This window comes from Microcoleus sp. F4-D5 (assembly GCF_036704885.1).
Taxonomy (GTDB): Bacteria; Cyanobacteriota; Cyanobacteriia; order Cyanobacteriales; family Microcoleaceae; genus Microcoleus.
Genome location: NZ_JAUBSX010000062.1, coordinates 1 through 46,379, shown reverse-complemented (window position 1 = coordinate 46,379; position 46,379 = coordinate 1). Strand labels below are relative to the sequence as shown.

At 44.9% G+C, this 46,379-nt stretch carries 33 protein-coding genes; 16 read left to right on the top strand and 17 right to left on the bottom strand.

Annotation, left to right across the window (positions count from 1 at the left end; translation table 11 throughout):
* Positions 1–677: 677 nt before the first annotated feature.
* Complete coding sequence (locus QUA80_RS24220) at positions 678–1,163, top strand: BP74-related protein (protein ID WP_333427562.1); 486 nt, start codon at positions 678–680, stop codon at positions 1,161–1,163.
* A 609-nt stretch (positions 1,164–1,772) separates the two neighbouring features.
* Here the strand turns inward: QUA80_RS24220 and QUA80_RS24215 are convergent.
* Together QUA80_RS24215 and QUA80_RS24210 are read right to left on the bottom strand one after the other, a co-directional pair.
* A complete protein-coding gene (locus tag QUA80_RS24215; RefSeq protein WP_333427561.1) occupies positions 1,773–2,585 on the bottom strand; it encodes a circadian clock KaiB family protein in 813 nt (270 codons plus the stop codon).
* A 68-nt stretch (positions 2,586–2,653) separates the two neighbouring features.
* Entirely contained in the window at positions 2,654–3,916 is a 1,263-nt protein-coding gene (locus tag QUA80_RS24210; protein ID WP_333427560.1) for a type IV pilus twitching motility protein PilT, read from the bottom strand.
* A gap of 307 nt (positions 3,917–4,223) precedes the next feature.
* On the opposite strand from QUA80_RS24210, the gene QUA80_RS24205 reads away from it, so the two are divergent.
* From QUA80_RS24205 to QUA80_RS24190, 4 genes are all read left to right on the top strand, one after another.
* The gene (locus tag QUA80_RS24205) at positions 4,224–5,621 is read left to right on the top strand and encodes an amidase (RefSeq protein ID WP_333427559.1); all 1,398 of its coding nucleotides are present in this window, start codon (positions 4,224–4,226) and stop codon (positions 5,619–5,621) included.
* Between the two features lie 312 nt (positions 5,622–5,933).
* Positions 5,934–8,708 (top strand): NHL repeat-containing protein, encoded by a 2,775-nt coding sequence (locus tag QUA80_RS24200; protein WP_333427558.1) that lies wholly within the window; start codon positions 5,934–5,936, stop codon positions 8,706–8,708.
* 562 nt (positions 8,709–9,270) lie between these two features.
* Positions 9,271–11,274 (top strand): cation:proton antiporter domain-containing protein, encoded by a 2,004-nt coding sequence (locus QUA80_RS24195; protein ID WP_333427557.1) that lies wholly within the window; start codon positions 9,271–9,273, stop codon positions 11,272–11,274.
* A gap of 654 nt (positions 11,275–11,928) precedes the next feature.
* A complete protein-coding gene (locus QUA80_RS24190) occupies positions 11,929–13,587 on the top strand; it encodes an alpha/beta hydrolase (protein WP_333427556.1) in 1,659 nt (552 codons plus the stop codon).
* 1,079 nt (positions 13,588–14,666) lie between these two features.
* On the opposite strand, the gene ilvC is transcribed toward QUA80_RS24190, so the two are convergent.
* Positions 14,667–15,665 (bottom strand): ketol-acid reductoisomerase, encoded by a 999-nt coding sequence (gene ilvC / locus QUA80_RS24185; protein ID WP_246276732.1) that lies wholly within the window; start codon positions 15,663–15,665, stop codon positions 14,667–14,669.
* 359 nt (positions 15,666–16,024) lie between these two features.
* On the opposite strand from ilvC, the gene gloA2 reads away from it, so the two are divergent.
* Complete coding sequence (gene gloA2 / locus QUA80_RS24180; RefSeq protein WP_333427555.1) at positions 16,025–16,411, top strand: SMU1112c/YaeR family gloxylase I-like metalloprotein; 387 nt, start codon at positions 16,025–16,027, stop codon at positions 16,409–16,411.
* A 104-nt stretch (positions 16,412–16,515) separates the two neighbouring features.
* Positions 16,516–17,808: an endonuclease/exonuclease/phosphatase family protein gene (locus tag QUA80_RS24175; RefSeq protein ID WP_333427554.1), complete on the top strand. Its 1,293-nt coding sequence runs from the start codon at positions 16,516–16,518 to the stop codon at positions 17,806–17,808.
* A 27-nt stretch (positions 17,809–17,835) separates the two neighbouring features.
* Here the strand turns inward: QUA80_RS24175 and QUA80_RS24170 are convergent, their stop codons facing one another.
* Complete coding sequence (locus tag QUA80_RS24170) at positions 17,836–18,900, bottom strand: aldo/keto reductase (protein ID WP_333427553.1); 1,065 nt, start codon at positions 18,898–18,900, stop codon at positions 17,836–17,838.
* A 53-nt stretch (positions 18,901–18,953) separates the two neighbouring features.
* On the opposite strand from QUA80_RS24170, the gene QUA80_RS24165 reads away from it, so the two are divergent.
* Positions 18,954–19,079 carry a hypothetical protein gene (locus tag QUA80_RS24165; protein ID WP_333427552.1) on the top strand — a complete coding sequence of 42 codons (126 nt, stop codon included), beginning with the start codon at positions 18,954–18,956 and terminating at the stop codon, positions 19,077–19,079.
* Between the two features lie 159 nt (positions 19,080–19,238).
* On the opposite strand, the gene QUA80_RS24160 is transcribed toward QUA80_RS24165, so the two are convergent.
* The 4 genes from QUA80_RS24160 to QUA80_RS24145 all read right to left on the bottom strand — a co-directional run bounded on the left by QUA80_RS24160 (position 19,239) and on the right by QUA80_RS24145 (position 24,101).
* Positions 19,239–20,918: a dynamin family protein gene (locus QUA80_RS24160; RefSeq protein ID WP_333427551.1), complete on the bottom strand. Its 1,680-nt coding sequence runs from the start codon at positions 20,916–20,918 to the stop codon at positions 19,239–19,241.
* Positions 20,919–20,932: 14 nt separating this feature from the next.
* Positions 20,933–23,011, bottom strand: a complete 2,079-nt coding sequence (locus QUA80_RS24155) for a dynamin family protein (protein ID WP_333427550.1) — start codon at positions 23,009–23,011, stop codon at positions 20,933–20,935.
* A gap of 33 nt (positions 23,012–23,044) precedes the next feature.
* Positions 23,045–23,380, bottom strand: a complete 336-nt coding sequence (locus tag QUA80_RS24150; protein WP_333427549.1) for a hypothetical protein — start codon at positions 23,378–23,380, stop codon at positions 23,045–23,047.
* A gap of 199 nt (positions 23,381–23,579) precedes the next feature.
* The gene (locus QUA80_RS24145) at positions 23,580–24,101 is read right to left on the bottom strand and encodes a pentapeptide repeat-containing protein (RefSeq protein ID WP_333427548.1); all 522 of its coding nucleotides are present in this window, start codon (positions 24,099–24,101) and stop codon (positions 23,580–23,582) included.
* A 228-nt stretch (positions 24,102–24,329) separates the two neighbouring features.
* Between QUA80_RS24145 and QUA80_RS24140 the strand changes: the two genes are divergently transcribed.
* A complete protein-coding gene (locus QUA80_RS24140) occupies positions 24,330–25,868 on the top strand; it encodes a SagB/ThcOx family dehydrogenase (RefSeq protein WP_333427547.1) in 1,539 nt (512 codons plus the stop codon).
* A 43-nt stretch (positions 25,869–25,911) separates the two neighbouring features.
* Here the strand turns inward: QUA80_RS24140 and darG are convergent, their stop codons facing one another.
* From darG to QUA80_RS24120, 4 genes are all read right to left on the bottom strand, one after another.
* Positions 25,912–26,946, bottom strand: coding sequence for a type II toxin-antitoxin system antitoxin DNA ADP-ribosyl glycohydrolase DarG (gene darG / locus QUA80_RS24135; RefSeq protein WP_333427546.1), 1,035 nt, complete (start codon positions 26,944–26,946; stop codon positions 25,912–25,914).
* 21 nt (positions 26,947–26,967) lie between these two features.
* A complete protein-coding gene (gene darT / locus QUA80_RS24130) occupies positions 26,968–27,594 on the bottom strand; it encodes a type II toxin-antitoxin system toxin DNA ADP-ribosyl transferase DarT (RefSeq protein ID WP_333427545.1) in 627 nt (208 codons plus the stop codon).
* Between the two features lie 85 nt (positions 27,595–27,679).
* Positions 27,680–29,065, bottom strand: a complete 1,386-nt coding sequence (gene mnmE / locus QUA80_RS24125) for a tRNA uridine-5-carboxymethylaminomethyl(34) synthesis GTPase MnmE (protein ID WP_333427544.1) — start codon at positions 29,063–29,065, stop codon at positions 27,680–27,682.
* Positions 29,066–29,115: 50 nt separating this feature from the next.
* Positions 29,116–29,325: a hypothetical protein gene (locus QUA80_RS24120; RefSeq protein ID WP_333427543.1), complete on the bottom strand. Its 210-nt coding sequence runs from the start codon at positions 29,323–29,325 to the stop codon at positions 29,116–29,118.
* Positions 29,326–29,695: 370 nt separating this feature from the next.
* On the opposite strand from QUA80_RS24120, the gene QUA80_RS24115 reads away from it, so the two are divergent.
* Both QUA80_RS24115 and QUA80_RS24110 read left to right on the top strand, forming a co-directional pair.
* Entirely contained in the window at positions 29,696–31,894 is a 2,199-nt protein-coding gene (locus QUA80_RS24115) for a tetratricopeptide repeat protein (RefSeq protein WP_333427542.1), read from the top strand.
* A 187-nt stretch (positions 31,895–32,081) separates the two neighbouring features.
* Entirely contained in the window at positions 32,082–34,271 is a 2,190-nt protein-coding gene (locus QUA80_RS24110) for a tetratricopeptide repeat protein (protein ID WP_445302286.1), read from the top strand.
* Positions 34,272–34,729: 458 nt separating this feature from the next.
* Here QUA80_RS24110 and QUA80_RS24105 read toward each other — a convergent pair whose 3' ends face one another.
* Positions 34,730–36,163, bottom strand: coding sequence for a protein adenylyltransferase SelO family protein (locus QUA80_RS24105; RefSeq protein ID WP_333427540.1), 1,434 nt, complete (start codon positions 36,161–36,163; stop codon positions 34,730–34,732).
* Between the two features lie 132 nt (positions 36,164–36,295).
* A complete protein-coding gene (locus tag QUA80_RS24100; protein ID WP_333427539.1) occupies positions 36,296–37,912 on the bottom strand; it encodes a Ppx/GppA phosphatase family protein in 1,617 nt (538 codons plus the stop codon).
* A gap of 210 nt (positions 37,913–38,122) precedes the next feature.
* Between QUA80_RS24100 and QUA80_RS24095 the strand changes: the two genes are divergently transcribed.
* Positions 38,123–39,007: a 4-hydroxybenzoate solanesyltransferase gene (locus QUA80_RS24095; protein ID WP_333427538.1), complete on the top strand. Its 885-nt coding sequence runs from the start codon at positions 38,123–38,125 to the stop codon at positions 39,005–39,007.
* 123 nt (positions 39,008–39,130) lie between these two features.
* On the opposite strand, the gene QUA80_RS24090 is transcribed toward QUA80_RS24095, so the two are convergent.
* Positions 39,131–41,191, bottom strand: a complete 2,061-nt coding sequence (locus QUA80_RS24090) for a WD40 domain-containing protein (protein WP_333427537.1) — start codon at positions 41,189–41,191, stop codon at positions 39,131–39,133.
* Between the two features lie 24 nt (positions 41,192–41,215).
* Positions 41,216–42,256: a DUF1822 family protein gene (locus tag QUA80_RS24085; RefSeq protein WP_333427536.1), complete on the bottom strand. Its 1,041-nt coding sequence runs from the start codon at positions 42,254–42,256 to the stop codon at positions 41,216–41,218.
* Between the two features lie 249 nt (positions 42,257–42,505).
* On the opposite strand from QUA80_RS24085, the gene QUA80_RS24080 reads away from it, so the two are divergent.
* Positions 42,506–42,688, top strand: coding sequence for a hypothetical protein (locus QUA80_RS24080; protein ID WP_333427535.1), 183 nt, complete (start codon positions 42,506–42,508; stop codon positions 42,686–42,688).
* A 145-nt stretch (positions 42,689–42,833) separates the two neighbouring features.
* Here QUA80_RS24080 and QUA80_RS24075 read toward each other — a convergent pair whose 3' ends face one another.
* Positions 42,834–43,751, bottom strand: a complete 918-nt coding sequence (locus QUA80_RS24075; protein ID WP_333427534.1) for a hypothetical protein — start codon at positions 43,749–43,751, stop codon at positions 42,834–42,836.
* 293 nt (positions 43,752–44,044) lie between these two features.
* Here QUA80_RS24075 and QUA80_RS24070 point away from each other — a divergent pair, with 293 nt between their 5' ends.
* From QUA80_RS24070 to QUA80_RS24060, 3 genes are all read left to right on the top strand, one after another.
* Positions 44,045–44,773 (top strand): hypothetical protein, encoded by a 729-nt coding sequence (locus QUA80_RS24070; protein ID WP_333427533.1) that lies wholly within the window; start codon positions 44,045–44,047, stop codon positions 44,771–44,773.
* 104 nt (positions 44,774–44,877) lie between these two features.
* Positions 44,878–45,159, top strand: a complete 282-nt coding sequence (locus QUA80_RS24065) for a hypothetical protein (RefSeq protein WP_333427532.1) — start codon at positions 44,878–44,880, stop codon at positions 45,157–45,159.
* 277 nt (positions 45,160–45,436) lie between these two features.
* A complete protein-coding gene (locus tag QUA80_RS24060; RefSeq protein ID WP_333427531.1) occupies positions 45,437–46,348 on the top strand; it encodes a DUF4114 domain-containing protein in 912 nt (303 codons plus the stop codon).
* Positions 46,349–46,379 lie beyond the last annotated feature (31 nt).

The window sequence follows — 46,379 nt, the reverse complement described above, 5'->3', positions numbered from 1 at the left end:
ATTGGTTTTCTCACAGGATGGTCTTGGATCTTACATTCTTTATCTCTAGCACATCTTTAGAAAAATGGTATAACAGTCTTGGACGCAAAAACGCGGTTGATTCAAGTAATTTGGTCATATACGATCGATCGCGACAACCATCGAGCGAGTTTTTTTGAGAAGCCTGCGTCCAGGACTGGCTAAACCCACATTCCGCACCAGCCAAGTGTCACACTACGAATTTTCGGAGTTTGGCGAAATTGAACTGGCGATGCCAGTCCAATTACGACTTTTATATATAAAAAGTGACTATTTAGGTTCACCAAATTACGCAAAAACCGATTGTGACAGTGGAGGAGCCGCAAGTGGGCCTAAATCGCACCGGGGCCGGTGAAACCGGGTTTTTTACTGAATCTGCTGTCTACAAGGCGTCTTTCCGTAAAAAAAACCAGTTTCTGATCCACATTTCGCACCCTGAACTGTCACACTGTTTTTTAGGAACAAAACAATGGGGGTTGTACGAATCATTACTCCAATTTATTCTTAAAAATTGTTAGCTATTGAGAATAACGGAGCGATCGAGGGATTTGTCTGTGAAAGCCTAAAACCCTTACTTAGTAACTATTTAAAGCTCTTTTCCTTCGATGTGACAGTTGAGGGTGCGGAATGTGAGGTGCAGTAATAATCACTGCAGCACAGTGGTAGGATTTGTTTTGGCAAGTAAAGAGGTTTTTACCATGAATCTATTTCAAAAACTAACTTCTCTCATACGTCGAGGACTAACTGTATTGGCTCTTGTTGGTATGCTGGGTATCAGCTTTAGTGCTCCATCATACGCGGCTGCACCTGCCAGATTTGTCTTGGAAACCCCACCCGCCCCCGATCAATTCGTTATTGAGCTCACTGATGAGAGTAAGATCCAACAAGCCCGGAATATACTCAATGGAACCCAGAAAGATGAAACCCATGTAATGGGAAGAATTATAAAAAGACCTGCTCCCTACAATTCAAAATGGAGCTATCAATTAGATCCAGCGTCTATCGGCTTCTTTAGCTTCGCGATAGAAGTTTGTGATGCTAATATTGGGTACGTCGAAGACCACCTTGATGAAGCGGGTGGAGCATTTTTACCAGGTTTGTACTGGTGTCCTTGGAATTCACGGCTAGTCAAGGAAATTCAGTAACCTGAAAACTTTCATTCAAAAAGCATCGCATTTTTCTGGAGTTAACACCTTTTGTCGAAGAGCCTGGTTTTACTGATGTAAGTCGGCAATCACTTTTTGTGCCGCATCCAGTTCCTCTTTAAGTCGAGAAACTTCTGCCTTCAGTTCTGCTACTTCACAATTTTGGAAGGATGTACGTATTGGCGCACCTTACCGAAATTTTTCAGCAAAGTAAGTTAACCTAACAGTCCTGGACGCAAAAAACCGATTTCTTCAGGTAATTTGGTCAGAAGCTGTACTGCATTTAAATTGTATGTTGAGGGCGGATATCCTGCCCGCTCCACAAGAGTGAAAGTTTCTTTTACCATACAATTTAAATACGGATTAGCTTGTACGCTCGATCGCGACCGCGAGAAACCGGGTGTTTTTGAGAAGCCTGAGTCCACGACTCCCTAAACCGCATCGGGGCTGGTGAAACCGGGTTTTTTACCGAATCTGGGCCCCGATGCGTCTTTTCGTAAAAAAAACTGGTTTCCAAACGATCGCGCGTCCAGGACTATGTTGTTAATTCAATGGCGAGTCAACCGGCGATCGCCAGTATTAAATAATCGCAAAAATCTTCGCCCAAATCTAAAATTCTGAATAGGTTAGCAGCCGCATTATTTTTTCATCATCGTTCAATTCGCCGACAATTCGCCGCACGGGTTTCGGCCAGATTTTAATCAAAGTAGGAGTTGCTGAAATCTGATCTGCCTCAGCTTGTTCTGGATGTTTCAAAACATCAATTACTTTCAAAGTGTAGGGACGATCGAGGCTTTTCTCTAAGAACTGGTGTAAAGTTTCGAGGGTGCGTTCGGTGCTGGGATTGCTGCCGGAAACAAAGAGGCGCAAAACGTACCCTTGAGTTTGTGGCGGTGGGGTGAGTGCTGTTTGTTTGGGAAGCGGAGTCTGCTGCGATTGCGGGTGCGATTGCGGGAAGGATGAGGGAGATACGATCGAACCGATCGAGTCCGATCGATCTTGGGGACTGGCATACTGTACAATTAATTCGTGATTTTCCCAAAGTTCGGGGAATTGTTGGTGATAAATAGCGATCGCCATCGGTTCGCACATTTCTTCGCTGCGGGGATGCCAAACCAAGTCGCCAGTTCCAAAAATGGCGTTTAGCAGCGTTTGATGTCGCAGCACCGGGGGGTATGCCTCGGCAGCAACCCGCAACTGCCGATCGTTCCGATCGAGCCAGCAGTCAACGGTTGCCGTATAGCAAGGAATTAGAAAATGCGGCGGTTCCGACAAACCCAGTATCTCCTGTAGAGCTACGCACAACTGCAAGTGCCACTGAGTTTGCTTGCGGGAGTCTATACAATAGATTAAGTCTCCCCCTGGTGTAAACAGCGCAATGCCTTTGAAAAATTCTGGCAAAATCGGGCGATCGACTTTCAATGAAGTACACCAATAAAAGTTAAAAGTTAACAGTTAAAAGTTAACTTTTAACTGTTAACACTCGACCTTTAGACTCGGCCTCGCAGCATCTGAGCCATTTCGTTAGGGAACGGCGAGTTCTCCACACAAAGGTCTTCGGTAATCCGACCTTCTTGATAAAGGCCGTAGAGCGACTTATTCATCGTCGTCATGCCTTCATAAGTATCTTTAATCATAATTTGATTGATTTCCTCATTCTGACCTTTCAGAATGTATTCCTTAACCACGTCGGTATTGATCAAAACGTCGTGGAAAGCAGCCCGCTTCCCGTCTGTGGTTTTGCACAGCAGTTGAGCAATAATCGCCACTAGGGATTCGGAAATGGAAACCCGTATGGCTTCCTGTTCTTCGGGCCCGAACATATCCAGAATCCGGTTCAGGGTTTTAATCGCACTGTTGGTGTGCAGGGTTCCTGCAACTAAGTGACCTGTCTGAGAGGCTTTGAGGGCGATTTCCACCGTCTCTCTGTCCCGAATTTCTCCTACTAGCATCATGTCCGGGTCTTGCCGCAGAGCGCCTTTGAGAGCGTTCATAAACTTGAGGGTGTGCCTGCCGACTTCCCGGTGCTTGATCAAGGATTTTTTGCTTTCGTGTACGAATTCTACCGGGTCTTCGATCGTGATGATATTGTAGGCTTTAGTCTTATTGATGTAGTCGATCATCGCTGCCAAGGTGGTAGACTTACCCGAACCTGTCGGACCCGTCACCAAAATCAGCCCTTTGTGGTAGCCGCATATTTTCTTAAAGACCTCCGGCAGCTTCAATTCCTCCAGTGTCATTATTTTGGAAGGAATTAGCCGCAGCACCATTGCCGGGCCGGCCAAGGAGTCCATGCAACTGATCCGAATGCGGACGAACCCGAAGTCGAAAGCGCCGTCAAAATCTAAGGTTTTTTGGAAAATTTCAATTTCTTCATCGCTCATGCACTCGTGCAACCAGCCAAAAAACGTATCTAAATCCGTCGGTGGATAGCCGATGTCGGCAATCTCGCCCCGGGTGCGGAAGCGGGGAACTTCGTTTACTCCGAGGTGAAGGTCGGATACTCCTTCATCTTTGGCTCGGAGGACTAGCTCTTTCAAAGTCGGAGATCCGCCGCTGCTAAAGCTCGGGTTTTTAGGTGTGGCGAAGGATTTGGGCGCGGCTGCGGGGGGCGGGGCTGGTGCCGGCGGCGGTGCTGGTGGCATTCCTGCTGCTCTGGGCGGCATCCCGGGAGCTGGAGGACGGGGCATTCCTGGTGGCGGGGGAGCTCCGGGTACGGGCGGGCGAGGAGCTGGCGGATGCTGTTGTGTCATATGCGCTACCTTAAATTGGTGAGAAGGCTGACTCGAACAGATGATTTGTGGAAGTTTAGACAATGCCGATCGCCATTGTGCGTCTCTTGCACAAAAGCTTAACTGTTCTCCTCAGTCTACCGCAAGATCGGGTTCTGCTGGTGCAATACAAAGCAAATATTCTGCCAATAGGAGGATGCGCTCACTCTCGCTCTACAACCAAATATGGATTTCCCACATTTTTGGATAAATTTTTTAACGGAAAGAGTTTTACGCAGGCAAGTAGTATAAATTGATACTTTGATCCAACTATAAAGGACTTAAACCGATGAATTCTGTCGATCGGGCTTTTACTCCAGCTATAGAGTTGGCGGAGTCGATTCGCGCCCTAGAGGTGTCGCCTTTAGAAATTGTCAATCTGTACTTGGAACGGATTGAGCGATTAAACCCTGAGCTTGGCAGTTATTTTACAGTAACGGCCGATCGGGCGATCGCCCTAGCACAATCTCAAACCGAACAACTAGCTAGGTTAAACAAATCACAGGAATTGCCACCTTTTTTCGGAGTACCCATCGCCATTAAAGACTTGACACCAGTTACCGGCGTTCCCTGTACCTACGGGACTCAGGCTTTGCTGGGCAAGATATCTGCCTACGACGAGTCAGTAGTATGGCGGATCAAAGCAGCGGGATTTAACATTCTCGGCAAAACAGCCACCTCTCAAATTGGCTCATTACCTTACACCGAACCCGAAGGTTTCCCGCCCGCGCGCAATCCCTGGAATTTAGACTATACGCCCGGAGGTTCCAGCGGAGGTTCAGCGGCCGCTGTAGCAGCGGGTTTGTGCGCGATCGCCCAAGGTTCAGACGGCGGCGGTTCGATTCGAGGCCCGGCTTCCTGCTGCGGTTTAGTGGGCATTAAACCCTCGCGGGGGCGAGTTTCCTGGGCACCTGTCGGAGATTACCTCAGCGGCATTTCTGCCAACGGCCCCCTGGCGCGCACTGTAGCTGACGCCGCAGCACTTTTGGACGTGATGTCAGGCTACACAACAGGCGATCCGTACTGGCTACCCGATGCAAATCCGACGTTTCTAGAGGCTTCCCGTCAAGAGTCGGGCAAACTGCGAATCGCTTTTTCTACGACTATTTCCCCTGTGGGCGAGGCTTCGGCTACCTGTCAGCAAGCGGTACTCGAAACAGTAAAATTATTGACAGATTTGGGTCACGATGTCGAACCTGGATGCCCGGATTTTACGGGTTTAATCGAACCGTTTACGGCAATTTGGCAGTCTGGGGCGGCGGCAAGCGGCATTCCAGGCCCTGCTTTGGAACCGATGAATCGATGGCTGTTAGAAAGAACTGTTTCGGCTGGGGAATATTTGCGGGCGGTGAATCAAATGCAGGTGATTTCACGGCGGATTGTGGGATTCTTTGAAAAATTTGATGTGTTAGTTTTGCCCACTTATATGCACTCGCCAATCCGGGTTGGGGAGTGGGCGGATTTGAGTTTTGAAGAAACTTTGCAGCGGATCATTAATTGGATTGCTCCTTGTCCGCCGTTTAATGCTAGCGGCTTGCCTGCGATCGCACTTCCTGCCATTTTAGATAACAACGGTTTGCCCGTGGGAATTCAAATTATCGGGCGACCGGCGGCGGAAGCAACTTTAATTGCTTTAGCGGCGCAGATGGAAGCTGCGAAACCTTTCCCGGTTTTAGATTTTAAATAGGGAAGAGCAAGGGATAAAAGCACGTATTCCTTTTTTAGGGGTATGCCAAATCAGGATTTGTGCGCGGGGAACTAGAAATCCGGTTTTTCGCAGAAATTTCTATTGACTGTTGACTGTTTGGCATTTGAACAATACTGATGCAACGGCAAACGAGAGGATTGAGAAAGGGGACAAATTTCCGGTTTAATTTTGGTAAGTTTAATTTTGGTCAACTACTATAAAACACTTTTTAAGGTACTTGACTTTTTTAGAAAAAAGGGTATAATTTTTCAAATTCCTTCCAGATGGCGGGTGTATCTAAAAAAATAGGTTATGTTTAACACAGCAGGACTGTTTGAAGAAAATCAGATTCCGAGAAATGTTGTGGGTGTTTCAGCGGCAATACTAGACTTATTCAATAATTTCGATCGCTCAAATCGGAGCGGCCAAATTGCCGTCGGCGATACCAGTGATTTATTTGATACCAGCTACGATTTGACTCAACAATCCGATTGGGCTGCCGCTGCGACTGGTAGCGCGATCCTCTACGAGGGCTTCGCTAACGACCTTTTTGAGCCATTCACCGACTTCGGTCTCCAACCGTCAGGAGGCGACAATCTTAAAGTTGATAGTAGTATAAAATCCCAGACCGCTGTCTCCCCTCAAGTTCAGAGAGACGAACTGACAGGGATGGATTTTGCTGTTGGCGATAGTGGTGGCGGGTCAGAACTCACCCTATCCCAAACTTCTTCCCTATTTCCTGATGAAAACTGGGCTTTCAATTTTAAAGATTACACCATCGAGCACCAAGGTTTAAACACCCTAAACCTCAAAGTTGGTTACGGATTAAAACCGGGAATTACCCAGAACGAATATCCCGATTTTGTGCCAATTTACCAAAGTATTGATAACTTCCTAGTTAACTACCCGAACGAAACAGATTTTTGGGAAATTGTTAACAAAAATTTGACGGAAAAGATACTTAATGAAAATCCGGTACTGACAGATGTTACGATTCAAATTGAAGTTTTACCAACGGATATATTGCCCTACGATCTAGCAAGTACAGTTTTCCGCAGTCGTTCCGGTCAAATCAAAGAAGATGCGAATTTTTCCTTAAAAGACTACGCAATCACTCACCAAGGATTAAACACGCTCAATCTCGATGTCAATTACCAGTATAAGCCGGGAATCGCTTCCACTGAATATCCCGATTACGTGCAAACATACAATAGCATTGATAAGTTTTTAACCACATATCCTAACGAAACAGATTTTTGGGAAATTCTCAATAAAAACTTGACTCAAAATATCCTCAACGAAAATCCGGCCTTGGCGGCAATTAAAATAGATTTAAACGTTTTGCCAAGCGCAAACTTGCCCTACAGCCGCACCAGCAAAGTTACTAGAACTCAACCCAGCAATCCTCAAGGAACTTTCCTAGTTGGCAATAGCAGGGGAAATAATGTACTTCGGTTTGACGGCAATACCGGCAATTTTCTAGGCGAATTTATTTCACCGGGAAGCGGCGGTTTGTCAAATCCAGATACGATCGTTTTTGGGCCAGATGGCAATGGCGACGATCGGTCGGACATTTACGTTACTAGCGGCGAAAAGCCCGGAAATTCGGGAGAACCGACAGCATCTGCGGTATTGCGGTATGACGGAATTACTGGCGCATTTATTGACAAGTTTGTCGGCGATAATCCGAACACGGCGGTCGATGAAACTGGCGGATTGTTTCGCCCTTACGGTTTAGCTTTTGGCCCTGACGGTAATTTTTATGTCAGCAGTTTTTTGAGCGACCAAATTCTCCGATATAACGGCAAAACAGGACAATTTATTGATGTATTTGCTGCGGGAAATCAGCAAGCGGGAGGATTGAATGGTCCGAACGGTTTACTGTTTGCTCCTGACGGCAATTTGTACGTGACAACGCAGGGGAGTGTTGCTCGCGATGGTAAACCAGATTTTAGCGCAAGTTTCCCCAGTCAGGTGCTGCGTTACAACCCGCAAACCCGGCAGTCAAGTATCTTTGCTTCGCCCGATCCTTCGCCTCGCAGTCAGGGATTTACAAGTCTTTTGGGAATGGCAATCGGGCCCGCTGACGGCGACCTTTATGTCAGCGATTTTGCTAACGATATCAGGCGCTACAATTTAAAAAGTGGGGAATTGGTCAAAGTTTTATCTACCAATTATACTGATACTTCGCCCAGTAGCAATTATGTAGGTAGTTTGGCTTTTTCGCCGATCGGCAATTTGTTTGCAGTTGGCTTTGACAACCGCGCCAATGCTAACGCTGCAGGCGCTATTTTGCGGTATAATGGCAAGACTGACGAACCGCTGCCAATATCGGGAAATCCTGGGTCGAGTAACAGTTCTATTTTTGTCCCTCCCGACAGCAAGCTACAGCGTCCAATAGGAATTGCTTTCTTTCCGTCCGATGATCGACTGACGCAGAAATGGAATTTTACATTGGCAAATTACCCAATTAATCATCAAGGGTTAAACAACCTGAATATTGATGTAAATTATAAGTACAAAGATGGGATTCAAAATTATCAGTATCCTGATTTTGTGCCGATTTACAAGAGCATTGACAATTTTTTAGTTAACTACCCGAACGAAACAGATTTTTGGGAAATTGTCAACAAAAATCTGACCCAAAAAGTGCTTGCGGACAACCCGGCAATTTCTTCTGTGACGGTTAATTTGGATGTTTTACCGACGAACCGATTGCCTTACGAGCGCAGCAGTACCGTTACTCGCACTCAAGATGGTAACTTAGGTGAAGCCTGGGATTTCAAGATTCCTAATTACTCGATCGATCACCAGGGCTTGAATAACCTCAATATAGATGTCAAATATCAGTACAAACCAGGAATTACGCAGGATGAGTATCCCGACTTTGTGCCGATTTACAAAAGCATCGACAGTTTCTTGACTGATTATCCCAATGAAACAGATTTCTGGGAAATTCTTAATAAGAGTTTGACGCAAAAGCTGCTAGCAGAAAATCCGGCTTTGGATTCGTTGCAAATTAATCTGGAGGTTTTGCCGACAAACAGATTGCCTTACGAGCGAGCTAGTATTGTGTCGCTAGCTTAGCCTATAATTGAAAATTAGATGGACAAATCTTGACAACAAATACATACTTAGCTACCGTAAGGGTACGATTAAGTACGTTGCGTAGAAACCTGGTTTTTTCGCGTCCAAGACTAACTCATTTAAATTGTCTGTTGTCGTGAAAAACCAGGTTTTTTTAATAAGAAACGGGGTTTCTGAATTAGACCGAGTTTGCCAAGCTCAATCTTGGGATATGGGTATGTGTCCCCCTGCATTTGATACCTAAATAATGGTGGACGCAAATAGGATAAAAAACCAGGTTTCGGCGTTAACGTCGATCGCTCACAACCTGTTATTTTGACTCTTAACCTGCTTTTTGTGCCTCCAGGAAAAAATATAGTTTTTTTTAGAGGAGTTTGCGATCCACCCAATTTCTAGTCATTAAACCCGTATTTTACCAATAAACCGAGTTGCTACCGCCCAGTCCTACTCATTACCAATTACGCTGCAATTAATTGAGAATACCTCTTTAGATTGATAGATATTTTGGTTATTTTCTTTTAAAAATGGTAGCAGTTCGCTCCCAATATTTAGGGTGAAATTTATGTTAACTTCCGGTCCGATTACCGCTCCCGTTCCCGTTTTTCTAGTTCTTTTAGCAATCATGCTACTTGCGCCGCTGTTATTTGAGCGCTTGCGACTGCCGGGAATAGTGGGTTTAATTATTGCTGGCGTAATTGTCGGGCCAAACGGTCTCAATTTGCTGCAACGCGACGCTACTATTGTTTTGTTAGGTACTGTAGGATTGCTGTTTTTGATGTTCCTAGCGGGACTGGAAACTAGCCTCGACGACCTCAAACTCAATGCGGACAAAGCTGTCATATTTGGGATGGCTACTTTTTCGCTACCGATGATATTGGGGACAGCAGCGATGCTGCTGTTGGGATATAGCTGGCTGGCTTCAATTTTAGTCGCTTCTTGTTTTGCTACGCACACGCTTTTAGCGCTGCCAATTCTGACAAAATTGGGATTGATGCGAACTCAGACTATTACTGCGACTTTGGGCGGGACTTTAATTACGAATGTGTTGGGGCTGTTGGTGCTGGCAATTGTTGTCAAAGCTTTCAAAGGAAATCTCACTCTCGAATTTTGGCTGTTTCTCATTCCATCTCTGGCTATCTACACTTTTGGTACTTTGTGGGGCGTTCCCAAAATCGGTCGCTGGTTTTTTAAGAAATTCGGACACGACGAAAATGCCGAATTTATATTTGTATTGGCTACCCTATTTCTAGTTTCATACGCAGCAGAACTAATTGAAATTGAGGCAATTATTGGTGCATTTTTATCGGGAATTGCCATTACTCAACTTATTCCCAAAATGAGTCCCCTGATGAATCGGATTGAGTTTATTGGCAATACGCTGTTTGTCCCGTTTTTTCTGATTTCTGTGGGGATGTTAATTGACCCGCTAATTTTGGTAAAGCAGCCGCAGTCTTTGTTGGTGGCGGCGGTGATGATTTTAGCTGAGGTGGCGAGCAAGTTTTTGGCAGCTTGGATTCCGGGGAAATTATTTCGTTTTGAGTTTCCCAGCATTATGGTAATGTTCGGTCTTTCTGTTGCTCAAGCTGCTTCTACTTTGGCTGCGATTACGGTTGCTTTTGACATTAAATTGGTCGATCGCGTCACGGTGAACGGCATCATTGCCATGATTTTAGTAACTTGTGTCGCTTCTCCTTGGATTGTATCTCGGTGGGGTCAAGAAATGCAGCAGCCGGGGTCGAGTTTGCCGGCTGCTACTTCGGGAAAGCATTTATGGGGAGAACGAGTTTTAGTGCCTGTTGCTAATCCGAATACGGAAGATAATTTGCTGCGTTTGGCTTTAATTTTAGCAAAAACATCTCAGGGAACTTTGCTGCCGCTGCATATTTTGTCCGATCGCGGCGAAGCAATTTCGCCCGCAGATAAAATGCAGCAAACTCAACTTTTGACGGCTGCGGAAACTGTAGCCCATGCTGCTGCTTGTGCGGTTGAACCGATCGCGAGGATAGATGATGCGATCGATCGCGGAATCCTGCGGAGTGCAACCGAACGCGAGGCTAGTTTAATAGTTTGCGGTTGGAAGGGATTTTCCACGACTCGCGACAATTTTTTTGGCAGCATCATTGACAATGTGGTAAGGCGATCGCCCGTACCCGTACTGATTGCTCGATTTCCCGATCCTCTCCAGAATACAGCCAGAATTATTTTGGCGGTAACTGAGGGCGAGTTGACGCAGTTTGGATTTCAGGAAACCGTGAATATTGCTAAGAGTTTAGCCGAGGAACTCAAGGCGAGTTTGCAAGTGTTGTTGGTCGCGACAAAACGGGAACAAAGCAACAAAAGTGCGGCGGAGGTGGAAATTCTCTCTGAGATACCAGTAAATCGGGTGCGGGGAAATTTTATCAAGCTAGTTTCGCAGAATTTGTTAGAACACGATTTGCTGATTTTAACAACAATTTCTCAGCAACAAAATTTGTGGGAAAAACCGGGAACTCTCAAGGAACCGGAAGCGATCGCCAGAACTCACCCAAATATTTCGATGCTTGTGGTTTATTTTCCTGTATCTTGAGGAAGATTTTAACCGCCGATGATGTTATGAATCAGCATTCATCTGCGGTTAATATTTTAGGACTAAAGCCAACTGGCAAATTAAACAAAGGTATGTAGTTGCGCTTTAGCGCTCTTTCTTAGCTTAGGAAAGAGCGCTAAAGCGCAACTACATACCTAAAATTTAAGCCCTATTTGTGACAATTGTGTAAGTCTTATATTTAATGCTATTCCAACAGAATGGCTGGCAAAATTTCCGCACTTTTGCGAGGTTGGCAAATACACTAGAACGCTCTTTTCACTCGCGAAGTTTGTATTTTTTGACCGAGAATTTCAAAGGTGGTACCCGCCACGTCATTTATCCGTGGAATCAATCGAAAATCGAAAATCCTCAAGAAAGAGCATTTATCTCGCGCAAGTCAATCGAAAATCGAAAATCGAAAATCGAAAATCGATTGACCTGCGTATTAAAAAATCCTTCAACTCATCATCATTAGCACCTGCAGAAGAAGTGCACTTAGGTACGGAATGTGCGATCGACAAGTAAATATGCGTAGAGGCCTTGACGATCGCACTCCGATGAAGGCAATTTCTCGGCATCTAGGACAATTTCTCGGTATCTGGGAGAATTTTGAGAATATGGTGATCTACCCCCTCATAGTTCAATAAGGTAAAAATGAGCATCAGACAAAATTTCAGATGGTTTTCTTCACTGGCGAGTGTTTTGGGTTCGATTTCGATTAATCCTTTCAGCGGCGCGACATCCTCTGTAAAAGCTGCAGAAACGGTTGTTGTCCGCAAAGGTATTTTAGAATCGTCAATATCGGTTGCGGATTTGCGGGAACTTGCAGAAACAGGAAAAGTCCCCGCAAGACTGCAAGCCTACGCCAATCTACTGTCTGACGAACAGCGGAGTAAAATTTTTCGGGCGCTGCAAGCGAAAATTCCCTTAAATGCAGTCGGCCTGAGCAACTTGCTCAATACGGGCATTGGCACTGCCATCCTGACCGATTTGACTACAGTCATACCCAGGCGCGACGGTGCGGGTGTGGAAGCGCTGCGAGCGGCTTTGGTGCAGGGAGCAAACGCGCCGGAAGGATTATCGGTATTGAGTTTCATTGAATCTTATCCGAGTTCGCGGGTAGTGGTGGATCTCGATCGAGCTTTCACAGTTTTGGGAAATATGAACGCAAGTTTTTGGCAAACTCAGCGATTTATGGCGGCGATCGCGCCTCAGCTAGCAGCGGTTAAACCCGCGTTTAACCTGCCTTTCGATCCCACCCAAGCAGGCCCTAATTCCGTCCGGGTACTCGCACTAGATTTGAACGATAGCGCCCGCAATCGACCTATTCCAGTTGACGTGTATTGGTCGAAAGCTGCGACAGCCGACAAACCGACGATCGTCTTTTCTCACGGGTTGGGTTCCGTCCGCACGGATTTGCGCTACTTAGCCGAGCATTTGGCGTCTCACGGCTATGTGGTAGCAGCTTTAGAACATCCGGGCAGCAATGAAACGAATACCAATGCTGCGATCGCGGGGAAGTGTCCCTTGCTAGCTCCTCAAGAGTTTTTAGACCGTCCCAAAGACATCTGTTTTGTACTCGACGAACTGACAAAATTGAACCAAACTGATGATAATTTGCAGGGGAAAATCGCGATCGACCGATCGGTAATAATTGGTTATTCATTTGGCGGCGCCACAGCCTTGTCCTTAGCCGGCGCCGAACTGCAATTGAGCGGACTCAAACAAAGGTGTCAGGGGGATTTGATTGGGTTCAGCTTGGGTGAAGGCATTCAGTGCGCGGCGGCCGGATTGCCCGAAGAACGGTATCAATTGCGGGATGCGAGGATTAAAAGGGCGATCGCCATGAATCCGATCGCATCATTATTATTTGGAGAAAGTGGCTTAAGTAAAATTAAGATTCCCACCTTAATAGTAGCATCTTCTGCGGACAAAACAACTCCAGCCTTAGCCGAACAAATTGCCGGATTCCCAAAAATTCCATCTCCCAAATGGCTAGTCGGTTTTGTAGGAGGAACCCACTTAAGCGTCAAAGATCCGAGTACAACTTTAAACCAAGTTCGCAGGCCGAACACAGTAATTAGCGGCGATGAAGTTGTGGGCGACCAAGCTGTTAGCATACGCAATTATATTAAAGCTGTAACTTTGGCAACGGCCGCTCAACTAACTGCCGAAGCTGACAAATATGCTGTTTTTCTTACACCAGAATACGCGCAATTTGCTTCAACACCAGCAATACCGGTGCGGATGGTAACAGAAATTCCCCCTGAAACTAATGCAGTTATCCAAACTTTCATTCAAGGAAATAAGTAGTGATTAGTCATTAGTCATTATTCATTAGTCATTATTCATTAGTCATTAAGTAATATGATGTCCGGTCAATTCCCTCCGCTTCGCCCGAAATTAGGTAGGGGCGGGTAAACCTGCCAATATCTGCCAACAATCTCCAATCTCAAAAACCCGCCCCGGCCGTTATATTACGGTCAATCGATCGGACATGATACAATATCAAATCCGGTGACATCGGAATTGATATTACCCACAGTCAGGACACCGCGCCGTGCCCTTGGACTACAATTAATCGGGCGATGGTTACATCTTTCATCGAAGAAGATTGATGATTTTGGGGTAGGGAAACGGCACGGCCGTGTCCGAGATTGCTGAGGTCTATTTTTATTCTTGAGCCGTTGCTGATATTTTTTGTCCGTGCAAGGGCAAAATATAACAAACTGCTTTCACAAACTCTACTCCCAAACTGCCATGCCTAAAAAAAATCTTATCCCGCTGTTGCTTCTGTTGGCAGTCCTGTTTACCCTTTACGGTGATACTTTAACTTTTCTCCCCAAACCTGTAAGAGATACTAGCGTGGCAAGTCGAAAGTTCTTCGTCGGGTTGTGGCCAGATTGGTTGAGGCCTAGAGATTTCAACGAGAAAAGGCAACAGGATATTGATAAATTGCAAAAAAGTCCTAGTCCCAGCCCATAGTTTTGAGCTACCAGCAAGAAACCCGGTTTCTTTAACAATACCTAGCCATTTTCTTGTAGCTTGGGTTAAGCGAAGCCCAACCAAACATGAGGATTTGAGATTGTAGATTTTAGATTTTTCCTTCAATCTCAAATCAATTAAACTTGAGATTTTAGATTTTCCTCCCAGCGGTAAGGTGTGCATTGCACACCCTACAGATAGAGGTTATGCGTCCAGGACTGTTTTAGATTGACCCTCCCATCTAAAATCTAAAATCTAAAATCTAAAATCGATTAAACTTGAGATTTTAGATTTTCCTCCCAGCGGTAAGGTGTGCAATGCACACCCTACAGATAGAGGTTATACGTCCAGGACTGTTTTAGATTGACCCTCCCATCTAAAATCTAAAATCTAAAATCTAAAATTGATTAAGCGTGCTTTTTCAACCAGCTAAACATAGCTCGCAAATCTTTACCAACTTCTTCAATAGGATGTTCTGCTTCCTGACGGCGCATGGAGGTAAAGCCCGGTTTGCCGGCTTGGTTTTCCAGAACGAATTCGCGGGCAAATTGACCGGATTGAATTTCGCTGAGAATTTTGCGCATTTCGGCGCGGGTTTGATCCGTGACGATGCGGGGGCCGCGAGTTAAATCACCGTATTCTGCGGTATTGGAGATGCTGTCGCGCATTTTGGCGAGGCCTCCTTCTACTACTAAGTCAACGATAAGTTTAACTTCGTGCAAACATTCAAAATAAGCTAATTCCGGTTGGTATCCGGCGTCAACTAAAGTTTCAAATCCAGCTTTAATTAAGGCGCTCAAACCGCCGCACAAAACTACTTGTTCGCCAAAAAGATCCGTTTCTGTTTCTTCGCGGAAAGTTGTTTCCAGGATGCCGGCTCTGGTGCCGCCGATACCTTTAGCATAGGCCATTGCCCGATCGCGCGCTTGACCGGAAGCATCTTGATATACTGCAAACAAACTCGGAACGCCTTCCCCTTGTTCGTAAGTCCGGCGTACCAAGTGTCCGGGGCCTTTGGGGGCAACCATTACTACGTCTACATTGGCAGGGGGAACAACTTGGCCGAAGTGAATGTTAAAACCGTGAGCAAATGCTAAAACATTTCCTTCAGAAAGGTTCGGTTCAATTTGTTCTTTGTAAATAGTTTTTTGAACTTCATCGGGCAATAAAATCATGATGAAGTCAGCGGCGGCGGCTGCTTTGTCTACCGGGTGAACTGTTAAACCCGCGTCGGTTGCTTTGGCGGCAGATTTGCTACCGGGATACAAACCGACAACGACATTCATGCCACTGTCTTTGAGGTTGAGGGCGTGGGCGTGTCCTTGGGAACCGTAGCCGATGATAGCAATCGTTTTGTTGGCTAAGAGGTCTAGGTTCGCGTCGGTGTCGTAATACATGCGGGCCATAGTGCTTGTCTCCTGAGATGCAAATTGGGGGATTGACTGCAAAACTCTCATTTTATCAAGGTAGGGTACTTTTTTTGCAGAATTTTTTTGGTTAAGATTTGGGCGGGGGAAAATAAAGCCCACTCGCGCTGAATTTAGCAGGGTTTCTCGCAGAGTCTGCGATCGTCAAATATAATTGTTAATAGCGTGCTGTGCATTTGAAAAAACCTCACATCTGGCACCATTCTCAAGAACAGGCAAGATGCCTGTTCCAGAAAAAGTGAATTTTCTCGCTTCACAGGCCGGAAAGCCTGTTCATAAAAAGCTTATTCAGAATGGTGCAACATCTCATAAAAACGCAAATAACTAACTTTTGTAATATGAAAATAAAGGCAATACATCATGTGGCGATTATTTGCTCGGATTACGAAGCATCGAAAAATTTTTATGTAGAAGTATTGGGATGTTCCATTATCAAAGAAACTTTCCGAACCGAGAGGAATTCTTACAAACTAGATTTGCAAGTCGGAAACGGCGACACTATCGAGCTTTTCTCATTTCCCCATCCTCCTGAAAGAGTTAATAATCCTGAAGCTTGCGGTTTGCGACATTTAGCTTTTGCAGTTGAAGACATAGAAGCATCAGTTGCTTACTTAAAATCAAAACAAGTAGAAGTAGAAAAAATTCGCCTTGACGAGATTACCGAAAAACGATTTACATTTTTCCGAGATCCCGACAACTTACCGTTAGAAATTTATGAAATTTAAGGACTAGCCCGATTTTGTAAAATCGCTCTTAAGTCAATAGGTGGGGTGTGCATTGCCCTAAAAACTGCATGATTCATTCTCAATCTAAAATCTCAAATTGTATAATGGACTCTATCATCAGAAACACAATCACGCTCGGCTTGCCTGGTTTAATGCTATTTTTAGCCATATTAGCTACAGGTAAAACAGGTGACGCAGCCGTTTGGTCGGGTTTGGTCAAAGTCGGCGGTTCCTTTGGTATGCTGATCGGCTTAGGTGTGTTGGTATTTGCAGGATTTGTTGCCAATTATTTTAGTTATTTTGTGGTAGATAGCTTGCTGGTGAGATTTTATCAAAAGCGGCGAGAGTTGGAACAGCCAGAACAACTGGTAAAAGAAATTGATAAATTGCCGATTACCAACGACCTTAAAATCAAGCTCAAATGGGCGGTACTGCACAGCATCCCCAATAAAAATATTAGCTTAAAGTACGTAATTTTAAAATGGTTTATTATCGCAGCAACTGTAAATGCCGTATTGTCAATAGTCGGTTATTTAGGAAAACTCAACATTTTTTTTGAATTAAGTTCTCATTTTAAACTACAATATCTGCTGGTTGGTTTCTCTACTTTTATATTCTTCGCTCTGGTGCGCTCAAAAAAAAGATGGTTCCTGGTGAGCGCATTTTGCATTATTATTAATTTGGCGGAAATTGTTCCTTGGTATTTTCCAGCGCCAGCATTGGCAGGAGCAACTCCCGCACACAATTTGCGGATTTTGCATTCAAATGTTTTAAGGAGTAATCGGCGATATTCTGAGGTGATATCGCTGGTTAAAGCAGAACAACCTGATATCGCGGTTTTTGTAGAAGTCAACTCATCTTGGGCCAAACAGTTATCGGTTTTAAGCGAGATTTTTCCTTACTCTTCTACCCAGCAAGAATCTGAGAGATTTGGCAGTGCAATATACAGCAAGCTGCCTTTAGAAAATTCTTCGGTTAAAGCCTTTTCAAATCAAAGAAAAAGTTTGTCGGTGGATGTTAAATTTCAAGGTAAAATCATTTCTCTGATTCTGGCTCATCCGACTGTGCCGATCAAACAGCAGAGTTTTATAAATCGCAATAAACAGCTAGCAGCCATCGGCGAGTATGCAGCCCAAGTAAAAAATCCGCTGATTGTGGTTGGGGATTTAAATACCACAATGTGGTCGCCATTCTACAAAAATATGGTAAAAACCGGAAACCTGCGAAATGCGCGATCGGGCTTTGGCATTTTACCAACTTGGCCGACTTTTATGCCGCTGGCTTATATTCCGATCGATCACTTTCTAGTCAGCAAAGAAATTGGTGTGTTGAAGATTCGTACTGGCCGAAATGTCGGTTCGGATCATTTGCCGTTAATTACAGATTTGGTCATTTGAAGGCAGGATGCGATATTTTCTAACAAATTATCCTAGCCAGGATGGGTTCATTGCGGTACTGTCAAATTGGTTGGTAGTTTTATACAGTTCGTATTGCCCTTTTGCCGCCGCTGCGCGTGTGCGAGTCAGCATCGCGGCAACTTGTTCTCGATCCATCGGCTTAAACGTGCGAGCGGCCTCAAACGCTTGATCGAGGAGTTGCGTACTATCAATGCCAGTAATCACAACAGAAGTAGGCAGATTCATCGCATAGTGGAGACATTCGATCGGGGTGACAGTATTACTTCTAAGCACGTAGGGGTCGCCCATCGATTTCATCCCCAACACACCGATTTGGTTCTTTACCAACACGGGAAGAACTTGTTGCTCAAAACTTCTAAAATGAGCATCCATCACGTTCAGCGGCATCTGTACCGCGTCGAAACGGAAATTGTTTTGAGCGGCAATTTCCAGCACTCGCAGGTGAACCAAAGGGTCTTTGTGTCCTGTAAACCCGATGTAGCGAATCTTGCCCGCTTTCTGCGCTTCCACCACAGCCTCCATTGCCCCACCGGGGGCAAAGATGCGATCGGGGTCTTCCATCCGAATAATTTCGTGATGCTGCATCAGGTCGATGCGATCGGTCTGCAACGCCTTCAGTGACTCATCAATCTGCATCATGGCAGCGGTTTTGGTGCGACCGTCAATCTTTGTCATCAGGAAGACCTTTTGCCGATAGCCATCCTTCAGCGCTTGTCCCATCCATCGGTGGCTGCGCCCGTTGTGATAATCCCAGGAGTTGTCCATAAAATTGATGCCGCGATCGATCGCACTGCGGATGAGCTTAATACTTTCTTGCTCCTCTCGAATGCGTCCGATATGATGTCCCCCTAAGCCGATCGCAGACACTCGCTCTCCCGTCCGTCCCAGCGTCCTGTAACTCATCTCGCCGCTTTGAGTTTGACCTTGGGCAACTGCACTTTCAGCATATACTTGGGTCGGTTCATCTTGAGCTAACAAAGGTTTGAAAAACCCTTCCGAAGCAGCCAGCCCTGCTGCAACAAAACCCGAAGCAGAAGTTACTTTTAACAAATCGCGTCTGGTGATACCCATAAATGTCTCCTTTAAGAAATAAGTAGGACTTACTCACAGTATTAGAGGAACAGATGCAAAAAGCCTCTCTCAAAGTAGGTCACAGAAATAATCCTAAAGAGCTAGAAGCCATCTTGTCTCTAGCCTTGGTCGGAGGTGCTGGAGTTATGGAACTGTCTAAAGGAATAACTCACTGCTAATTCGGCTTGTGTTCGCGAATACAAAAGCCCTAATGCAAAGTGTTTAAAACAAACTTTGCCGACGTTTATGCCGCTGGTTTATATTCCCCTCGCGCACCTTCTACTCAGCAAAAAAATGGGTGTTTTGAAAATTAATACTAGCCGCAAATTCGGTTCTGATCATTTGCCGTTAATTACAGATTTGGTCATTTGAAGGGATGATTCGATATTTTCTAACAAATTATTGATTAACTGTATCTGATATTGCTGAATATTGGTCTGTAGCGGCTCTTTGCTGTCAAAACAGATAACTTTTCCGGCGATTTCCTTGTAGTGTTGCAGCATGGAAAAAGTATCGGTACTGAAGCGAGCGAGATAGTTTTTAGCAGCCTCGCTGCAAATTTGCGTTACTTGATTTAGATAAGCTTCTGACGATTCAGGCGGCTTTTCATTCCCAGTTCTTTTATTCAAAATATAGCTAGCACCGCCGACTACTGCAGCTCCCACAGGCCCGCCCAACAGCCAACCTAAGCCGGTGGCGATCGCCACTGGAGCCACTTCGCTGTCGATCGACTTTTGAGCTGGAGGTGGCGGAGGTTCCGGTAAACTGACTTGCGGGGATGGAGGAAACGAAATCAAAAGTGCGATCGGCTGTTCTTTCTCAAAGAATTCGCAAGCTTTATTTACCCATTCTGCGATGGTTTGCTGCTGATGTAAGACCTCTCGCTGAAATTTTAGCTTCCACGCATCAAAACTTCCTTCCTGAAGCGACAGCGCCATTTCCGATTGATACCGCTGCAAAAGTGCGGGCTGGTAAAGCCAAATCTCGAAGTCGGAAACGCTGGCTTGAAAGCCTTTTGATATCAGTTTTTCAGCTTTTTGTTTAATTTCAATTTTGTCTTTGTGCTTTTTTTGAGCTGCGGCTATTTCTGCGGTGACAGTTTCAGCTTTCGCTCGGAGAGATTGGCAAATTTTAGTAGCTATAGCTTCAATTCTTGGCAACTTAACTGCTAGTTGTTCCTGTTGAGCTGCCACAATACTTTGCAAAGCCGATTCAAACGCGGCAATTCCTGTAGTTTGGGCGGCCGCCACATCTCCTTTCAGCCTCGCCCTCAAAGCCGGCAAAGCATCGACGCGGTAGATATTGCTGATATTGTTCGGTAGATTAGAGCGAAAACTTTCGGCAACAAACAACAACCGATTGTAAACTTGTTTTTGCTCGTCTGGTTCGAGTAGATTGAGAAAATTGGCAACAAAGACTACAGTGTTGATGTGGCGATCGCTCAACCAATCTCTCAAGTTCTCGCGTTCCCCTAAAGTCATCAATTTGCGAGCATCTAAAACCTGCACAACCAAATCAGCCGTTAGCAATTTATCCCGAACCAAATTATCCTGTTCTTCGCGATCGTTGGTTCCCGGCAAATCCAGCAATTCCACACCGGTTTGCAGGAATGGATGGGGACAGTAAACATTCACGGCGGCCACATCATCCCGCATTTGTCTCGCGTCGTCAAGGATGGCGTAGCGTTTCAACACATCAGTCCCCGGTTCGCTAATTTCCGTGCCGTCTTTCAGGGTAATTTTTGCGTGCAATTCCTCACCGTAGTTGACATAAATGGCAGCACCTGTAGTGGGCACAAGGTCGATCGGCAAAGCACGATTTCCCAGCATTGCATTGAGCAAAGTTGACTTGCCGTAATTAAACGGGCCAAAGACAGCAATTTGAAAAGTGGGTTTGGCGAGATAGTCGCAAATTGAGGTGGTATCGAGATACAGTTGGGAGTTTTTATCCAGTTCGAGAATACCGAGTGCTGATTTGAGATTGTCGGTCAGGTTTTGATAAATTTCGGGTTGCTGCATATTGTTGTTTTATTTCAGTTAGCGGAGGCTAGGAAACCTTGGTATAGCGATTCAATACTCTGCGACTCGGCAGAAACATCAGCATCCAATTTGTTCAAACGCTCAGATTCAGCCTGACAATTAATCTCGCGAGATTCCTTTTGTTCCAGCAAATTATCTAATTCTGCTTTCCGAGAATTAATATCAGCATTCATGCGATCGCCCACTTCTCGCCCGTAAACATCAAAACACTCCTTCACAGCATCGTGAATCGGCTGCCACTGCTCTTGAGCCACCTGCGGCAGATATTTTACTAGCTCTTTTTTCGCCGCTTTCACCAACTCTTTGCGAGCTCCGTCTGCTTGCAAAACCCCAACACCCATCCCCAACAAAGCCAAGTACAGCGGCCCCAAAACAATCCCCGTAACACTAGCAAAAATCGTACTGACGCTTAATACAGCGATTAAATTCAGCAGGATATTTTTCCAATCAAAACCCGCTCCTGCCATTGCTACGCCTGCCAGATTTCCGTTGGTTAACGAAAACAATCCCATTGCCCATTTGGCCCAAGCTGGCGAGTTATCTTCCTTCGAGTTGCTGACTGCTGCTGGTATCTTTTGTCCGGTCAGTTTTTCGGTAATTTTTTCAGTCACTTTCGTGTAAGATGCTCCGTAATTTGCCGCACTTTGCGATAGCTGCGAAAATGCTGAATTCATCTGTTGTTCTGCCGTGAGAGTCCAAGCTGCTAGTTTGTCGTTGATGTACTGTTCTAATGCTTGTCTGAGCGATGCTTCAAAAGCTTCTCGCTTGCCTTGGCTGAAGAAATCCAGAAATCTCAGTTCCGGTTGATACCGCAAAAAGTCTGTTTCAAAGGTATTTTCTAATTTCAGAACGTAGGTGCGGAAAGAATCTGCGATCGCCCGCGATTTACTATCTCTAACTTCGCTAATTTCTTGTTGAAATTCATCGCGAATCTGAGTCAGCTTTTTAAACTCCGGCTCAACTGAATTAATCTTTTCTTTCAACTCATTGACATCGCGATCGAGTAATGGTAATCTGCGCCCAACAGCTTCGCGGACGCGAGCAGAAATTTGACGCGCCAAAGTCCTCGCCGGACGCAATTCTGAAATCGCCCTTTCCTGCGTCAAAAACGTATTCAGTGCCGCCAAAAACTCGGGAAAACCAGTTCCTGCCAAATCCGCATCCGGATTTTTGATCCGCAACCTGAGCGCCTTAATTGAGCTAATTGCAAACACTCGCTCGTCGTAAATATCGTGTCCTTCTGTTAAACAATATTCAGCTAAATTAGCTTGAAAAACCCGCCGCAGTTTCCCTTCTGCTTCTGCTAATTCTTCAGGATCGTCCGGATCGATCAAACTTTCCCGCACCTGATCCCAAGCATTAATCAGAAAGAAAATGCTCAAACCGCGATTTTTGATGTAATTTTCTAGATAGCGTCTTTCACCCATCGTGCAAGGCTGAGTAGCCCTGAGTACGAACAAAATAGCGTGGCAGTTGTTGATGTAACCGAGAGATAATTCATTCCGGGCTTCTGTATCGTTCAGTCCGGGACTGTCTACTATTTCTATGCCTTTTTCCAGCAAAGGTAAGGGATATTCTACTACGGCGCAGTCGATATCGGGAAATGCTGGTTTCTTTTCTGCTTCTAGGCGTTTTGCCTCAGCGGGGTCAATTGTGTAGTTCTGTTTAAAACTTTTAAAATCGAGCTGTTTGGGGCTTTTGCCGTCATTGAAATAAACGGTAACTTTTTTTTCGGAACCGTAGCGCAAAATCGTCAGCAAAGCTGTACAGGGATTTACATCGCTGGGCAGTAAGTTTTCGCCGATTAAGGCATTGAGAAAAGTGCTTTTGCCGCGTTTCATGTCGCCTAAAACTAGCAGCCGAAAGACTCCTTGACGTAAGTTTTTGCTGGCGATATTGATGTCGGCGCTGTCGGTTTCTAAACCTAGTTTTCCTGATGCTTCCGCTGCTGCTAATTCTGATTGGTTGATTGCTGTCGCGATGTTGCTGAGGCGAGTGGCAATTTCTCGGCGGACGGCGGCTACTCGCTCTAAATCGTTGAGAAAGTTGCTAGTTTCGACTTTAAGGTTCATGGGTGTTTCCTGATATGTTCCGGCTTGGGCTTTTCAACTTCTTCTGTCTTCTTCAATAAACATTTTGTAAGCGATCCAAGCAATGCCTCCAACTATCAGTGCTGCTGCCAGCCAAGATGCTATGCGAACGGCAACGATAACAGCAATGACAATGCCTGTAAATTGAGCTGCTGCTATAATTTTTCTGCGCCACTGTTTGAGTTTGCCGTTAACTTGGCTGTCTGGTTCTTGGTACTTGCTCGTTAGATATTCTGGCACGGAACGGTCGATTTCGGCTTCTAGTTCGCGGAGCCGAATTTCTTGTTCTCGCTTCCGCAGTTCTTGTTCTTTGTGCCGGAGTTCTCTGGCTTTTTTGTCGGGAGAATTCATGAATTTTAGCCTGTTTTCCGCTGGAAATATGTGTTATTTATTGTCAATGTTGCGGAGCGATAAGTTCTCTACGACTGTAACTCACGTTTTCTCCCGTGTCGAGAAATGTTAAGAAATTTTAAAAAGGGCTATTCCCTACGGGATAGCTACGCTTTGCGACTAATTAAGCCGATCGTGCTAGACTAAGGGCTGAGAATCATCAATATCCTTCGGGCCCGATAGTAGTGCGATCGCACTCAGCTTCCGACAGATCGACCAAGCGAGAGCGAAATAAGTTGCAGCCCGCTAATTTAGCTTTAGTTAACTTTGCTTTTTCCAAATTAGCTCGGCTCAAATCCGCATATCTCAAATCGGCATTCGTCAAATCTGCATTGTATAAATCCGCACCTTGCAAATTGGCTTTTTGCAAATTTGCACCTTGTAAATTCGCGTGGCGCAAATTCGCTCTTGATAAATTTGCTCTTGATAAATTTGCTTGGGACAAATTGGCTTGATAAAGTTTAATGTCGCCCAGTTCAGCATCTTGCAACTCAGTTTGATAAAGATTGGCTTGAGTCAGATTTCCGTAGGGCAAATAAGCTCGCCTCAGAACACTATCAGAAAGATTTATTTCTGGCAAATCTGCTTGAAATAAGTTATCTTCACTTAAGTCAACGGCGTTAAAGTTTCGCTTGCCCTCAGCATACTGAGCGAGCAATTCCTCAGCGCTTAGCTTTTGCATTTTCACCCCTTCATGACAACAGCTACTGCAGTCAATCCATAACGATCATTAATGGTTTATATTCTGCGTATTTATACCTAGGTCTTTTCTTATGTTAAGCTTATGTAACAAAGGTCGCATTTTTTCTAAGATTTTTTTTATATTTGTAAATTTCTGCCTTGCTCCACCAGTAACCGGTCAGTGATGTCAAGATCGATAAACAAACCAAAGCCAATCCTCTATTGAAATATGCCAGAACTTCCTCTCTCCTTTGCTCAGCACTACCACGAACGGACAAAATACGACCCTGAAACCATTGCTGCCAAAAGCAAACGGCTAGATTGGACAGAGCAACCTGTGCCTTTCAAAGAATATAAAATTGGAGCGTGTTTTGACCTCAAGCCTTATCTAAAAGACCTCTCGGAGGAGTCCGAGGCCACTGCAGATGACCGTTGGTGGCAGCGATTGTCCAGCTTGTTGCTGTGCAGCTACGGGTTGACGGCGAAAGTGCAGACGCTAGACGACAGCTACCTGTATTTGCGATCGGCACCGTCGGCGGGCGGGCTGTACCCAGCAGAGGTTTATTTAATATCCCGCGGCACTGGGCAGTTGCCTGCTGGACTTTACAACTATCAGTGCAGAACTCATTCGCTTGTTCATTTTTGGGACAGTCAAGTTTGGCAGGCCTTGCAAGCAGCTTGTTTCCAGTCGCCAGCGCTAGAAAATACCCAATTGGCGATCGCCATTACGACAGTTTTTTTCCGTTCTTCTTGGCGTTATGAAGACCGAGCTTATCGGCGAATTTTTCTAGACACCGGCCATTTATTGAGCAATATCGAGTTAGCTTGCGCCATCAACGATTACCGACCTCACCTGATTGGAGGATTCGCCGACGAAGCTCTCAATCAATTATTATACATCGACTCGGAGCAAGAAGGAGCGATCTGTTTAGTGGCTTTAGCCGACTTGCTAGATATCGACCAAAACTTGCCAAAGTTCAAAACAGCTTTGCCCGGAAAAACCACCACAGATTACCCGCAACTTTCCGAAGGTCAACTGTTGGCATACCTCCACAAAGCCACAGAGTTAGAATCAGATACCACCGGATCGGATGGCTGGAAATTTGATGAAAGTGAAGGGGAATTAGACGATAAATACAACTTTCCCTTTTGTACTAAAGTTTCTACTGTCACTCCTTCGATTCCTTGGGGAGTGAACCTGGAAGATTTAGGAAACACGATGCTCAAAAGGCGTTCTACCCGTGCTTATACAGGTGCTTCTTTGAGTTTGGGCGAACTGCTGGCCCTGCTCGATTTTACTTACCAGCCACAGCACTATATCGACCAAGGATTAGACGCTTATCCCGACTATTTCGATCTGAGTTTGATCGAAACTTTTATTGCTGTTTCGGGAGTGAATGGGTTAGAAGAAGGCTGTTATTATTACGCTCCGAAAGCTCAAGAATTGCGGCAAATTCGGTTTAAAAATTTCCGCAGGGAGTTGCATTATTTGTGTTTGGGGCAAGACTTGGGCAGAGATGCGGCGGCGCTGTTGTTTCACACGGCGGATTTGAACAGGGCGGTGGGAAAATACGGCGATCGAGTTTACCGCTATTTGCACATGGACGCGGGTCATTTGGGCCAGCGGTTGAATTTAGCAGCTATTCAACTGCGTTTGGGTGTCAGCGGTATTGCGGGCTTTTTTGACGATCGCGTCAATGAGGTTCTCGGTATTCCTGCGAGTGAAGCTGTGCTTTATATTACAACTCTTGGAAGACCTCGATCGTAAGAATGACTCATCAGTCAGCATTAGTAAGAAGGCAGAAGGTATCCTAAAAAAACCAACTCTGGTCGCGAAGCCGCTGCCACGCTTTGCGAATATGTTGAGGCTTAAATAGTTCGCTCTTGCGAATGTTCCATTCGCGTACAAGTTCGATCGCTCTTTCGGAATCCTCTGCTGCTTCCCTATTTTCCCGAACAACCCAGTGAACAGTTGCCAGCAGTTCCATTCCGTAAGGAGTTTCAAAACCGTTGATTAAGTTGCTAACACGCTCTAGTCGCTCAATAGCATCGGGAGCATTTTCTAAAAATTTCCGCGCCGCTATTTCACCGTCAGACAACACATAGATTTGTGCCTCTCTACTCCTGTCTCCATAACCTCGAATAAAATGCCCTTCCAGCTTCTGCAAAACATGATTGAGATTATTTGCGTAGGGGCCGTACTTTTCTTTAACATACTGTAATCTGAGCGGTTCTCCTGCAATTTGAAGGAAGTAAGCTAGCTTTTGAATTTCGAGCATTGTCAGCCGATAACCTGGAATTCCATACAGTTGCAGCAAGCGAACAAACAAGGCACGAGCGCGAGTCATTTTTGGTTTTTCGGTAGCAACCTGCATCGTATCAGCTTCAGGAGTACCCTGCGGTTCAAACAGCAAAACTTGCACGTTAGGCAGTTCCAAAAACGCCGATTCAATGAGAGGTTTTACCGTCTTCCAAGACAAGCCGCCGTTCCCGCAACCCAGCGGAGGAACCGCAATAGAAGTGATGCCTAAAAGCTTTACTTCCTGAATCAAAGCTTTTAGTCCAGTTTGAATATCTTCGATTTTTGATTTTCCTCTCCAGTGACGTTTAGTCGGAAAATTAATAATGTATCGGGGATTAAATAGATTGCCCGAAGATACTACAAACATTCGGCCCGGCTGCACTTCACCGGCGCGACAAGCCTTTTCATATTGGCGGAAGTTTTCTGGATAAGCCTGCTTGAACTGCAAGGCAATTCCTTTGCCCATAATTCCCACACAATTAACTGTGTTCACTAAGGCTTCTGCATTTGCTTCTAAAAGGTTGCCTTCCTTGATTTCAATCACTTTTATTTCCTACTATTTATTTCAATAATACCAATCTTTATGCACTCTTACGGGGGTTTGAGCTGTAAAATTTTGTAAAATATTTTCTACTTGTGATTGAATTGTATAATCGATTACGCCGATTTCTGTGATTAACTCCCAAGGCAAAAAGTTTCTAACTAAAAACTCGGCTTGACGCCTGCGTTTTCGGTCGTTGTCTTCATTTGTATCAAACCAATAACGAGAGTCCATAACATCCCAGTCGATCGCACCTAGATAGTCGAGGTCATCAAAAAAATCGGTGAATCCCATGACTGCATGACCGTCAGTAAAAACAAAATCTAAACCCCTAATGTCTATCTCAAATACATCAGAAACTAGGTGAATAACTGCTGCTTGACCTTGAGTATATTTTGGTACATTGCCCTGATTAATGGTGTATAACATCGGAGATCGCGGTGCAAAATAAAAGGGAACATAATCGTGCAGTACGCCACCTGCACTGCAGGGAACGCGGATTCTAGCGCGACGATCTTGGATATTTTCGTAGGCGATATTAGTGTAGTTAGTTCCTGTCTCAAGCATAACGTTGTAAGCTAACAATCCACCTTCCGAAATAATAGATTCTAGATTGTCAAGGGGGGTGATGTGGTAGATAGGTAATGGCACTGCTGTTATCTGTTTGCTGTTTCAGGTTTAACACATAATTATAATATCTGCTTGGCAGTTAAAGATAAATAATCTTTGACCATTACTATTTGCCAATGCAAAATCTGCTAAATATCCTGTCGAGCACTGATTCGGTCACTTCTTCGCCCGTAACTTCCCCCAATGCTTGAATTGCACCGCGCAAATCAATTGTCCAGAAATCTAAAGGCAATTTGTTGCTAATAGTATCCGTGCATTGTTCTAGAGAAATTTTAGCTTTGGTTAAGGCTGCTGCTTGCCGCTGGTTGATTGCTAAGTCTGAGTTTGCTGCTTGCAAATTTCCCCTGCTGACGGCATCTAAAATGGCTGTTTCTAACTCTTCTATGCCTCGATCGAGGGCGGCGGCTGCGGTAACTGTGCGGTGAATTTCAGCGGAAAAAGGTAAATCTGGAATTGTTGTTACTAGGTCAATTTTGTTGATAATTACAATTAGCTGGCGGTGCTTTACTTGTTCGTAAATTTCCGAATCGCCTTCCGTCCAACCAGATGCCGCGTCAATTGTCAACAGCACTAAATCGGCTTGTTTTGCTGCGGCGCGCGATCGCTCAACGCCAATTTTTTCTACCTTGTCTTCGGTTTCTCGAATGCCTGCAGTATCGAGCACCTGCACCGGAATGCCGCCCACAACTAGCTGCGATTCTACCACGTCCCGCGTCGTACCGGGCAAATCCGTGACGATCGCCCGATCGCTCTTACTCCACGCATTCAACAAACTCGATTTTCCCACATTCGGCCGCCCGACAATCGCTACTTTTAAACCAGTTCTCAACAATTCTCCGCGATCTGCCGTCGCCAAAATTGTTGACAATTCCTCCAAAACATGATTTATTTGCCAAGAAGTGTTAGCTTCATCTAAAGGCGGCAAATCTTCCTCAAAATCAATTCTCGCCTCAATTTCTGCCAGCACGTCCAAACAAGTTGTTCTCAATTTGCGGATCGGTGCAGCTAATTTTCCCTGCATAAGGGCCAAAGCACTTTGTGCAGCAGCGGGCGATTTTGCTCCCACCAAATCAGCAATACTTTCAGCTTGAGTTAAATCGAGCCTTCCGTTCAAAAAAGCCCGCAGCGAAAACTCTCCCGGCCCGGCCAATCTCGCCCCGTTTTCCAAACACAACTGCAAGACTTGCTGCACGGCAATAATACCGCCGTGACAGTGAAATTCCACCACATCTTCGCGAGTAAAAGAACGCGGTGCTTTCATAATTAGCAGCAAAGCTTCATCTACTAATTCTTGAGTTTTAGGGTGGCGGATGTGCCCGTAAAGAATGCGGTGAGACTCCCAAATTTGCCGTCCTGGGGCGCGAAACAGAGTTTCGGCAATTTTTAAGGCTGCGGAACCGGAAACTCGCACAATGCCGACGCTGCCTTGTTGGGGAACTATGGCAGTGGCGATCGCTGCGATCGTTCCTCCTTTGGTTAATGATTCAGACATTTTTATTGTTCGCACATTGAAAAGTTCTCTCAATCTCCTGTTTTTGAGTATCACGTAATTGCTTCTGGGTTTTCGAGAGTATAAATCTCTGGTTTGTCATTCAAAAAATTAAAATAGCCGCCCTTTTGGGCAAGCTGCACGAGTTCCTGAGTCAAATGGTAGGGGAGAGTTGGTAATATTTTTCCCAGGCTCGCTAATTGCTCGTCGGCGGCGATAGGTAAGATAACTTTAATTAGGGATTTAACCAGTTGTACGTTCATTTGACTGACCTCCGGCGTGCTTGTTAAATTATACATTTCTTATTGACAGAATAAACAATTTAAGCGATTTTTTTGTAAGATATTAGAAGAGCGCCGGCGCGCTTGACTTACACAGGCAATCCGATCGCCCGTTTGGCCAGTCAGTCGATTTGAGATTTGAGATTTGAGATTTGAGATTGACTCTCGCATTGAATCGGGGATCTTCAACTCGGGTCTAAAACTTTCGGAGGCTAACGACTCCTGTCGGAAAGCAACTATCCGTTTTTGGGTGGGAGTCACGGCCCGATCGAACTTAAATTACTCAGCCAAATATTTGGCCTATCGTGATTTCATGCGATAATGGAACATTAACAGGGTAGAGGGCTCTCGCATGATTGGTCAACTTCTAGACAGACGTTACCGCATCATTAAAGTCACAGACTCAAGTGAGGTGGGAAAAACTTATCTAGCTGCAGATACTCACCGTCCCGGGTATCCGCAATGCACGGTTAGAGAAATGCAGCTACCCGGCACAAGTTCGCAAACTCCTGAATTAGTAAAAGTTATATTTCAAAGAAACGCAGAAATAATTGAAAAATTGGGAAAACACGACAAAATTCCCGAGTTATTGGCGTATTTTGAGGAAAATCAAAGTTTATACTTAATAGAAGAATTTATTGCCGGCTCACCTTTAAGTCAAGAACTAATACCGGGTCAACCTTGGGATGAAGACAAAGTAATTGGTCTGCTATCAGAAATATTAGAAATTTTGGTGTTCGTACACGCGAATGGTTTCATTCACCGCAGAATTCAACCAGACAAAGCGGTACGGCGCGAGTCAGACGGCAAATTTGTGTTGGTAGACTTTAGCTTGGAAAAAGAAATTAACCTGGAACTCGCTAATTGTCATTTGTTGGCGCAAACCTCCCCCAATTCTTTTAAAGGGCCTTTAGCAAAAAAACAGGATTTGGCGTCCCAAGAGTTATACGTGCCAGTCGAGCAATCGATCGGCAACCCCCGTTACAATAGCGACATTTACGCTCTAGGTACGATCGCCCAGCTTGCCGTCACGGGACTCTCACCCAACCAACTGAGTGCCTTAAAAAACAACAAAAACGAAATTCCCTGGCGAAACCGGGCGACTTGTTCGGCAGCCCTAGCAGATATTATCGATCGAATGGTGCGCCCTAACTGCGAGGAACGCTATCAGGAGGCCGCCGAAGTTTTAGCAGACCTCAAACAAATCGCCGTAAAATTGGAGGTTGAGCCGCCGCCAGCCACAATCATCACGGACGCTATGAGTCAACCGCGAAGACAAAGCCAAACCAAACTGCTGCTTTTGGCTGCCGCTGTTGCAGCTTTAATCTTGACTGGTATCATACTTTCCTTTTGGCAGAGTCAAAGTCCGGCGAGGGCAAAAGAATTGTTAGCCCGCGGCATGGCCAAGGCGCAGCAAGGCGACAAAACAGGCGCGATCGCCGATTATACTCAAGCGATCGCCCTAAATGCCAGCGATGCCGAAACTTACTACAAGCGGGCAAACGCTCGCTACGACATGGGCGCAACCGAGCAAGCAATACAGGATTACACGCAAGCAATCAAAGTCAATCCCAGCCACACCAAAGCTCTCTACAATCGAGGTATGGCCCGCCTCGACATCGGGGACAAGCGGGGGGCCGTGGAAGATTTCACCCAAGTAGTGCGACTCAATCCCAGCGACGGTGAGGCATACTCTCAGCGGGGTTTAGCTTACTACGATTTGGGCGACTACCGCACGGCAATAGAAGACTACACTCAAGCAATTCGCCTCAGTCCCAACGATGCTACAGCTTACAGCAATCGCGGTTTAGCTAGATCGGCAGCGGGCGACAAAACAGGGGCAATGGCAGATTTTACTCAAGCGATTCAAATTAGCCCCAACCAAGCTGGCGTTTACTACAGTCGCGGTCGATCGAGATTTAATCTGGCAGATTATCAAGGAGCGATGGAAGATTACAGTAAGGCGATCGAATTGGAACCAGATCTCGCTGATGCTTATACCAATCGGTGCAGCGCTTACTTAAATTTGGCAACCTACGACAAAGCGATTGCAGATTGCACCCGAGCAATTAGCCTCGCTCCCAAAGATGAAGCAGCTTACAACAACCGCTGCATTGCTTATCTGAATTTAAAACAATTTCAAAAGGCCAGCGAAGATTGCAGTTTGACGATCGGACTCAACGGCAACAATCCCAAAGCATACAGCAATCGAGGATTAGCTCGATTGGCTTCGGGAGACAAGCAGGGCGCTGTGGAAGATTTTACTCAAGCAATTCGACTCAATCCCAGCGATGCCGTAGCTTACAGCAATCGCGGTACTATTTACTCAGAACTAAAAAATTACCCTTTAGCGGTTGAGGATTTCGCTCACTCGCTGCGGCTCAACCCCAACAATGCTACCGCTTTTTACAGCCGAGGCCTCGTCCGCCGCCAACTCAAAGACCGTGCTGGGGCGATCGAGGATTTTCAGAAAGCTGCAACGCTGTTTCTAGAACAAGGAAGAGCGGATGGTTTCCAAAAGGCACAAGCACAAATCAACGATCCTAAATAAGCTATTAGTCGTCAGTTAGATGTTAAAAAAAAAGGAAGAAGGAAGAAGGAAGAAGGAAGAAGGAAGGAGGAAGGAGGAAGAAGGCCAAACTACCAATTCCCAATTACCAACTCCCCGTTACCAATTCCCCGTTACCAATTCCCAATTACCAACTCCCCGTTACCAATTCCCAATTCCCGATATGAACATGGTTGGTCAACTTTTAGACAGGCGTTATCGCGTAGTGCAAATTCTCAGTTCAGGAGCTTTTGGACAAACTTATTTAGCTGTCGATACTCGCCGGCCGGGCCACCCTCAATGTGTAGTCAAACAACTTCGTCCTCCCAGCAACACTTCCACAGTTCTCAAAACAGCTTACCGCTTATTTAAACAAGAAGCAGAAATATTAGAAAAGCTGGGAAAACACGATCAAGTTCCATTTTTACTCGCTTATTTTGAAGAAGGAAATCAATTCTACCTCGTCGAAGAGTTTGTGCCCGGACACGCCCTAAATAGGGAAATTGTGGCCGGTCAACCTTGGCGGGAAGACAAAGTGCTGGATCTGTTGGAAGAAGTGTTACAACTTCTCGCCTTCGTACACTCTCAGGGAGTGATTCACCGCGATGTTAATCCCTCCAACTTAATCCGCCGCAAACCAGACGGCAAATTAGTTTTAATTGACTTCGGCTCGGTTAAAGAAGTTGCGAGTCACGTCAGCGAGTACGATACAGAATTTCCGCGCACCATTGCTACTGGAACTCCGGCTTATATGCCGATCGAACAATTTCAAGGCAACCCGCAATTTAGCAGCGACCTCTATGCAGTCGGGATGATGGCAGTCCAAGCTATCACGGGTTTGCCCGGTACGGATTTGCCAAAATTGCAAGATCCGAGTCCTTCTCATACGGGGGAAATTGTTTGGCGAAACCGATCTCAATGTTCTGTGGGATTAGCTAATATAATTGACAAAATGGTCTGTCACCAGTTTGGTAAACGCTATCAATCTGCTGAGGAAGTTTTGGCAGATATCAGCAAGTTGAGGCACCGCCAAGAGCCGGGTAATAAGGCTCAAAAGAAAAGTATTTCTCCCAGCTTACTGTCTTCTGAGAGTTTTTCGTCACGTTTAAAAACTCGGTTTTGGTGGCTGATTTTGGCTGTTTTAGGGGCAGCAATAATTCTGGTATTTCTGTTTAGTTATTTGAGCCGACCGAATCCGCTTAAAGCTAAGGAATATTACGACCAGGGAGTGGAAAAGTCTCGCAATCAAGATGCTGCGGGAGCTTTGCAAGATTTTAATAAGTCAATTCAATTAAATCCTAACAATCCTGAGAGTTTTTATCGCCGGGGCAATGCTAATTATGATTTAAAACAGTATCAAGAAGCAATTGCCGATTATTCTCAGGCGATCGCTCTCAATCCTAAATATGTTCAGGCTTATTTTAACCGGGGGCTAGCCCGTCACGATTTTAACGACAAGCGCGGGGCGATTGAGGATTACACTCAGGTTTTGAATCTCCAGCCCAAGGATGCTGATACATATTATGAAAGAGGAGTTGCTTATTTAGAACTGCAAGATTACAAGATGGCTATTCAGGATTTTACCGAAGTAATTCGGTTGCAGCCGAACCTTGTTAAAGCTTATCATTCGCGGGGGTTGGCTCGTGCTGGTAGCGGCGATTTGCAGGGGGGGATTGGAGATTATACTGAGGCAATTAAACTTGATGCTAAGAATGTTGATGCTTTCTACAGTCGGGGGAGAGCTCGCTTTCACCTAGGAGATTATCAGGGAGCTTTGGCGGATTATTCTCAGGTAATTGCGATCGATCCCAAGAGTGGAGATGCTTACGCTAATCGTTGCAGCACCCAGTTGAATTTGGGAGCGCATCAAGCGGCAATTGACGATTGCACTCAGGCAATTTCGCTGAGCGATGAGGATGGGGTTCCTTACAACAATCGCTGCATTGCTTATTTAAATTTGAAGGATTATCCGAAAGCAATTGCCGATTGCACTCAAGCGCTGAAAGTGAATCCGAATGATTTTAATGCTTTTAACAATCGCGGTTTAGCTCGCAGCGCCGGGGGTGACGCGCAGGGGGCGATCGCTGATTTTACAGCAGCAATCGGGTTCAATCCCAACAATGCTGAAGCTTACGCAAATCGGGCTAAGATTTACCAGCAGTTAAATAATTACAACAGTGCGATCGCCGATTACGTCCAAGCTATTCGGATCAGTCCGAATTATGCTGCTGCTTACTACGGTAGAGGCATGGTTCGCCGCTCCTTGGGAGACAAAGCAGGAGCAATTAGCGATTTAGAAAAAGCCGGCAAAATGTTTCTCGATCAAGGACTTACTGGCGGTTATAAAGATGCACAATTTGAGATAGAAAAGCTCAAGTAGTCAATCGATTTTAGATTTTAGATTTTAGATTTTAGATTAAAGAATTGAAGCATTGACCCAGCCCAAAACGGATACCGTGCCACGTACTCCTGTCGTGGAAAGATAAAAATTTTAGACCCTAGTTCAAGAGCCCAGATTTATCTGTGAGGTAAATCTAAAATCTAAAATCTAAAATCTAAAATCGACTGACCCCACGGATAAATTCGGGGGGCAATTTTCATCGGATACAGGTTTTTTATTTCTCCGTCCTGAGTCTGCTTTCGGAATGAATCCGGGGGCTTGTATCCTGGATGCTTTCGGTCATTAGTCATTAGTGATTATTTCTCGATGTTATATTTTTATCGGTCAATATTTTATAATCTCAGATGGCGTAAGGGCTGGTTCACCCTAATCTTTAATACCAACAGAAAATGCAGGTGAACCAGCCCTTACGCGCTATTAATTCCAGCTATTATCAATCAATTTTCTGGGTCTTGAAGTCGTTTAACCAATTCATAAAACGGTTCCCAATTATCCTCAATAGCTATGGGTTCCCAAACAGCCTCAATTGTCGGTCTCAACAGGGATTGTTCGGGGTTGTGCCTCCGCAACCTGTCCGCCATTTTGTCCAGATCATCCGCCGACAAACTTTGCAAAACGTGATAATAAAACTGCCGCCAAGGTGCTATCAAGTCCGCCGGTTCCGCCTCAGCAAAAATTTGACTGGCATCATCTCGCCAAGTGCGATCGAACTGTCTTCGCAGTTCAAAAAAGAAATCGTGATAGCCTACTTGAGACTCCGCCAGCATTTTAATTGTCACCTTCAACAACTCATCTCCCTCAGCTTCTGGCAAATCCTCAAATCCCAATCTATTGAGCATCAACTGCCGGTAAGCTGCATTATAATACTCGCCAAACTTTGCCAAAGCAGCATCCATATCCGCTTGAGGAATCGCGGCTGCTAGCGGTTCCTGAAGCTTCTCTAAATTGCCCTTGCAAATAAACGGTTGATTTCCGTAACAATAAAGACCGTAATGGTCGAAATAAGCTGCTGTAAATTCCGGCTTGTAAGTTGGGATAAAAGCGAAAGGCCCGTAATCGAAACTTTCTCCAGTAATCGACATATTATCAGTATTCAGCACGGCGTGACAAAATCCTGCTGCCATCCACTGAGCGACTAATTCGGCTACTCTCTGGACTAAATCTGCATAAAATAGCGCATATTTTTCAGCAGGCGAAACACCTGCCTTACTTGCTTCTAAATGCAGTTCAGGATAGTAATATTCAATAACAAAATCTAAAAGTTTTTTAGTTAAATCCGGGCGGCGGATATAGTGCAATCTTTCAAAAGTTCCAAACCGGATGTGAGAGTGACTGAAACGCACCATTACGGACGATCGCGTCGGAGATGGTTCGTCCCCCCGCCACAAAGACTCACCCGTTTCAACTAAACTAAAACAGCGAGATGTCCGAACTCCCAACCGATTCAAAGCTTCGGCGGCTAAAACTTCGCGAATTCCCCCTTTGAGAGTTAGCCTACCATCAGCGTGCCGCGAGTAAGGCGTGCGGCCGGAACCTTTAGTGCCGAAATCGTAAAGTCTGCCGTCGGTGCCGCGAACTTGGCCGTACAAAAAGCCTCTACCGTCGCCTAAATTCGGGTTGTATTCGTTGAATTGATAGCCGTGGTAGCGGAGTGCGAGAAAGGGACGGATACAGTGAAATTTCCCGAATGCTTCAATGAAATGTTGGTCGGTTACTTCTGCGGGGTCTAAACCCAATGTCGGCAATAATTGGTCGTTGCGGAAGCGGAGAATGTGCTGCGGAAAATCGGCAGCAGGAACTTCATCAAAATAGTCGCCACCGAGGGATTCGATGGCGGGTTCGTAGTTGAGGGAAAGTAAGGGATTTGACATTTTTCTATTATATGCTGAAATTGGCGATCGCTCCTAATATTTTAGATGATTAGATGATCTTCGTTCCGGGGTTACGGGTAAGGTGCGCAGCGCGCACCTTACAGTTTCTCATTTCCAGGCTCTGCTTCCTATTTAAACGGGAACACAAGTAGGCTCCAAAGTTGCCACTAATTTGAGATTGTACTCATCTTCAAAACACGGCTTTTTATAATCCAAACTCCACAGTTCCAAAGCGCAATCATCTCCGGAATTGAGCGGTTGCAGCCGCAAATGAAACTCTCGAACTTCCGGTCGGTGTTCGCATTTAAAATCAGCAATAGCCCCAACTTGCCGCCTATCTAAAGCCACAGCCAACCGCAGAAAAGGATGCAGTTTACTAACTAATTCTCTGTATTTTTTGGGAAGAATTAAAAAATTTTCATGCTTTTTTTTCGGAGGATTTTTTCGGTGATAGCGAGCTAAATTGGCAATTACTTCAATTTCAGTTTCCGTGTATCCTAATAACTCACCATTGCGAATTAAATAGTAAGAATGCTTGTGGTGGGCCGAATGACTGACGTACAAACCGCAATTGTGCAGAATCGCAGCCGCCCACAGCAAGTCCCGTTCTTCGCTGCCCCAATTGTGCAGAATTCCTTGAGTTTGGTCGAACAAACTGAGCGCAAATGCTGCGGTTCTTTCGCTTTGTTCTATATTAACTTGATATTTGTCAGCCATATGCAGAATGCTGCGCTGGCGGATTGAACCTTGATAGCGCAAGCGGTTTTCAATTAAACCGTGGGTCAGCATCCAGTCAACAATTACGCCTTCTCGTAAAGAGCGATCGCAAACAGTCAGCGATTCAATTCCTAATAGTGTCATAGCTTCCTGCAAAATCAAAGCGCCTGCCAGAATAATTTCGGCCCGCTTGTCCGACATTCCAGGAATTGCCAATCTTTCGGCATAAGAAAGTTTGCGAAAGCGATTGACTAAATCGCGTAAATCTTTTAAACTTAACTGGTATCCGGCTAGCGGACTTGGGACTGCTCCCAACTTTTCGCGAGCGTTAATTGCAGCCAGAGTTTCGATGGTTCCAGCAGTGCCGATCAAGCGCAGAGGTTCGCCATCATGGAATTGGGAGCGTAATTCGTCGATCGGTCTTTCCAGCGAAATCCGAATATAAGCTTGCAAATAAGCAAACTCCTCCCTGCTAATCGGGTCGGTTTTGACAAATTCTCCTGTTAAGCGCACAGCACCAATTTTTGTACTGGTGAGACAGCGAGACTCAGAACTGTCTCCTAAAATCAACTCAGTAGAACCGCCGCCAATATCAATAATCACCTGCGACTCATTGTTAAACTCCATACCGGAAAGAACGCCGAGATAAATTCTCCGCGCTTCTTCCTGACCGGAAATTAAACTCACATTCAGGTCTAATTCGTCAGCAACTTGTTTGAGGAAATCCCGCCCGTTAGGGGCTTCTCGAACAGCACTCGTAGCAACAGCGATAATTTGTTCAGCATTAAAAGTTTTAGCAATATCTTGAAAGTGGCTCAGAGTGGCGATCGCCCTTTCCATAACCTCGGATTTCAAGCGCCCTGTCTTAGCCTCGCAATCGCCCAAGCGAACCGTATCTTTTTCTCTAGCAATAATCGTAAACGCCGGCAATTTCGGATCGATGCGCGCCACCACCATGTGAAACGAGTTAGTACCCATATCAATAGCAGCAATAATGCGATTTGACTCCGCAGAAGCAAGTGAATTAACCATTGGAGTATCGGGGTTGACAGATATTTATGATTATTTCACGAATCCAGTTAGGCATTCTATTAAATTAGCAAAAATTTGGAACTGCTGATTGGTCAAGACTTTCACGTGTTTTAAATTTCGGCAGAAGTGCGATCGGCAGCAGAGATAGTAAGTGATTGTGCCTAAAATTTGATAAAATCTAAAGTTAAAAATCTCAAATCTAGAATTGAAATGCTTAAAGAGCCCGATCGCCAACCCGAATCCACATTGCTAACCGTCGTGAGGCTTTTGAGATGGGACAAACCAGCAGGAAGGCTGATTTTAATGATTCCAGCCCTCTGGGCCGTCTTTTTAGCAGCCCACGGGAGGCCGCCGACAGCATTGGTGGGCGTGATTGTGTTGGGTACCTTAGCCACGAGTGCGGCTGGATGCGTCATCAACGACTTGTGGGATCGCGATATCGATCCCGAAGTAGAAAGAACGCGATCGCGCCCCATAGCATCCCGCGCCCTCACCGTGCAAACTGGGATAGGAGTTGCATTAATTTCCTTTGCTTGTGCGGCAATTCTCGCTTTTTATCTCAATCCTTTAAGCTTCTGGCTGTGCGTGGCCGCCGTACCAGTAATTATCTGCTATCCGCTAGCAAAACGATTCTTTCCAGTGCCGCAATTAGTGTTATCAATTGCCTGGGGTTTTGCAGTTTTAATTAGTTGGAGCGCCGCCGCGGGAGAACTAGAATTAGCGACTTGGTTGCTGTGGGGTGCAGTCGTGCTGTGGACATTAGGATTTGATACAGTTTATGCGATGAGCGATCGGGAAGACGATTTGCGTTTGGGGGTGAATTCCAGCGCGATATTTTTCGGGAATAATGCGGCTAATGCGGTGGGGTTTTTCTTTGTTGGTACAGTGGGTTTGTTAGCAGCAATGGGAATTAATCTGCACTTGCACATTGGTTTTTGGATGGCAATTAGTGCGGCGGCAATTTTGTGGCTTTTGCAGTACAGTCAACTCCGAAAGAATGACATTCCCAAGCCGATTTACGGTCAGATTTTTCGCCAAAATGTTTGGGTTGGATTTGTGATATTGGCGGGAATGATTGTTGGGGAGATTTTTTAGCTGACTTGCGGTTGGAAACCGCGAATGGGGCCTCAGAAACCGGGTTTGTTTGCGAAAAGACGCGCTGTAACCGAGAGATTAAGTAAAAAACCCGGTTTTTTGTCAGAGTGGGTAAGTCCTGACTTAAACAGGAACGCGCCAAATTTTTACAGTATCCGCACTCCCGCTGACCAAAGTTTTGCCATCATAACTAAAAACAACAGAGTGGACTGGGCTGAGATGTTCCAGAGTTTCCAACAACTCTCCTGTGTGAAAATTCCAGATCCGAATTGTGTTGTCACCACCGCCGCTAGCGAGAGTTTCACCATCGGGGCTAAAGGCAAGAGTATAAACACTATCTGAGTGTTCTGTGAAGGTACGTAGCAGTCTGCCATTTTCAGTATTCCACAGTTGAATTGGCTGTTGTAAACCGCTAGCTGCGACTATTTTACCATCCGGGCTAATCGCAACACAACAAATTATCCCAACAGAAGAATCGAACCAGGAAGCTACGGCACCGAAAAAATCTACTGGCCGATTGAGAGTGTGCAGCAACTCTTGTTTGTACCAATTCCAGATTTTAACTGCACCATCTAAACCGCCACTAACTAAAATGCGTCCGTCCTTGCTAAAGGCAAGGGAATTAACTTCCCAAACGTGTCCCCAAAGAGTTTTTTCTATTTTACTTTTTTTGAGATTCCAGATATCAATTGTAGCACCAATAACTGTACTGCCAATGTGACCGTTAGCGAGGGTTTGTTCGTCGGGACTGAAAGCTAAACAGCTTGTCCGCAGGGCTATTAAGGCATTACCAAGACTTTGTTTAAATTTCTGATTTGCTACGTCCCACAACTTGATGCTGCCGTCAAATAACTCGTGGTTGCTGGCACTGGCAAGAGTTTTCCCGTCGGGGCTGAAAGCAACAGCAATTACGGCACTGCTATGTCCGGTGAAGGTGTGGAGTAATTCTCCTGTACAAAGGTTCCAAAGTTTGATGGTTTTGTCCAAACTGCCGCTGGCAATAATGTTTTGATTGGGACTAATGGCGACGGACTTAACAACATCTGAATGATCTTTGAGAGTGTGCAGGCATTTCCAATTGAGAAGTTGTTTCCAAATTAGCGGTTCAACAGCGGGGTTTTGACAAATTACTGGCAGCCAGCTAATACCAGGCAATAGTTTATTTTTAGCATCTTCCAACTTTCGCCGCGCTTCCCCAACTGCTGTGTACAAAGATTGGTTATTGGCAAATGCTGTGAGAAAATCTTGCAAGAATTTTTGTGCGGCTTCGTCTGCTACTACTTCCCGCATGACAATACTTTGGGGTAAGTACAATTTGGCTAGCTGGTTGGCTATCCCCAAGCCGTCGCAGGAGTTGAAAATTGCTAACTGCAATCCTTTGGCGATCGCAATTTTCATGGCATTTTTCAAGTCGTCAATACTGATACTTTCAGAATCGCTGATATCAAACTCACCAATTTGACCGTCTGGTAGAGTTGAACTATGACCTGCAAAAAAGAAAATGTGCCACCCTTGTTCGTCTCGCAAAGACTCCAGCAAGGCTGCTTTTTTGGGCTTGGTTAAAGGTGTAATTTCGGCACCGCGTTCAGCTAGATTATCTAATACTTGACGGTCAAAGCCAATATTAATCCCGTCAGTATTGCCAAATACTGCTAAAATTCTCACCGCTGATTTCCGACAGTCAGATTTTTTAAAGCTTGGAGGTTTAACAGTTAAGGTACTCAGAGAAATTTCTGAATAATGATAAGTTTCAGAAAAGAAATTCCAGGCCGGCCAAGGTAGTCTCCGCAAGTTAGCATCGTCTGTTTGCAAAATAACTCTAATCTCATCGTTGGGCTGCAAGTGCTGCTGCAATCCATCCAGTATTTTTCTCCAGGATTTTTCGCTGGAATTGAGCCATTGATTGATGTTGGATGCCAGGTTTTCTGCCGCGAGGTTGTTAAAGACTTTCGTTCCTTCCCCTTGAACTTTGATCCGCGAGATGCAGCCATCATTATTCCTTGCAAAATTTGACTGCCAATCCTTCAAGGAATCAAGAATCTCAATATCGCCTAGGGCTGGCAGTCTGCCAACATCTCCCCAGATTAAGCTAAATGGCGTTAAATCTTCTCGAATTTCCAAGTTAACCGGAAATCCTTGCTCAAAACTTCCTTCCATGATAGTGAGGATGACTTGTTTTTTCATAGGTGGCGCGGCGATTTTTAATTATTAAAAAGTTTCTGTGACGCTGGCCTCTCCCAGAAGGAGTTTAATACTAAATCTTTCTCCCGGTTCAACGCTAAAAGTGAGTAAAACAGCGTTATCTGTACTGCCAGTTTGTTTGTGCAATTGAGGAATGGGATTTCCGAATTCATCTAAAACTGTTATTTGTAAACCAACTGGCAGGTAAACTGCATCGCCTGATGGATGGAGCCATATTTTAGTATCAATTTCTTCGTCTTTTGGTGTCAGTTCAATCGTCAAATTAACGGATTGATTTGCACCAAAATTAATCTGTTTTGCTCTTGCTACAGATTCTAAATTTTCTGGGTTCTGCCCTCGCCATCGATTGCGTTGACCGCGAGTCAATATCAAGCCTACTGGCTGATAGCCTTCACCAAAGAGGTTTTCATACATTTGTCTCAAATAAATTAGCAGCGAACTCTGCGGAACTTGTCCTAAATCGCTAACTGTCACTTTTAATAATTCACCTAGGCGACCCGATCTGTAAAGTTCTTCTATGCGATCGTATTCCGATCGATCGCTTTCAAAAGCCAGCAATGTACTGCCTTGCTCTATTTTCTGTACTATCAAAGGTTTTTCTAGAGCCGAGCCGAGGCGCTTGACAATTGCTTGTAATTGCAAGTTGTCTGGATTGTCAAGCTCGATCGTAATGCGCCACCAAACCCGATCGGTTTCTCTACGCTCTTGAGAAGAGTCTCTTTTGAATCCTCGTTCTGCCAATCGATCGGGAATATCGATGGATTCAATATCCAGAGACTGATCGTATCTGAGAAGATTTCTAATATATTTATAAAGACGATCTGATAACTCATTTTTGGTTTGACCGTAGCTTTTATTATAAATAATTGCAATTTCTGAAGATTTTTTTCGAGCAAGTATGCCGTGCAGATTGTCTTTATCATTGGGAGTAATGCTTTGGGCTTTTTCTGTTTGCTTGTAAGTTTTTTTTGCTTGACCCAAAGCTTTGTATAGGTCTTCTAGATACCAGTTTTTTTCTGCTAATTCTTCCAATTCTTTTCTGTTCATGTCAGCGACTATGTAAAAAAATAACAGGACTTATGCTAGGGGCCAATAAACCGGTTTTTTTACCGAATCAGTCGTCTACAATCAAGTATTTTCGTAAAAAACCCCGGTTTCTAAACACTCGTGCGTAAGTCCTCAATAAGTTGAAATTTCCAAAAAGTATGACACCTGTCATATCTCGTCATATCGCAAGTAATATTCATGCCTCCCTAATCTAGCGATCGTAAATCTAGTTGACTTGGAGACAAGAGTATGAATTGCAAAGTCTTGATTTCACCCCTCCTCATCGGCTCGATCGCACTCGGCAACATAACCTTGGTACTAGCCGCAGTTTCAGGTACTTCAATCGATCGAATCGCCCTTCAATCAGCCACGAATAACATGATAGCCCGAATTTGTATCGATCGACATGGCAATGAATACCCATGTCCTTGATTAAGGCTAAATCTCAAACAAGTGCGATCGCACTTAAGTAAATCCACCTAAAAAACACAATTACCCGATACCCGAATTCTTTAAGAAGTCGGGTATCTCACTGCGCGATTCCCTACGGGATAGGTACGCTTCACGCATTTTACATTTAATTAGAACCACCTAATTGCTTCAGACGCTGACGAGCCTTACCAATATAAAATTCTTCATCTGGCTCATCGGACTTAGCATATTTCAGACAGTTTTTCCAAGATTTCACAACTTCTGCATCATTCCCCAGATTTTCTTGCACTTGGGCCATGATGCCATAAGTTAAACCCCGATCTCTCTGTAGTTTAACAGCATCTTGCAACTTCTCCAAAGCTTCTTCATAGCATCCTTGTTCCTTCCAAGCCCAAGCAAGGTAAGTTAACAACCCTGCTTTGACTATTTTGTCATACTCAACTTTCTCAGTTTCCAGCAGCTTTAAACCGTTCCTTATTTTTTCAACTGATTTTCGCAAATCTTTATATTCAATGATATACAAACGACCCAACTTGCAGTAAGCAGCCGCCAAGCCACGGAATGCTGCATCCTGATATAGTTCCATCGCCCGATCGACTTTCCCGGCTTCCTCATGCATCAATGCTTGATTATAGTAAGTCACTGCATTATCTGGGTTAATTTTAAGAGCAAGCTCGAACTCCTTTCTAGCTGCGACGAATTCGCCAGCTTGTTTTAAGTTAAACCCTCGATTGTTGGCATCCTTCGCCGCCTCAAAAAAAGTCATTTCTCTTGCTGGTACTTCCGGGTGCGATCGCTTCTTGATTGCTTCTTGCATCGCCAGCTTGGATGTTTTTTTAGTAACTTTTTTTCCTTCTCCAATCACCTCTGATACTAGAGCCCACAAACCTTTTGCCAGCCTTCTCTCCACATAGCTAGGGCTATAGCCGGGAATGTTCATGTCCGCATAATCCACATCCATCCAGCTTAGACGAATAATCTCTTTCTCCGCAAAATCCAGCGACTTGCCTTTCTTTTCCACAACCCACTTATCCAACAAGCTCAACATTTCTTCAACTTCCATTGCTTTCCCCAATCAATCTATTTTTTTGAATTATAAAATAATTTTTGTGAGTTTTGTGAGTTTTGTGAGTTTTTTGTAATTATTTGTGAATTTTATTGTGAATTTTAGCCTTGTTTTGATTGAAAAACTACTGGAAAATGTGTGGAAGTAAGCAACTGTACAAAACTAGGTGTAGGTTAACCGTCCTTATTTTACCTAAAAGCGATCGACTTAGTTCAATCGTTTTCATACCTACCAAGTTAGCTCAAATTTTTCACAGTCTTACATCCACTACATTTACTAAAAGGACTATTATGGATCGCATAGATGAATTGAGGTTAGCACTGCAACAATATTCCGATCGCACTCCTCAAGATGAGCGGTTATGTAAGCTAATTCTAGCAATTTGCTCGGAATCACCGGATAGTTCGCAGCGTCCAGAATTGATGAATCGATTGTTGCGGCAACTGCAACTGCTGCCAAAATTGTCAAAAAGTTCTCATCCCTATTATTATGAAGCCGTTAATAAAACTTGGGAATGGTTAGACAAGAACCTCCACAAGTTTCATCCCCGACGTTCTCCGATTCAAGCCAGTCTGACGACTTGGATTAACGCTCATCTCGGGTATCGAATTCACGATTTACATACTACCAAAAATCAAAAAGAGTTGTCCTTAGATTTAGATGCTTTAGAACGCAGCGGATTTTACAATGACTATTTAGATGGTTTGGAGGTGGAAATCGAACGGATTGAAAGACAAGAAAAACAAGCTGTAGCAAGGGCGATCGTAAAATACATCGATCGAGATCCAGAATACGAACTGCGGAAATGTCATCCTCGAAACCGTCCCGACTGCAACTGTCAAGTTCTTGTTCAAAGATTGTTTTTGCAGCAGTCGCCCGAAAAAATGGCAGTCATTGCCCGACAGTTAAATATCAAGACACAGACTATTTACTCTTTTTGGAAAAGGACGGGATTGTCCAAACTCCAAGGAATTGGCCGACACATTGCTCAAAAAAATTCTGATTTTAGGTCTGGCTGATTGCGGCTTGTCTCAATCTGGCGCCGTTTATACGCCAGATTTAGCAAGGATCTCGCCCTTAATTGAATTTTTTTTCATAATTTACTAACACAAGGATAACCACAATGTCAGCAGAACAAACTAATCCAATGCTATTTAAAGGTGTTGCCAACGATGGAATATTCAAAGGCAAAGTGATTGAGGGCAAACTCGACATCAAAGTCAACGTCGAGTCGGTTACAGATCAACCCAAAGAAGAACCGAAGCCGGCACCTTTTGGTTGGGAGACAATTTTATTCGCGGTGTTTTTTTTGTTAGTTCTTAATCAAGCAGCAGGCGACCCCAGAGGCATGAGAAAATACCAAATTCCGCCAAGGTATTCTCACCATCAAATTTTACCACAATAGGCAGAACAGGCATCAGCTAATCGCAATTACATCCATCTCCCTGAGTGTGAGGTGGATGTAAAACCTTGATTCCCGGTAGTTTGTGTAAAGTTATTCTACAAAGACTGAAACTTTGCATAAAAACTAAAGCTTACTCCAGATAAATAAGTAGCGATGGAAGTTCAGCGAGTTAACCCCACACTCTTTGTGAAGTTATATTACAAACCGCATAAAAACTCCGATGCACTTCAGATAGATCAATATCAGCCCACAGTTATCCAATTAATCAAGGTGCATCATGTCTAATATATCGATCGGCAATCTGAACGACAACTATATCTCTATCGACTTCGCAGGTAAAACTGACCCCACAGACACCTATCGTTTTAATCGGCTGAATACAGGCAGCTTTCGAGTTACGGCTGAAGGATTTAGTTCCATTGTCGGGATGCAGCTTCTCGACACTCAGGGAAAAGTCGTCAAAGACATCGAAACCAACGGCACAAATTCGGGAACTTTTAGCATCGATAACTTGGGTGCAACCAATTATGCACTCAAAATTTCTGCACCTTCGGGCGATACAAATTATCAAGTTAGTTTAACCCCAGACGGCAAAGTTGACCCGCTGACAGGTTTAGGCGTTGACTCCGGCTTTTTTGCTACAGATTCCACGGGACAAGTTGGCTTTGATTGGCTGCACGACGGCGGCAATTATAGAGGTGAAGTTGCCATTTTCAGCGTACTGGGAATGGAGAAATTTACCCCTGGTTCTCAGGAATTCATCAAAGAAGCAGCAAGACGAGCTCTGACTAATTCTACCTTTGGTCACGTAGTAATTTCTGACCCCACAGAAGGCGCAAATCCCCTATTTAACGGCAGTTTGGGAGAAGCAAATTATAACGCAGGGCAGTACAGCGGCGCGAAAAAATTTCCGATGAAACCAGGAGAGGTTTTTGCGGTGATGCTGGTGCCAAACGGTACGGTGCAAGATGTCTTTAATAATCCCGGTGTCGGCGGTGACAAACGCCCCCTGTTGTCATTATCTAGCACTAATCCAGATGATGCTTGGCTGTACGGTCAAGTAGCAGATGTCACTGGCAACGGCAAGGCATTTGCAATGGAAGATCAGCGCGTCGATGGGGGTTCAGATAAAGATTACAACGATTTATACCATTTTTCTAAAGTTATGCTAGAGTTACCTGAAAAGTAAAGGAGAATATTAAAATGTCTGGGCGTCCTCA

What these genes read in the sequence shown, in the direction of transcription:
- QUA80_RS24210 (WP_333427560.1), bottom strand. Translation starts at nt 3,916, where the DNA reads ATGACACAACAGCATCCGCCAGCTCCTCGCCCGCCCGTACCCGGAGCT.
- QUA80_RS24205 (WP_333427559.1), top strand. Translation starts at nt 4,224, where the DNA reads ATGAATTCTGTCGATCGGGCTTTTACTCCAGCTATAGAGTTGGCGGAG.
- QUA80_RS24200 (WP_333427558.1), top strand. Translation starts at nt 5,934, where the DNA reads ATGTTTAACACAGCAGGACTGTTTGAAGAAAATCAGATTCCGAGAAAT.
- QUA80_RS24195 (WP_333427557.1), top strand. Translation starts at nt 9,271, where the DNA reads ATGTTAACTTCCGGTCCGATTACCGCTCCCGTTCCCGTTTTTCTAGTT.
- QUA80_RS24190 (WP_333427556.1), top strand. Translation starts at nt 11,929, where the DNA reads ATGAGCATCAGACAAAATTTCAGATGGTTTTCTTCACTGGCGAGTGTT.
- ilvC (WP_246276732.1), bottom strand. Translation starts at nt 15,665, where the DNA reads ATGGCCCGCATGTATTACGACACCGACGCGAACCTAGACCTCTTAGCC.
- gloA2 (WP_333427555.1), top strand. Translation starts at nt 16,025, where the DNA reads ATGAAAATAAAGGCAATACATCATGTGGCGATTATTTGCTCGGATTAC.
- QUA80_RS24175 (WP_333427554.1), top strand. Translation starts at nt 16,516, where the DNA reads ATGGACTCTATCATCAGAAACACAATCACGCTCGGCTTGCCTGGTTTA.
- QUA80_RS24170 (WP_333427553.1), bottom strand. Translation starts at nt 18,900, where the DNA reads ATGGGTATCACCAGACGCGATTTGTTAAAAGTAACTTCTGCTTCGGGT.
- QUA80_RS24165 (WP_333427552.1), top strand. Translation starts at nt 18,954, where the DNA reads ATGCAAAAAGCCTCTCTCAAAGTAGGTCACAGAAATAATCCTAAAGAG.
- QUA80_RS24160 (WP_333427551.1), bottom strand. Translation starts at nt 20,918, where the DNA reads ATGCAGCAACCCGAAATTTATCAAAACCTGACCGACAATCTCAAATCA.
- QUA80_RS24155 (WP_333427550.1), bottom strand. Translation starts at nt 23,011, where the DNA reads ATGAACCTTAAAGTCGAAACTAGCAACTTTCTCAACGATTTAGAGCGA.
- QUA80_RS24150 (WP_333427549.1), bottom strand. Translation starts at nt 23,380, where the DNA reads ATGAATTCTCCCGACAAAAAAGCCAGAGAACTCCGGCACAAAGAACAA.
- QUA80_RS24145 (WP_333427548.1), bottom strand. Translation starts at nt 24,101, where the DNA reads ATGCAAAAGCTAAGCGCTGAGGAATTGCTCGCTCAGTATGCTGAGGGC.
- QUA80_RS24140 (WP_333427547.1), top strand. Translation starts at nt 24,330, where the DNA reads ATGCCAGAACTTCCTCTCTCCTTTGCTCAGCACTACCACGAACGGACA.
- mnmE (WP_333427544.1), bottom strand. Translation starts at nt 29,065, where the DNA reads ATGTCTGAATCATTAACCAAAGGAGGAACGATCGCAGCGATCGCCACT.
- QUA80_RS24120 (WP_333427543.1), bottom strand. Translation starts at nt 29,325, where the DNA reads ATGAACGTACAACTGGTTAAATCCCTAATTAAAGTTATCTTACCTATC.
- QUA80_RS24115 (WP_333427542.1), top strand. Translation starts at nt 29,696, where the DNA reads ATGATTGGTCAACTTCTAGACAGACGTTACCGCATCATTAAAGTCACA.
- QUA80_RS24110 (WP_445302286.1), top strand. Translation starts at nt 32,082, where the DNA reads ATGGTTGGTCAACTTTTAGACAGGCGTTATCGCGTAGTGCAAATTCTC.
- QUA80_RS24105 (WP_333427540.1), bottom strand. Translation starts at nt 36,163, where the DNA reads ATGTCAAATCCCTTACTTTCCCTCAACTACGAACCCGCCATCGAATCC.
- QUA80_RS24100 (WP_333427539.1), bottom strand. Translation starts at nt 37,912, where the DNA reads ATGGTTAATTCACTTGCTTCTGCGGAGTCAAATCGCATTATTGCTGCT.
- QUA80_RS24095 (WP_333427538.1), top strand. Translation starts at nt 38,123, where the DNA reads ATGCTTAAAGAGCCCGATCGCCAACCCGAATCCACATTGCTAACCGTC.
- QUA80_RS24090 (WP_333427537.1), bottom strand. Translation starts at nt 41,191, where the DNA reads ATGAAAAAACAAGTCATCCTCACTATCATGGAAGGAAGTTTTGAGCAA.
- QUA80_RS24085 (WP_333427536.1), bottom strand. Translation starts at nt 42,256, where the DNA reads ATGAACAGAAAAGAATTGGAAGAATTAGCAGAAAAAAACTGGTATCTA.
- QUA80_RS24080 (WP_333427535.1), top strand. Translation starts at nt 42,506, where the DNA reads ATGAATTGCAAAGTCTTGATTTCACCCCTCCTCATCGGCTCGATCGCA.
- QUA80_RS24075 (WP_333427534.1), bottom strand. Translation starts at nt 43,751, where the DNA reads ATGGAAGTTGAAGAAATGTTGAGCTTGTTGGATAAGTGGGTTGTGGAA.
- QUA80_RS24070 (WP_333427533.1), top strand. Translation starts at nt 44,045, where the DNA reads ATGGATCGCATAGATGAATTGAGGTTAGCACTGCAACAATATTCCGAT.
- QUA80_RS24065 (WP_333427532.1), top strand. Translation starts at nt 44,878, where the DNA reads ATGTCAGCAGAACAAACTAATCCAATGCTATTTAAAGGTGTTGCCAAC.
- QUA80_RS24060 (WP_333427531.1), top strand. Translation starts at nt 45,437, where the DNA reads ATGTCTAATATATCGATCGGCAATCTGAACGACAACTATATCTCTATC.